Raw genomic sequence first — 42,334 nt, 5'->3', positions numbered from 1 at the left:
AGGTTAAAAGAAACAGGATGACAGAACCCTCCAGCACCTCCTTAGACAAGGTGCAAGCGACCGCCGTTGCTGGCGTTGCCTGGTATAATCAGAGCTTTGGCGCGACCTTAGCGACCACCGTCAAAACCCCCGATTATAAAGAAGCCCCCGATTCCATCTACGGCGCCGGGGGCATCAATTTCTACGCGTTTTTCTAGCATTAGACGGTAAAGCGTTGGCAGTCTTGGTTTAGGCTGCTGGCGCGCTCTTCTACCACCTGACTGACGGACTTGAGCTGAGCGTTGTTTTCTTCTAACTCTTTCATCGCCGAAGAGATTTGCGTCATGCTGTCGGCCATCGATTGACTGGTGGTCGCCAACTCTTTGATGGATGAGAAAATCACCTCTGTTTGGTGCGATGCTTCGTCGGCTTTTTCGGTAATAGTGCGCAGTGCTGTCATCGCTTCATGACCTCGCTGTTGGCCCGACTGCATCGTCACTTCCGATTTACCTATGTATTGAATCACCTCTGCGCTCTCTTTTTTCATCGTATCGATGGTTTCCGAGATCTCACCCACCGCGTCCACAGTTCGCACAGCTAAGCTGCGCACTTCATCGGCGACCACCGCAAAGCCGCGACCTTGCTCGCCCGCTCGAGCCGCTTCTATCGCTGCATTAAGCGCCAAGAGGTTAGTTTGCTCCGCGATACCATTAATGATCACCATTACAGAGTCGACTTTCGAGGAGGCTTCCTCAAGTTGTTTAATATGGCTGGCCGCCGAGGTCAAAATGCCGCCGACCTCCTCTAGGGACCCAATCGCGGCTCGAATGACCTGCGCCCCCTCTTCGGCCGCTTGATTGGACTGACGACTTAAATCCGAGACAAACTCCAATGAATTGGACACTTCGTGGGTCGTCACGCTCACTTCTTCCGTGGCAGAGGCGAGCAGCTGCGTCTGGCCCAATACTTCGCTTTGGTGGTGGGCGAGTAAATCCAAGCCCTGGTTCAACTCAGCAGCGTTACCGGATAACGCATCGCTGTTACTTTGCACCGCCTTGACCAACGAGCCGAGATTTTCACAACTTTCATTGATACTGCTCGCCAGTTGGTTGAATTCATCTTTTGGGTTATTCGTGAGTGCCATCCGACTCGACAAATCCCCTTTAGAAAGCTTGCGCAAAATCTTCTGTGTCGTATTCACCAAGCGAGATTGCGACGAGCTCTGCAAGACAAAGATAAGAATGGTAAATAACGCCAATACCACGCACGCCGCCATAATCGACCACAGGGTTTGATCAGAGGTTTTTTCCGCACTGCTTTGATACCTCATACTCACTCCGCCAAGTTGCGAGGTAATGGCGGCAATCAAGTCAGCGAGGCGTTCTTTTGTGGTCAGCAACTGCTGCTCAATCGCACCGGCTTGCTGGGATAGCTCGGCGACGCGAATAAAGGTCTCTTTATATTGTTCAATCTCTTTTTCATACAAGTCCAACATCGCATAGACGTTCGACATACTTTCAAAGCTGCCCATCGCGCGATTGAACAGCTTTAAGTTCTCTTCATTGGGTTGCAGCAAATAGTTCTGCTGCGATTTGATCATCGCCTGAAAGTCCGAGTTGAGCGTCACCATACCTGTCTCGGCGATTTTTTGTTCTATGATGGTGGCCAATTGCCCAAGCTCACCCAATTTGCCTTCATCAATAGTGAAACCCAGCTCTTGTTTGATGGTTAACCAAGGCGTGACGGCGGCTTCAAAATCGGCAATGTCCTGCTCAAGCTGTTGGCTCTCTTGGCGAAAACCAAGGGATTGAAGAAAGCCAATGTTGGCCTCCACATCCTGAACGATGGTCTGAATATCCCCTTTCACGCTGTCGACTTGAGCACCGCTCAAATTGTCTAAGTTGCTACTCAGCGTCAATATTTTTGCTTGGGTTTGATAAATCGAAAGCGAGCCAACCGCAATATCCCCACTGGAGTGGTATTGGCGGCTCATTTCGCTCAATCTGGAAGAGGTAAAAAGTGCCAGTGCAACAAATCCAATCGTCAACACCGCAAGAAAGAGAATCCCTTTCTGTTTTTGTGATAGTGCAAGCCTGTCCATAAAAAGTCCTTTAACATCAGGTGAATGTGTAGAGCACTGACCTGTTGAATTCTACTACTTATTTTGATTTTATTATCATTATTTACTTTTTTATAACATACATTTTAGACGAAAAAAGCACAATTTCGCCATTTATAAAAACTCTCTATTAAATGGCTAATTCACTATATAAACCCTACCATTTGTAATAAAATAACGAACAAATCACTTATAAGAGATGAGCTCATGTCTACAACTGGTCGAATTCATTCTTTCGAATCATGTGGTACTGTTGATGGTCCCGGTATTCGTTTCATTGTGTTTATGCAAGGCTGCCTAATGCGCTGCATGTATTGCCACAACCGAGATACTTGGGATACCCATGATGGGAAAGAAGTGACCGTTGAAGAGATCATCAAAGAAGCGAAAAGCTATCGTCACTTTATGAACGCATCGGGTGGTGGCGTCACCTGTTCAGGTGGTGAAGCCATGCTTCAGCCTGAGTTTGTGCGCGATTTCTTCCGTGCCGCGCAAGCCGAAGGCATTCATACCTGCCTGGATACCAATGGCTACATCCGTAAGCACACAGAGGTGATTGATGAGGTACTCGAAGCAACCGATTTGGTGATGCTCGATCTGAAACACATGAAAGATGAAATTCACCATGATTTCATCGGTGTCTCCAACAAGCGAACCCTCGACTTTGCTCGTTACCTACACCAAATCGGCCAGAAAACTTGGATTCGTTACGTGATTGTCCCGGGTTATACCGACGATGAAGAAGCCGCACACATGCTCGGCGACTTTATCAAGGATATGGACAACATCGAAAAGGTCGAACTGCTGCCATACCACAAACTTGGCGCGCACAAATGGGAAGCGCTCGGTCTTGATTACCCCCTTGAAGGCGTCAACCCGCCCTCAAAGGAAACCATGGATAAGATTGTTGGCATCCTTGAGCAGTATCACTCAAATGTAAAATATTAGTTTTATTTGTTTCCCAATTCAGAAAAAATACCAACCATAGCACAGGCATGGTTGGTATTTTTTTGGGGATAATGTGGCACTCAGTGAACTCTATCTTTGGTTTATCGCTCTCGCCAGTTTCGGGCTGATATGGCGAGATGTTCGCACTGTACTGCTGCCCAAACTGCGCAATGAATCAGGCTTCCAACACTTTACCTTTGCGGTGGTCGCCGCGCTGGCCTTGCTGTGGTCCGCACAAGCAGGCGTTAAAGCAGGTCTCTCCATTTACTTTCTGGGCTTAACCACATTAACGCTACTCTACGGATGGCGAAGTGCTTACGCCATCGGCCTGTTCGCCGCCCTTGCCGTGACTCTGTTTGGCGAATTACCCCTCACGATGCTCCCTAGCTATTTGCTCTTCTCGGTATTGTGTCCAATCGTGATAAGCCACGGGGTGTTTTTAGTCAGTTTTCGCTTTTTGCCACGTAATATCTTTGTCTTTATTTTCGTTGCTGGCTTTCTAAACGGCGCCGTCACAGGCAGCGCTCACCTACTCATCAACGCCGTACATCATTGGTGGCTTGGCCCTCACGATTGGCCGACCATCGTCGATCACTATTTGGTCTTCCTACCTCTCCTCGCTTTTCCAGAAGGGCTATTAAACGGCATGGCCGCAGCAATGTTCGCGGTATTCAAACCTGAGTGGCTACGCGTCTTCTCCGATAGAGACTACATTTATAACCACTACCACAAAAAGTAACCGGTAAAAAAGCCCCGTTTTTGTTTAAATCTGATCATTTTTCATCACAAACCTGTGTTGAGATCATGTTTCATCCTGTAATGAACGGATAACCTAAGCACATTAAAAATGTATTAGATTCTTTAAGTGAGGCCAGCATGGAAATGACAAACGCTCAACGTTTGATTCTTTCAAACCAATACTACTTGATGTCACAAATGGACCCAGAAAACGCGGCGAAATACCAGCGTTTGCAAGTGATCGTTGAACGTGGTTACGAGCTACAAATGAACGAGCTAAACAAGAACTTTGGCTGTTTGAGCGAAGCACACTGTCGCGAGATTATCGACATCATGGAAATGTACCATGCCATGCAGGAATCCTACCGCATGCTAGAGACGCAAGAGCAAAAAGATGTCGACCAACGCCGTCTTACGTTCCTAGGCTTTGACATCGCTTCAGAAGCGCAGCTCGTCAACTATGTGCGTTTCCTAACGGACTCTGAAGGTCTCTACCCACAGTTTGATAAAGGTGATCACTACTTTAATGCTCAGATGCCGATGCTAGAGAAATATCGCCGCATGTTGACCACTTGGCGCAACTGTCCTCGTCAGTACCATCTCTGCGCTAACGAGCTAAAACAGATCTTCCGCGCGTAAGACAAGCACGATACTGCTCTCGCGCAACCAGCGACTAGAGCATAGCGAGACATAGAAAAGGGGCGTGTACGCCCCTTTTTAGTTGGTTAGCCGATTAGCTCAGCTTAAACATGGCCACTTTCGAGGTGAGCGCTTCCGCATTGGCTTTCACCTGATACGCCTCTTTCGAGCTGGTATCCGCACCTGCCACTAACTGATCCGCCACGTTCTTGATGGAGGTGATATTTTGCGTAATCTCACTCGTCACATGTGTTTGCTCTTCTGCCGCGGTGGCGATTTGTGTCGCCATATCACTGATGAGTGCACCCGCGGTTTTGATTTCTTCCAACGCACTCGCAGCGCGATCCGCGTCTTGTACCGAGTGAGCGGCGAGCGCTGCGCTACTCTTCATAATCGAAACCGCTTTATTCGTTGTACCTTGCAGTACATCGATGGTGTGTTTGATCTCTTCTGTCGAGGAGTGTGTACGTTGAGACAACACACGAACTTCATCGGCAACAACGGCAAAACCGCGACCTTGTTCACCTGCACGCGCCGCTTCAATCGCCGCGTTCAACGCAAGTAAGTTGGTCTGCTCAGCAATGCCCTGAATGGTTTGCAACACAGTGGAAATCTCTTGTGCGTGCCTATCCAGTTCACTGACAACCAGTCCTGCGCTATCGAGTTCCGCCGCCAGTTTGTTGATTGAACCTTTGGTATCCGCCACCAGCGCATAACCGTTATCGGTACTTTGCGTCGATTCGTGAGCTGCCTGAGCGGTTTGCTCTGCATGAGAAGCAATTTCATGGGTCGCACTGGCGAGCTGGGTGACCGCAGTGGCCACCATGGTGATCTCTTGCTGTTGCAGGTGAATATCTTTCACTGCATCTTGACCACGTAACGCACTCTGTTCTGATTGATCTTTGAGCTGGTGTGACTGCTCACGGATGTGGCCAATAAGCGACTGCAAGCTACCAACAAAGGTATTAAAGTTATTCGCTAAGCGACCCACCTCGTCTTGTGACTCCACCTTGATACGCTGGGTAAGGTCACCACTCCCGTTTGCAATTTGCTCGAGTGCGTTAGAAACGTTGTTGAGAGGGCGGAATAAGATGTTGCACAACCAGTTAAACAGCGCAACACAGACAATCACGACCACTAAGGTCACCAATAGCTGCCCCCAAACTGCGCTAGTCAGTGGCGCAACAAGAGAATCGTAATTGAGCACGACTACCGTCGACAACTCAGTGCCTTGAATATTTCGTGCAAACAAGACCGATTCTTGACCGTTGATGACTTGCATCGAAACTTGGCTACGTTGCGTTGCTTGCTTAACCGCATCGATATTAAGGCCTAGCTGAGAAATAGGTTTATTGAGCAGTTTGGTATCGGCGTGGACAAAGACGTTGCCTTGCGCATTGGCAATAAACATGTAGCCTTCGCCCGGCAAAATGACATGCTCCATACTGGTGAGGATATCGGTAATTTCAACATCCGCGCCCAACACCACTTGTTCGCCATGCAGCGTCAACGCCTTACCCAGCGACACCACGTTCGCGCCGGTTGCCGCAGCGACGGTAGGATTATCCATAAACACTTTCGATGGCTGCTTTACTGCGTTCTGATACCAACCCCATTTGCGCGGGTCATTATTACCCGGCGGCAGTACCACTCCATTGGCGTTGTCTTGCGAACCATCGGCGTAGGCGAGAAAAACATTGTCAAACGCCGCTGAGTCACGCAACTGCTTGAGATGGGTCACAATGGCGCCCTTCTCCGACTCTTGAGATAAAGACGTCAGGGCTCGCCCCTTCGACCCTATCCAGTCTGTCACGTACTGATTGTAAGATGAGACGGTACTCTCTAGGCGCTGCTCGACCTCAAAATCCAACCGTTCCAATGAGGAACGAAAAGAGATCGCTTCCACCAAGAGCCCCCCGACTACAATGGCAACACTCGCCGATATCGCGAGTTTATTTTTTAACGAAATTTTATTGAACATATAGCAGTTACTTTCATTCTAATGTGATTGCGATGGGATCATCGTAGTCATTATATTTTGCGCATAGAAATAAATCATGACGCACGTCGAAAGCCTTGAAAAAAGTGTTTTGTTTGTGGAAGCGAGCGCACTCTTTTTGTTTTAATTTGCCGCCTTCATCACAAGGGTGACACTCAAGAGCGGCTAACGCTCTGTTTAGATGGTGAGTTTTACCACCGCTTTCCTAATACATTCTTCTCATAGATAGGTCGTAAATATTATTGATTCACGCCTTGATTATTTCACTACTTTGGACTTGTCGGAAAAGAGCGCGGCTGAATCTGCCCAAAATCACAATTTGCAATTAAACACATATTTTTTAAGCAGAATTCCAAATACGGGCTAGTCTTATAGGAAGAGAGGAAACGCTTTTCAATGCGGGTTTAATGTCATTTTGACAGGTTCAGAGGGGATTTCATTATGAGTATTTTCGACCATTTCCAAGCACGCTACGAAGCCTCCAAGGATGAGGAGTTATCACTGCAAGAATTCCTTAGCCTGTGTAAGGACGACAAAAGTGCTTACGCAAACGCGGCTGAACGTCTATTGATGGCCATTGGTGAGCCACAAGTAATCGATACAGCGAAAGACCCCCGTCTCAGCCGTATCTTCTCCAACCGGATGATTTCTCGTTACGAAACATTCAAAGATTTTTACGGTATGGAGGAAGCCATCGAGCAAATCGTCTCCTACCTTAAGCATGCGGCGCAAGGTCTCGAAGAGCGCAAACAGATTCTTTACCTACTCGGCCCTGTGGGCGGTGGTAAATCGTCACTCGCGGAAAAACTTAAAGCCTTGATGCAACAGATGCCGATTTATGTGCTCTCTGCCAACGGTGTCCGCAGCCCAGTCAACGACCATCCATTCTGTCTGTTTGATGTCAATGAAGATGGTGAGCTTCTGAAAAAAGAGTATGGCATCGAAAATCGCTACCTACGTTCCATCATGTCGCCTTGGGCAGCTAAGCGCCTGCATGAATTTGGCGGCGACATCTCCAAATTTAAAGTTGTGAAAGTGCGCCCATCCATTTTGGACCAACGTGCGATTGCCAAAACTGAGCCGGGCGATGAAAACAACCAAGACATTTCATCATTGGTCGGTAAAGTCGATATTCGTCAGTTAGAACACTTCTCCCAAGACGATCCCGATGCTTACAGCTATTCCGGTGCCTTGTGTCGTGCAAACCAAGGCTTAATGGAATTCGTTGAGATGTTTAAAGCGCCAATCAAAGTGCTGCACCCGCTGCTTACCGCAACGCAAGAAGGCAACTATAACGGTACTGAGGGGCTCTCTGCGCTACCATTTGATGGCATGATTCTCGCGCACTCCAACGAATCCGAGTGGCAGACCTTCCGCAACAACAAAAACAATGAGGCCTTCCTAGACCGTGTCTACATTGTCAAAGTCCCTTACTGTCTGCGCGTGTCTGAAGAGGTGAAAATCTACCAGAAACTGCTTGATCACTCCGAGCTTGCCAAAGCGCCGTGCTCACCCAGCACGCTCGAATTGCTGTCACAGTTTAGTATTCTATCTCGCCTCAAAGAGCCAGAGAACTCGTCTATTTTCTCAAAAATGCGCGTCTACGACGGGGAGACCCTTAAAGACACCGATCCGAAAGCAAAAAGCTATCAGGAATACCGTGACTTCGCGGGTGTTGATGAGGGGATGTCTGGTCTCTCTACCCGTTTCGCGTTCAAAATCCTCTCGCGCGTGTTCAACTTCGACAGCGCGGAAGTCGCTGCGAACCCTGTTCACCTCTTCTATGTGATTGAGCAGCAAATTGAGCGTGAGCAGTTCCCTCAAGAGACCGCCGAGCGATACCTTGAGTTCTTGAAAGGTTACTTAGTACCACGCTACGTCGAATTTATCGGCAAAGAGATCCAGACCGCCTATCTCGAATCTTACTCGGAGTACGGTCAAAACATCTTTGATCGCTACGTAACCTATGCAGATTTCTGGATTCAAGACCAAGAGTACCGCGACCCTGAAACCGGCCAATTGTTTGACCGCTCAGCGCTCAATAACGAACTGGAGAAAATTGAGAAGACGGCAGGCATTAGCAATCCGAAAGACTTCCGTAATGAGATCGTGAACTTCGTGCTCCGCGCTCGCGCCAACAACGAAGGTAAAAATCCGGTCTGGACAAGCTACGAGAAACTTCGCACCGTTATCGAGAAGAAAATGTTCTCTAACACCGAAGAGTTGCTCCCAGTCATATCGTTTAACGCTAAAACCTCTTCTGAAGATCAGAAGAAACACGACGACTTTGTCGCTCGTATGATGGAAAAAGGCTATACCGAACGCCAAGTTCGTTTGCTTTCTGAGTGGTATCTACGCGTACGTAAATCGTCTTAAGCACATCGCCCCTTGGTGATTCAATCCAAGGGGCGTATTGACGACGTTAACGCAATTGAGGGGGAACTCATGGCGCAATTTATTGACCGACGACTGAACGGTAAGAATAAAAGCGCGGTAAACCGCCAGCGCTTTATTCGCCGTCATAAAGAGCAGATCAAAGAGTCCGTAGCGGATGCCGTGAATCGACGTTCTATTACGAATACGGACTCTGGTGAAGACGTCTCTATTCCACACAAAGACATCAGCGAACCTGTTTTTCATCAAGGTAAAGGGGGATTGAAAGAACGCGTTCACCCAGGCAACGATCAATTTATTACCGGCGATAAAATCGAGCGCCCGAAAGGAGGTGGTCAAGGCGGCGGTTCAGGCGAAGGTGAAGCCAGTCCCGACGGAGAAGGCCAAGACGATTTTGTGTTTCAAATCTCCAAAGATGAGTATCTTGATATTCTGTTTGAGGATTTGGAGCTACCAAACCTTGAAAAAAACCAAATCAACAAAATCACCGAATGGAAAACCCATCGCGCAGGCTATCAAACCGCTGGTGTTCCCGCCAACATCGCGATTGTGAAATCTTTGCAGCAATCCCTTGCTCGCCGCACAGCCATGACCGCGGGCAAACGTCGCATGCTACGAGAGCTCGAAGCGGCGCTCGATGAAGTCAAGATGAGTGAGCCTGCCCAACTGCTTGAAGAGAAGCGCCTGCAGGACGAAATCGCCGCACTGCGTAAAAAAATCGACACCGTGCCCTTTATCGATACCTTTGATCTTCGCTTCAAAAATTACGAACGACGTCCGATTCCATCTAGCCAAGCGGTGATGTTCTGTTTGATGGATGTGTCAGGCTCGATGGACCAAGCCACCAAAGACATTGCCAAACGCTTTTATGTGCTGCTCTACCTGTTCTTGACTCGCACCTATGAAAACGTCGAAGTGGTCTTTATCCGTCACCACACCCAAGCCAAAGAAGTGGATGAACACGAGTTTTTCTACTCACAAGAGACCGGCGGCACCATCGTGTCTAGTGCGTTGAAGCTGATGGACGAGATCATCAAAGACAGATTTCCAACCGCTGAATGGAACATTTATGCCGCGCAAGCATCGGATGGCGATAACTGGGCAGACGACTCACCTCGCTGTCGAGAATTGCTCACCAAACAGTTATTACCTGAGTGTCAGTACTATTCGTACATTGAAATAACTCGCCGTTCACACCAAACGCTTTGGCACGAATATGAGAAGCTGGAAAACAGCTTTGACAACTTTGCGATGAAGAACATTCGCAGCGTCGAAGATATCTTCCCGGTGTTTAGAGAGTTGTTTCGCAAAGAGCATGCATAGGGAGGCGCTATGACGACGAAAACAAAAAAGTCTGCCAAATCAAACGCAAATAGACTGCCCGATGGTCCTGATTGGACATTCGATCTCATTGAACGTTATCACATGGAGATCAAACGCGTCGCCGAGCATTATCGACTCGACACCTACCCCAATCAGATTGAAGTGATCACCTCAGAGCAGATGATGGACGCCTATTCGAGTATTGGTATGCCCATCAATTATAACCACTGGTCGTTTGGTAAAAAGTTCATTCAAACCGAGCAAGGCTATAAACACGGTCAAATGGGGCTGGCGTACGAAATCGTGATCAACTCTGACCCATGTATCGCCTACTTGATGGAGGAAAATACCGTTACCATGCAAGCCCTAGTGATGGCGCACGCCTGCTACGGGCACAACTCCTTTTTTAAAGGCAATTATCTGTTCCAAACTTGGACTGATGCCAGTTCGATCATTGACTATTTGCTGTTTGCGAAAAACTACATTGCCGAGTGCGAACAAAAGTATGGCGTCAAAGAAGTCGAAGAGCTTCTCGACTCGTGCCACGCCTTGATGAATTTTGGCGTAGATCGCTACAAACGTCCGGAAAAGATCTCGATAGCCGAAGAAAAAATGCGCCAAGAGGAGCGTGAAGCGTACCTGCAATCTCAAGTCAATGACCTATGGCGCACAGTACCCAAAAACAAGGTAGAGCAAGAGAAAAGCAAACTGCTCTTCCCGACAGAGCCACAAGAGAACATTCTCTATTTCATTGAAAAGCACGCCCCGTTACTGGAGCCATGGCAACGTGAGATCGTGCGCATCGTGCGTAAAATTAGTCAATACTTCTACCCGCAAAAGCAAACCCAAGTGATGAACGAGGGCTGGGCGACCTTCTGGCACTACACCATTCTCAACCACATGTACGATGAAGGTCTGGTCAGCGAACGCTTTATTTTAGAGTTTCTTCATAGCCACACCAGTGTGGTGGCTCAGCCGCCCTATAACAGCCCCTATTTTAGTGGCATCAATCCCTACGCGCTCGGCTTTGCGATGTTTAGGGATATACGCCGCATTTGTGAAGAGCCTACGGATGAGGACAAAGAGTGGTTCCCAGAGCTAGCGGGTAGCGATTGGCTAGAAGCGGTGCACTTTGCGATGCACAACTTTAAAGACGAAAGCTTCATCAGCCAGTACCTATCGCCGAAAGTGATCCGCGACTTTAAGCTGTTCTCCATCACCGATGATGATCGGAAAAACTTTATTGAAGTCACCGCGATTCACAACGATATTGGCTACCGTGCCATTCGTGAAAAGCTCGCGGCGCAATACAACTTGAGCAACCTTGAACCCAACATCCAAGTGTATAATGTTGATGTGCGTGGGGACCGCTCATTAACCCTGCAATACGTGCCTCATGACCGTATTCCACTCGATGAGAGCTACGAGGAAGTGCTCAAACATGTCTACCGTCTATGGGGATTCGATGTGGTACTCGAAGAGGTGAAGGAGACTGGGCGACGTGAGATTCTCGGCACCTGCCCTAAGCGCAACGACTACGACACGAAAATCTAAACGCTGTGCGCTGACATCCTGTCACGCATAAAAGCAACCCGCCACGCATAAAAACAAAAGGCCCAGAAACCTGTCCGTTTCTGGGCCTTTATATTCTATGACTTTAGGGGTTTGCGCACTTAAGCACTAAAATGACGTCTGACGACATCAAGATCGTGTGGTGTATCCACTCCAGCGGCCGGCGCTTCTTTGGCAACATCGACATGGATTTTTTCTCCATACCAGAGCACACGAAGCTGCTCTAAGCATTCAATACGCTCTAGTGGCGTAGGCTGCCAATTGACATAGGTATTAATGAATCCTGCACGATAGGCATAAATACCGATATGACGTAGTAGAGGCTGTTTAGCATCGGCATTACCGCTAGCAAAGTGGTCACGATCCCAAGGAATCGTTGCTCGACTGAAGTAGAGAGCGAAACCTTGTTGGTCTACCACCACTTTTACCGCATTGGGGTTGAACACTTCCTCTTCATCGCGGATCTCTACCGCCAAAGTGGCCATTGGCGCGTTGCACCGGGCAAGGTTATCGGCCACTTGAGAAATGATCGATGGCGGTATCAAAGGCTCATCACCCTGAACATTGACGATAATATGATCATCAGCAATGCCCATCTGTTCAACCACTTCCGCTAAGCGCTCAGTGCCTGATTCGTGCTTGTCTGACGTCATGCACACATCACCACCAAAGGCTCGCACGGCTTGCTCAACCCGTTCATCATCGGTCGCAACGATCACTCGCTCGGCACCCGCTTGAATGGCTTGCTCGTAAACGCGTTGCACCATTGGCTTACCAGCGATATCGGCAAGAGGCTTACCCGGTAAGCGGCTCGATTGATAGCGCGCAGGTATAACGACAGTAAAAGCCATTAGCGCCCCTCATCCATGCTCATTTGGCGAGCTTCAGGTTCGAGCAGGACAGGAATGCCCTCTTTAATTGGGTAAGCAAGTCGATCCAATTTACAAATTAGCTCTTGTTTATCTTTGTCGAACGTTAGCTTTCCCTTACACACTGGGCAAGCAACGATTTCAAGAAGACGATGGTCCATACTGCTCTTTCACCTCTTTAATTTTATTGATGATGTACGCGGCATCCTGTGGCTCAAATTTGGCAGACACGGGCAAATACCACCAGTTGTCCTGCGCAAACTGCGTACATTTTACGGCATCTTTTTCTGTCATGATCAAAGCGTCGCCTTTTGCAGCCAACGCGATTAATTCATCGGCGGAGAAATCTTTGTGATCGGCAAAGCCTTGGCTCATGGTCACTTGCGCACCGAGCTGGGCTAAGGTATTGAAAAATCTTGGTGGATGACCAATTCCGGCCATCGCGATTAAGCGCCCAAGCTCGCCGACTGCGCGACGCTCTCCGGTTGTTAGGTTGACGGCAAGGTCTGGCACCAATTGCATCGACGCTTCACCTGGGTGAGCATTGCCCCCGTTGGTAATAATGGCATCAACGCTTTTCAATCGAGCGGTCGATTCACGCAGCGGCCCTAAAGGCAAAAGTTGTTCGTTACCAAAACGGCGAACACCATCCACGACCACAAACTCTATGTCTCTTTGCAAGGCGTAATGCTGTAACCCATCGTCGGTAATGATGACATCCACGCCTTGTGGTAATAAGGCTTGTACTGCCTCAGACCGAACCGGTGACACGGCAACCGGCGCTCCGGTGCGCTGATAAATAAGCTTAGGTTCATCACCACAATGCTGAGTTAGCGTTGAAGCGTCCACCATCAACGGATAAGACGGCGCTTTCGCGCCGTAGCCCCGTGACACCACACCCGGCGTGTAACCGAGCGCTTGTAAGGTCTCAACCAGCCAGATCACGACCGGCGTTTTGCCGTTGCCACCGGCGGTGATATTACCGACCACCACTATAGGCACAGGCGCTCGATAGCTCTGTTTAACGCCCGACTCGAACTGCTGACGTCGGCGCTGACTGATAACCGCAAACAAACGACTTAGCGGCCACAGAAGCGGCCAAGCTAACCAACGCAGGGGGTGTTGACCAAACCAAATCTGCTCAATCACCGATTAAGCACCAAATTGAATACGGTGAAGCTGCGCATACGCACCGTCTTGGGCCAACAGCTCAGCGTGTGAGCCACGCTCAACAATTTCACCCTCATCAACAACCAGGATTTCATCCGCGTTTTCAATGGTCGACAGTCGGTGCGCAATCACCAACACCGTTTTGTTTTTCTGCAATTCATCGAGTGCGGACTGGATTGCCTTCTCAGATTCAGTATCTAGCGCCGATGTGGCCTCATCCAAGATCAGTACAGGGGCATCACGCAGCAACGCTCGCGCAATGGCGATACGTTGACGTTGACCGCCTGACAAGCTAGTTCCGTTCTCACCAATCACAGTATCTAATCCGTCATCCATGCCTTCAATGAAATCCATCGCGTACGCCAGACGGGCGGCTTCTTCGATTTGCTCGCGGCTGTATTTGTCTTTCGCCGCATAAGCAATGTTGTTGGCAATGGTGTCATTGAACAAGTGCACATTTTGCGACACAAGGGCAAAGTGACTGCGCAGATTGCTTAGGCTGTAATCGCGGATGTCGTGTTCATCAAGCAAGATGGTGCCTGAATCAACGTCGTAAAAACGGGTAAAGAGATTGGCAATAGTACTTTTGCCTGAACCCGAACGGCCCACCAGCGCCACCGTCTTACCCTGCGGGATAGAAAAGCTCACTTGGCTGAGTGCCGGTTTCTCTTTGCCACCATAGGTGAAGGTGACGTCTTTCACTTCAATATCACCGCGGACTTTTTCAGCACTGTATTGACCGGTATCTTTCTCAGTCTCAAGATCCATCAGGCCAAACAAGGTTTGGCTTGCCGCCATACCGCGCTGAAACTCTGAGGTAACGTTAGTGAGAGATTTCAGAGGGCGCATCAAGCCAAACATGGCAGAGAAGATGACCGTAAAGGTGCCCGGCGTCAGGTCAGCACGAATCGAATCGACGCTGGCCAAAAACAGCACCACCACCAATGCCATCGACGCGATCACTTGGATCACCGGGTTGGCGATCGCTTGGGCAGCGACAAGCTTCATCGTCTGTTGACGCATGCGATTACTCACTTCGTCAAAACGCTTGGTTTCCACATCCTGACCGCCATAACTCAATACGACTTTGTGGCCTTTCAGCATCTGCTCCGCCGAAGAGGTGACGTTGCCCATCGCATCTTGCATATTTTTTGAAATACGGCGAAAACGTTTGGAGACCACGCCAATCCCCCATGCCACCACGGGAGCGACGACAAACAAGACTAAGGATAACTGCCAACTGTTCCAAAACATTAGGACGAGTAAGCCAATAATACTCGCGCCTTCACGCACGATACTGACCAACGCGCGGCTGGTTGCACCCGCTACCTGCTCGGAGTCATAGGTAATGCGAGACAGTAAACCACCGGTCGACTCTTTATCAAAAAACGACACCGGCATATGCATAAACTGAGCAAAGATACGGCGACGCATCAACATCACCACATTGCCCGATACCCAACTCAAACAGTAGGTTGAGACGAATCCACTCAAGCCCCTGAGCACCATCATCCCCAAAATAATAAACGGAAGAGTGCGCAAAAAGTTGGAGTCTGCATCACCAAACCCTTCATCGAGCAAAGGCTTGAGCAAGGAGATCATGTAGGTGTCCGCAAAGGCGTTAATGACAAGCGCAATGATCGCGACCACGAGACCCGCTTTGTACAGGCGAATGTATGTCCACAATCGTTTAAACGTGGTCCAGGTGGTTTCATCTTGGTGTTGTGACATAGAAAGGCTTTATTTTTCTTACAATATTGCGGTCATTCTACTCCGTTACGCAGCATCTGCCTATACCATGCCCGGCCTTTGACCTCTCGAATCCCACGGACAAACCACTCGTTTGGATAAAATTTCACCGCTAACTGGCCAAAGGTGCCAGTATCACGCCAATCAATACCACGAATTTGATAGCGTTCCACCACCAATGGGTGTGGCAGTGTCCAGCGCCCTCGATACGCTGACGACGCTAAAGCCAACCTCGGTGAAACGGCGTCGATAAACGCTGGCAAAGACGAGGTCCGGCTGCCATGATGAGGCACTAAGAGGATGTCGGCCTTCAGATGTTGCGGCTCTCGGAGCAATAGCCATTCAGCAATGGCATCAATGTCTCCGGTCAGTAATACCGACGCCTCTGGCGAGCTCACTCGAATAACACAAGAGTGCGGATTGAACGCTCGAGAGACCTTTGTTGGCGGCCATAAGACCTCAAGCGTCAAACGCTGCCACTGTAGGGTTTGACCTTGACGACAGGGCACATCGCCTACGCCATGTTGACTGCTGATGAGTGTCGGTTGCCACTCTGCCACTAATGGCTGCCAACCACCGGCATGATCCCAGTCCATATGGCTGAGAATAAGATAGTCAACACGGCGAATTCCCCGCTTGTAAAGCAGTGGCGTGATGATCTGCTCCGCATAGCTCGAGTCTTGCCAAGCGCTGCCCGTGTCATAAACCAGCGCGGTCTCGCCTTGTCGAATCACAACAGCGAGACCATGCCCGACATCGAGCATCCACATCTCCCATAATGACTTGGGAGCAAATTCTATCCGCCCCATCGCCGACACAGCAAAAATCAGCAACAAGACACGCTTGCGTACCCAGACAGAAGCCAGCGCTAGCAGAGCGATCACTCCGAACAGCATTGCCCAATCGTCTGCGACCCACCACCACAAGTCCCAATGACCCAAAGCATTCGACACCCATTGCAACAACCTATTGATTAACGGCCACAACAACGAACAATCGAATAGCAACTGGGCCAGCAACGCGAGCAGCGTGAGAGGAATGATAATGAACGAAAACAGCGGCACACAGACCAGATTAGTGAGAAACGCGATACGACTGACGCCATCAAAAAACAGTATCGTCAGCGGTGTCATGAAAAGCAGAAAGAAAACCTGCAAGCGCAGCATGCTGCTAAGCGTACCGGTTTGTGCGTAGCGGCTGGAAACAAACACGAAGATGATCGCCACCGCCAGAATCGACATCCAAAAGCTGAGAGACAAAGGCGCGAAAGGGTCAAAGAGTAACAAGATCGCAGTCACCAGACACCACTTGAGCCGCAGCGGCCAATAGCGTTTGACCAGCAGCAGTCCCACGGTCAACAAACACGCCAGTAACGCGCGCTGAGTGGGTAGCGTTAAACCGGCGAGCCAAGCGTAGCAAGTGGCGACGATAAGCCCCAAAATGAGCGGCGCCACGTTTGCCCTAGGCCATAGCATGAATACACCCCGCCCCAACCACCACCCTAGTCCAAACGCGATGCCGATATGCAGGCCAGAAATGGCAATCAGGTGGCCAAGCCCGCTGCGCGCCAACTGAGCAGATTGTTCCGAACTTAAATGATGCCGAGCGCCAAAGGTCAACGCTTCAATCAAACCGCGCTGCGAGTATGGCGCTATGGCACGCTCGAGCAAAAGATAGTAATGCGCTCGAAGAGTGGGCAGGCTGCGCACGATAAAATGCGTCTTCGCAGGCGCTACCGCGGTGGCTAACCATCGGCGTGACAACGCCTGCTTTTCAGCATCGAACCCCACCTCATTGAGTAAGCCGACGACAGGCTCTAAGCGCACTTTAACGTCGATTTCATCGCCCGGCAGCAGAGCAATTGGCGATATAAACTGAACTTTCAGTGGCATCAAACTGCGCAATGTTTGGCCATTGATTGATCTAACTACAATTTCGCCTCTAAAGCCGTGACTTATTTGTTTAAAAAAGCTGTCAGCTTTCGCGTTTATGGTAATATCTGGCCCTGCACGGAAGAGCGTTTCTATTTGCTGGTGAATTAAGTGACCATGAAGCATCACTAACAACAGACCGGCATTGATTCCCCACCCGATTCGAAGCACACGAATCCAAATAGAGACCACGAGGAGGCCGACATTAAGGCCACCCCAAATCCAATCTGGCATAGCTGGCCAAATTGCGGCGCTCATGACAGTCGCCGAAAAAGAAGCAAGAGTCCAACAACTGATTAGATAGTGAGCCATAGTCCCCTATGCCAAGAAAATTCATCAAACGCTTTATGCCTGACCATGAGTTAATCAAGCGTCAAAAGGCACTAAAGGTTTTTGGCAACGTGTTGTACAACCCGAATTTGTGGTGTTTGAATCGCCGTTCAGCGGCAGGTGCTTTCGCCGTGGGGTTGTTTATGGCTTTTGTCCCACTACCTAGTCAGATGATCATGTCTGCTGGGTTAGCGATTGCTTGCGGCGTTAACCTGCCACTCTCCGTTGCGCTTGTCTGGATCAGCAACCCAATCACCATGCCGGTGATGTTTTACTTCGCCTACAAAGTGGGCACTTGGGTAATGCATACCCCACCGCAGCGCTTTCACTTTGAACTCTCTTGGGAGTTCATCTTGCAACAGATGAGCACCATTGGCCCACCATTCCTGCTCGGCTGCTTGATCTGCGGGATTGTCTCCGCCATGTTGGGCTATTTTGGCATCAAAGCGCTGTGGCGCTACTCGGTTGTCCGTAGTTGGCAAAAACGAAAGTTCAGAATACCGAGAATGCTGAAAAAATAGCAGATAGAGACCAACGCCTACCCACCCTATTCACACATTCTGATGCAAGGCGTGTTGAATCAAGATGAAAAAAGGACCCGCGGGTCCTTTTTCTGTTCTCACTGTTCGCTTTGCAGGACAAACACAACACCATCGCTACTTCGCACTGAGAACGCTGGCAGGGTGCAGTTTGACCGCCCGAGAAGCGGGATACCAAGTGGCGAGTAAGCTTAGGGTGATGGCCGTCAAAGAGACCAAAGCCACATCAAAGCCGTGAAGTTCAGAGGGAAGGAAATCGACAAAGTAAATGTCGCCAGAAAGAAATTGGTGCCCCGTCAGTGACTCCAGCCCCTGGATCAGAGAGGTCAAATTCCACGCCACGAGTACGCCAAAAATACTGCCAACCACACTACCAAGCACGCCTGAGAAGACACCTTGCCAGACAAAGATCCGACGAACCAATCCATCGGTGGCTCCCATGGTGCGTAAAATCGCGATCTCGGCTGCGCGATCTTTAACGGCCATCATCAGGGTCGAGACGATATTAAAGCTCGCCACACCAATCACCAGCACCATCACCAAATACATAATGGTGCGCACCAATTGAATATCTCGGTACAAAAAGCCGTATTTTTGCTGCCAACTGCGCAAGTAAACATACACATTTAGCGTATTTCCCACTTCGCGCACAATCGCCGTTGCGTCTAGGACATCGCTCACTTTGAGCGCCACCCCAGTCACGGCATTGTCTAAACGGCCATATTCCTGCGCATCCTGAAGCGGAACTAAAATCAGACTGTGGTCAATTTGACCATTCAGTTGCAACGTCCCTGCGATGGTAACTCGCACTCGACGTGGGGTCTGAACCTGTCGACTCGCACCACCCGTAGGAATCATCAGTGTGATGGCTTCACCCGTCTTTGCGCCGAGCGCATCCGCCACACCTTGACCGATAATGGCTTGCTGTTGTCCAGGTTTAAACTCTGCCCAGACTTGCGGGTCAATAAATTCCGCCAAACTGGAAATCCGCGCTTCCGCTTCGGGATCGATGCCTCGCACCTCAAGAGCCTTTAATGCACTGCCTTTTTCCGCCAACGCTGTCATTTTGACAAACGGCGCAGCTGCTTCCACTTTCGGATGTCGCTGAGCGCGCTCAATCACGTTTGGCCACTCGTTGAGTGGGCCGCTCACGCCTTCGAACTCGCCGTGGGAAATCACCGACAAGACGCGATTTTTTAGCTCGCGCTCAAAACCGTTCATTGCAGATAAACCAATGATGATCACTGCTACGCCAACGGCAATGCCAATGGTCGAGGAGATGGAAATAAACGACACCATTTTGTTGCGCTGTTTTGCGCGACTGAATCGACCACCGATAAACAGTGACAAAGAAGACAACACTTACGACTCCTTAATATCGATCAGCAGACCATCTTGCATGTGCAGTTGACGATCCATTTTTGCCGCCAGCTCACCATCGTGGGTCACGACTAAAAAAGCCGTTCCTGATTCACGATTAAGCTCGCGCATTAAATCGTAAATCGCCAGTGCCGTTTTATGGTCAAGGTTACCGGTCGGTTCATCCGCCAAGACCAGATCGGGGCTATTAACCAAGGCGCGCGCAATCGCCACCCGTTGGCGTTCACCACCGGATAACTCCGATGGACGATGGTCGATGCGATGGGTCAAGCCCACTTTGTCCAACAACGCGGCCGCTTTCTGTTTGGCTTCTGACACGGGCATGCCGCCGATCAGCAGTGGCATAGCGACATTTTCTAATGCGCTGAAATCGGCCAAAAGATGATGAAATTGGTAAACAAACCCTAAATGCTGGTTGCGTAATTTCGCTTGTTTGTTAGAGCTCAGATCGGCGAGAGGCTGATCCAAAAATGTCACATGTCCTTCACTGGCGTCATCGAGCGCGCCCAAAATGTGCAGCAAGGTACTTTTCCCCGAACCCGATGTGCCAATGATTGACACTAATTCACCGCGCTCAATATCGAAGCTGACCCCTTTTAACACCTGCGTACTTAACTCGCCCTCTTGATAAGTTTTACACACATGTTCACAACGTAAGAGATTACTCATATCTTAATGCCTCAGCAGGTTTGACCGAGGATGCTCGGTAAGAAGGATACAAGGTCGCCGCTAGGCTAAGCACAATCGCAAGCAGAACCACTAAGAGAATTTGCGGCCAGGAGATAACGATCGGCAGCTCGCCGCCCACCGCAAATAACGCGATACCCGCTGCATCAAGCAACGCATTTAAATTCGTCGCCAGCAGCACACCAAGGCCACCACCAATGAATGCGCCAATGATGCCGCTGCTTGCACCTTGCACCATGAAAACAGCCAAAATGTGATGATTTTGCATGCCTTGCGTTTTTAAGATGGCCACTTCCGACTGTTTTTCCATCACCACCATGATAAGGGCGGAAATAATGTTAAATGCTGCCACACCAACGATTAGGCCTAGCATCAGCCCCATCATGTTTTTTTCCATTCGTACCGCTTGGAACAGTTCCCCACGCTGATCACGCCAATCTTGCCACTGCCACAGCTCTGGTAGAGACTTTTGCCCAAGCTCACTGACGATAAATGGGTCGTCGAAATAGAGTCGCCAGCCTGACATCTCATCACTTTTCATGCGCAGCAGTTTGGCGGCATCGTCAATGTGCACCGTCATCAGTTGGCCATCGATGTCTGATCCTGTGTTAAAGATCCCCGCCACCGTAAACAGACGCTGGCTAGGAATACGACCAAGCGGCGTAAACTGACTGGCGCCAGTGACCATCAGACGCACTTTGTCACCCACCGAGACATCCAACCCTCGCGCCAAGGTTTGGCCAATCAGGATGCGGTAAGCCCCGGTTTGCAGCTCCCCTGCCGAACCCGCGTACAGGTGCGTGGCAATCGAGCGGTCAAGATTCGGGTCGATGCCTACCATCAAGCCAGCACTCAAACTTTCTGCACTTTGAATCACCGCCTCACTCTGAACGATCGGCGTCGGCGCAGAAGACGTAGAAAGCGCACGAACAAACTCAGGCGGCGTATCCGAACGAACAGTATGACCATCACTATTAGAGACGATGGCTTGCGGCAGAACACCAAGGATGCGACTTTTAAGCTGCGACTCAAAACCGTTCATCACCGACAACACCGTCACCAGCGACATCACGCCAATAGTGATGCCCGCGGTCGACATATAAGAGACGAAGCGACTGAACCGGTCACCCGATCGTCCACGTAAATAACGAAGCCCGATAAAGGTCGAGACTGGATGAAACATAAAACCAACCATCAATATTTGATGGCGTTTACTCTACCCATTAATCTGCGTGGATTGTAGTGTTTAATTGCAAAATGGCGGTGAAAATGTGGAATAAACAAAGGCATACCTTGATAAACGCTCTGGTATGACGATAATCAGAAAAAACTCGCAAGGAAAACGCATGTCAGAACAAGAATATTTCACCGTCAATCACGCGCTCGCCATCAATGTCGAGGCTCTAGAGGCAGGTGCTGACTTTCCTTGCTTTGACCAGTTTGAGCGCGAAATTCCCGCCCCCTTTTTAGTGGCGAGTGAATTTAGCCATCTGGATTTACTCAACGATCACGCGCGCAGTGAGCTAAAAAACAGCGATTTCAAACATGTCATTGAACTGCTCGACACGCAGAACTCAAAGCTCAACCTACTGTTGACCTTTATGCTCTCTCAGCAAGATGATCAAGCCCTGCGTTTTCACACCAGCGCATTTGGTGCCAGCCAGTTGACCTATCAAGCCCAAACCGCGCTTGCGCTCAACAGCAAGTTACGTCTGAAACTCTTTTTAGATAGCCCAGCGGCGGCTATCTACTGCTACGGGCACGTCACTCAATGCGAGGCAGACAATAATGGCTACCTCATTACGGTCAAATACGACTTATTACGTGATAGCGACCAAGATCTGCTGATTAAAGCCGCCTTGTTGCAGCAACAAAAGCTGCTGCGCCTACGCTCCATCAATCGAGAAAAATAACGACTGCTATGCCACAACTATCTTTATTGAACTTAGCATCAGCACAAGGTGCTGGGGACAAGAAACGGATTGGTAACCTCAAGGGCGCCAGCTTACCACTTGCGATTGCTGAGTTGGCGAATCAACACTCAGGCCATACACTGTTAGCCGTGCCTGATCCACAAACGGCGCTGAGACTACTACAAGAAATCGAGCAGTTTACTCGCGAGTCGGTCGCCCTCTTCCCCGATTGGGAAACCTTGCCTTACGACAGCTTCTCGCCCCATCAAGAAATCATCTCGGATCGCATAGCGCACCTGTACCAAATGCCAACGCTGAACGCGGGCATCACCATAGTGCCGGTGAACACCTTGCTGCAGCGCCAATCGCCGCGTGAGTTTTTGCTTGCCCACACCTTGATGGTCAAAACTGGAGACTTGTACTCACTCGACAAACTGCGCCTGCAACTCGAGAAGTCCGGCTATCGCCACGTTGAGCAAGTGTTTGGCCCCGGCGAATACGCCAGTCGTGGTTCGATTTTGGACCTCTTCCCTATGGGCTCAAGCGATCCTTACCGAATTGATTTCTTTGATGATGAAATCGACACCATCCGCACCTTCGATCCGGAGAACCAACGCTCGATTGAAGAGCGCAAAGAGATCCGCCTGCTACCAGCGCATGAGTTCCCCACTACCGAAGCCGCGATTGAAGATTTTCGCATCCGCTGGCGTCAGCACTTTGAAGCGCGCCGCGAGCCCGAATCCGTCTACATGCAAGTCTCTAAAGGTACTTGGCCAGCGGGGATAGAGTATTGGCAGCCACTCTTTTTCGATCACACCGAAACCCTGTTTGACTACCTACCAGAAGGCAGCCAACTGTTGACGGTGGGCAATATTGAGCAAGCCATCGATACCTTCTTAAGCGATGTCGACTACCGCTATGATCAGCGCAAAGTCGATCCTTTGCGCCCGTTATTGCCACCACAAGAGTTGTGGCTGAAAAAAGACGAACTGTTTAGCCAGTTTAAGCCCCTTGCCCAAGTCGAGCTCTCTGTCGAGCCCATCACCGCCAAGCAAGGCCGTGCCAACGTTGATATTGAGCCTTTACCCGACCTCTTTGTGCAGCATCAGCACAAAGAACCTTTGGCCGCATTGAGGCATTTCGTCGAACACTATCGCGGTAAGATTGTCTTTTCGGTGGAGTCAGAAGGTCGCCGCGAGGCATTGCTTGAGTTATTGCAACGTATCAAGTTGCGCCCTGAACTTAAGCACAGCTTTTCCGACGCGCTAGAGAGTAAGGACAAACACACCTTAGTCATCGGCGCCTCTGAGCATGGCTTTTTGTTTGGCGATGAGCAAGTCGCTCTCGTCTGTGAAAGCGACTTATTGGGCGATCGCGTCATACAGCGCCGCCGCAAAGATCGCAAAGCCACCAACAGCGATGCGGTCATTCGCAACCTAGCCGAATTGAAAGAGGGTCAACCTGTGGTACACATCGACCACGGGATCGGCCGCTACATCGGTCTGCAAACCCTTGAAGCAGGTGGGATGGTCACTGAATACGTGACGCTAGAGTACCAAAACGAAGCCAAACTTTACGTCCCCGTTGCCTCGCTTAACCTTATTAGCCGCTACTCTGGCGGTGCCGAGGACGGAGCGCCGCTGCATAAACTCGGTGGCGATGCTTGGAGTAAAGCACGGCGTAAAGCCGCAGAGAAAGTGCGTGATGTTGCCGCCGAATTGCTGGATGTTTATGCCAAGCGCGAGCTCAAACCCGGGCATAAATTTGCCCTTGACCGTGAACAATACGCAACGTTTAAAGCGGGCTTTCCATTTGAGGAAACTGACGATCAAGCGATGGCGATCAACGCGGTACTGTCTGACATGTGCCAAGCCAAAGCGATGGATCGTTTGGTCTGTGGTGATGTTGGCTTTGGTAAAACCGAAGTCGCCATGCGTGCGGCGTTTGTTGCCACGGACAACGCCAAGCAAGTTGCGGTGCTCGTACCAACAACCCTACTAGCGCAGCAGCATTTTGAAAACTTCCGTGACCGCTTTGCCAACCTGCCGATTCGCGTTGAAGTGCTGTCGCGCTTTAAAACCGCCAAAGAGCAAAAGCAAGTGCTACAAGATGTCAAAGATGGCAAAGTGGACATTGTGGTCGGTACGCACAAATTGCTCTCAAATGATATTGTCTTCAACGATTTAGGCCTATTGATTGTCGATGAAGAGCACCGCTTTGGTGTGCGTCAAAAAGAGAAAATGAAAGCGATGCGTGCGGATGTCGACATCCTAACGCTGACCGCAACGCCGATCCCTCGAACTTTGAACATGGCGATGAGTGGCATGCGCGATCTATCAATCATTGCCACGCCACCCGCTAGACGCTTAGCCATCAAAACCTTCGTCCGCCAAAGCGACGATGCGACGATTCGAGAGGCCGTGCTGCGTGAAATCATGCGTGGTGGTCAGGTGTACTTCCTGCATAACCAAGTCGAGACCATCGACAAAGTGGCGGCGGATCTTGAAAAGCTCATCCCAGAAGCGCGTATCACCACAGCACACGGTCAAATGCGTGAGCGCGAGCTTGAGCGCATCATGAATGACTTCTACCATCAGCGCTTCAACGTCTTAGTCTGCACCACCATCATTGAAACTGGTATCGACGTCCCGACAGCCAACACCATCATCATGGACCGCGCGGACAACCTAGGTCTTGCGCAGTTGCACCAATTACGCGGCCGCGTCGGACGTTCGCATCACCAAGCGTACGCCTACTTGCTGACCCCTCACCCTAAAGCCATGACCAAGGACGCCGTCAAACGTCTTGAAGCCATCGCCTCGCTGGAGGATTTGGGCGCAGGCTTCACCCTTGCCACCCATGACTTAGAGATCCGCGGTGCAGGTGAATTGCTGGGTGATGAGCAAAGTGGCCAAATTCAATCGGTTGGCTTTACTCTCTACATGGAAATGCTCGAACAAGCGGTCGAGGCACTCAAGGAGGGCAAAGAGCCTTCGTTGGATGATCTACTGCGCGAGCAAACCGAAGTGGAAATGCGTCTACCCGCCTTGCTGCCGGATGATTACTTGCCTGACGTTAATACTCGCCTGTCGATGTACAAACAGATCGCCAGCGTCAGCAGTCAAGATGAGTTAGATGAGCTAAAAGTTGAGCTGATAGACCGTTTTGGTCCACTGCCCGATGCCACCAAAAACCTGCTTTCAGTAGCCGCGTTAAAAATTGAAGCGGCGCAACTCAAAGTGAAGAAGATCGAAGCCCATGAAAAAGGTGGTTTTATCGAGTTCTATCCGGATGCTGACATTAACCCCGTCTATCTGGTTAAACTACTGCAATCACAACCGCAAAAATTCGCAATGGATGGCCCAACCAAATTCAAGTTTACGCTACCATTAGTCGACAGACGCAAGCGAATTCTGTTTGTTAGTGATATGCTAGGCGAATTCAAGCAAAATCGACTGCCCTAAGCGTTAGGTATCAGGGCTTGAATTAAGAAACAGCAATGCGCGCCGCTTGCGGACTATGAACAATTTTGAGGTACACGCTACCTCTTCAATGGAGTTGGAATGAAAAAGCTGATTACCCTGCTGCTTTTTTTCGTCGCGATGCCTTCTTGGGCCGAGCGTCAATTTGATATTGAAGTGATCATCTTTAAACGTGCCGTCAATCCAGAAATGACTGCGGAATCTTGGCCGAATAACCCGCCAGAGATCAGTCTTGAGCGCGCGGGCAAATTTTCTGATGCCAGTTTCAGAGCCAGTAAGCAGGTCACGTTACTGCCTTACTCACAGTATGAACTTGGTGAGCAAGTGCAAAAGCTGAAACGTCACGCGGGCTTTGATGTACTAATGCACACCGCTTGGCGTCAAGGCGACCAAGGCCGTTTCGGTGCGCCGGTGTTTCACATTCAAGCAGGAAAAGATTACTCCAATCAGTTTAATGTTGATGGTTCACCTGCAGGCAGTAATGCCACCTCCAGTGTCATTGATGGGGTAACCGAAGAGAGTATTCCAGCGCCGCTGTTTGAACTCGACGGTACGTTTCAAGTGTATGTTGAGCATTACCTTTACGCCGATGTCGAGCTGGATTTAAAAGCGCCAAGCGTACGTGAAGTGGTTCTCGATGCACCGATCCAAGCCAACGCTGGCACGCAAGACGCCACACAAGGTAGTATGCAAGATAATGCTGTAGTCCAAGCGGGCTTGATGGAAGACATCACGCCAACCGTCGAAACCCAGGCTTTCTTGAAGTCTTACCGTTTCGACCAAAAGCGCCGCATGCGCAGTACCGAAACACACTACTTAGATCACCCTCTCATGGGCGTGATTATCCAAGTTCGCCGCGTCGCGCAGTAATCTTGTCAGCCCTCCTCGCGAGGGCTGTTGTTTATGTCGCCCGATTACCAAATCATCACCCCGAACCTGCGACTTGGCTTGATTGACGCTGAGCATGCTGAGGTGTTTCAACATCTGATTGTGCACTCTGCCAGCCTGCACCAATGGATTGACTGGTGCCACCCCGAGTTCTCCCTAGAGGACGCAGAAGCCTTCTTGTTGCAAACCCGACTCAACTGGGTGAAATCTCAAGCCTACGGTTTTGGCGTGTTCCAACGCGCAACCGGCGCTTTGGTGGGCATGGTCGCCATCAATGAGCTCTACCACACCTTCAACATGGCGAGTCTCGGTTATTGGATAGCCGATGAGTTCCAAGGCAAGGGCATCGGCCAAGAAGCGCTCAATGCGCTGGTGGAGTTCTGCTTCGCCCAACTCAAACTGACCCGTGTCGAAATCGTCTGCGACCCAGACAACCTCCCCAGTCAACACCTCGCCATTAAATGCGGCGCAACACTGGAAGCTCGGGCGAAAAATCGCTTTGTCTTTCAAGGTCAGCCCAAAGAGGGGTTGGTGTTTTCGATGATTCCAGGTTGAGTTTAACCTCATCATAAAAGCAGTTAATTATTGATTAGCCAATAACTTACGCCAAATTCGTGTCAGGCGTCAGACTCTTTGTCCTAGGTTGAGCCATAAACTGTGGCATGATTATTCCTTTATCTATGAAAGGAAATCTAAGAATGGAATCGATATTTTCGTTTAAATCTATGCTCACTCCAAAGCTAGTCACCGGACTTTACTGGTTGCTGCTTCTCATTGCGATCATCTCTGGCATTGGAACCATGTTTAGTGGATACGGCGGTGTGACGTTTCAAACCTTTATGCTGGGATTGCTAACGATGATTGGCGGGGCGATTGGGGCTCGTATTTGGTGTGAATTGATGATTGTTATCTTCAAGATCAACGAAAATTTGCAGGCACTAAAAGAGGCAAAAGAAGAATCAAACGTCTAACACTGATTCGTTGAGTTCAAAACCGTATAAGAGAAGAGCGCCAATCGGCGCTCTTCTTGTTTTGATCAATGAAGCTTAAGGTTGGGTCTCAAAACGCGGTTGATGCGGCCCATGAGGATGATGAGCGCGGTTTTGAACATCCCGTGTAGTGCCATTTGGTGTAGGCGGTAGAGCGAAATGTAAACTACGCGAGCGATACGGCCTTCCACCATCATTGAGCCTTTGGTGAGGTTGCCCATTAGGCTACCAACGGTCGAGAAGCGGCTGAGAGATACCAGTGAACCTTTGTCTTTGTAGACATAAGGCTTGAGCTCTCGGCCGTTCATCTTCGCCACAATATTGGAAAACGCGCAGCTCGCCATTTGGTGTGCAGCCTGGGCACGAGGTGGCACAAACGAGCCGTCTTCTTGCGTGCATTGCGCGAGATCGCCAATCACGAAAATGTCATCGTCACGCGTCGTTTGCAAGGTGCTTTTCACCACCAATTGGTTGATGCGGTTAGTCTCTAAGCCTGCAATGTCTTTAATGAAATCTGGCGCTTTGATGCCCGCAGCCCAAACCATGATTTGCGCTGGGATTTTGTCGCCCTCTTTGGTCACTAGGCCATCTTTTTCCGCTTTGGTCACCATAGTCGCGGTGCGCACGTTGACGCCAAGCTTAGTCAACTCTTGATGGGCAGCACTTGAAATGCGTGGCGGCAGAGCCGGAAGAATACGCTCACCCGCTTCAACAAGGTTGACGTTGAGCTTGCTTGAGTCCAAGTCACCAAAACCATAAGTGCGCAACTCTTTCACTGCATTGTGCAGCTCAGCAGAAAGTTCAACACCGGTTGCACCTGCACCTACGATCGCGATATCCACGGTGCCTTGACCATTTTTCGCGTGCAGCTTTAAGAATTCATTGTTCATTTCGGTGCGGAAACGGTGCGCTTGCTCTGGGCTATCGAGGAAGATGCAGTTGTCACGCACGCCCGGGGTGTTGAAGTCATTGGAGGTAGAACCAATGGCCATCACCAGAAGATCGTACTCAAGCTCACGCGTTGGCATCAGCAGTTCGCCATGCTCATCTTTCAGCTCGTGCAGTGTGATCACTTTACGCTCGCGGTCAATGTCTTTGAGCGCACCCATTTGGAAATCAAAGTGGTGATTTTTGGCGTGCGCACGGTAGCTTAGCGCGTCCACACCTTCATCCAGTGAACCTGTCGCAACTTCATGCAGCAAGGGTTTCCACAAGTGGCTTGCCTTACGGTCAACCAAGGTGACTTGCGCACGGCCTTTACGGCCCAATGTACGACCCAGTTTGGTAGCAAGCTCCAGGCCGCCTGCACCACCGCCTACAACGATAATTCGTGTCACAATAACGTTCCTCTAAATATAAATAATCATGATTCGAGCCGATTACTCAGCTCGAGAAAATTCTCTCTTGCCATGCGGTTACTCACCCTAACCGGTGCGTGATTCGCACTCTGGCATGACGTTTTCGGATATGAGGCTTGTTATTGGCGTTCAATAGCGGGCATTTTTGCCGCTCAACTCGTTTTTTGGGGCAAGTTTTTTACTTGCTCTCAATTTTTTTTGATATTTATCAAAAAATTTATAGTTAAGTCATTATATAGGGCAAAATCCGCCACGCAACAGGAGAATGTGATTATCTCACTTAACTTTGTAGGGATTAATGACAAGTGGTGACAAAAAGAGCGACAGGCATAAACCCTGTCGCTCTTGATGGTTAAGTGCTCGCGATGATTAGCGTTGTTTGAACGCTTTCATCGTCTGAAGGTGTTGAGAGATCTTTTTGAATTTGTGGCTCTGGGTGTCGTCCCAAATGATTTCGTAATACGGCGCTAACGCCTCGGCGGTTTGACTGTTGTCGTGAATTTCATCCTCTTTAGAGAGGATCACCAAACACTGGCCCGCATTTTTACTGCGAAACTCTGACACACATTTGGTCGCAATGTCTTCATACTCTTCAGGGCGGTCGATCCGGCCCTGCATGGTGCGCTCAGGATGAAGATTAGGATTAAACATCACCTGCTTGATGCCACACAAAAATCCAATACGCTCTGACCAATAGGCACCAAGACCCACACCGCAGATCAGTGGAGAGGTATCCTCCGACTGTTCAATCACTTTGTGCACTTCTTTGAGTAGATGCTGCATATCGTGTTTCGGGTGCAATGTGCTGTAGTTAATGAAACGAACATCGTCATCAATAAACTGCAACTGTAAGACTTTTTCGTGGTTACCTGGGCTTGTGGAGTCAAAGCCATGCAAATAAATAATCATTCTAATTCCCTCGAACCTAATACTTCCAACTCTACCACGACCAAATCTACCAGAAATAGTAGGGTTAACTTTTACTTTATCGTTGCAAAACCACTAAACAGTGATCTTAGCTACAAAATAAGCCTTCAAGCCGGGTCGCCTCGGTCAAATATTGCTCTTCCCCCCACAACTGGTAAGCGAGAAGATACCAAAGCATGGCCATCATTTTTGCTCTGGGCTGCCAAGCCATGACGCCTTCGACCCAATCATCAATACCGTCTACCCCTCGTTTTTGACAGTAGCGAAATACTGCATCTTGAGGGTCGTGCTGACACACGTCGATACTGAGTGTCAGATCCAGCCTAGGATCAGCGATGCATGCGTATTCCCAATCGATCACCGTGATGCCTTGCGTGGTGCGTACCATGTTGTACCCAGCCAAATCAAAATGACACAGTACATGGCCGACATCCGCCAGACTGGGCGCACGGCGCCACGTTTCGTACACGCCACGAATCGAGTCCGATTTGAGCGTGTCGTCAATCAATATCCAGTAATGATCAACCCGTGCCGTATAGTTAAACGGCGCGACGGGAATACGTTGTGTGTTGGCTTGATGAACGCTCACCATGGTATCGAGCAGATCATCAAACGACAGGCCGTCTCTCAGCGGAATACCCTCGATCCAATCCACCAACAGCCCTTGTTCACAAATGTAATGCGGCTTAGGTGCGATGGGATTGTGTTCGAGTGCAGAGAGGATTTGATACTCTTGAAAGCGCGAAATGGAAAACGCTTTGGTGATGGGCGTATTCGGGCGCCATACGTAGGCGCCGCGATGAGTGACCACTTTCCAACAACGGTTGGTCAGCCCGCCTGTCAACGTTTGAGCGTATTGGGCGGGCTCAGGGAAGAACGGATTGAGCGCAGTCAAAGAGCGATCAAGTTGACACGCTTCATGCCAAGACATCCTGGCCATAGATCACCTCTTCCCTTGTCATTACATACCTAGAAAGCTTTTTGACTCTTGTTTGCGGATCTCAGTCTCGTCTGCCCACTCAATCAAACCCGTTTCCAGATCCATCAGGCGCATGGTCATTTTGTAGTAGACGTCTTTATCACTACCGGCATTTTTGGCGATGCTCGACAGGTTACCGTACAACATGTATTGCGCCCCAACCATTTTACCGAACTGGATGGCGGTACTTTGGTTAACGAGTTCGTCGTTGTTTTGGAAGTTCAACTGTTCACGCACCGATTCCACGCGATCCATATCCACAAAGCGGAATTTGCCTGAGTTGAGCATCTTAGTGCTGATGGTGTCGGTAATGGATTCAGTATCGATGTGCTCACTGGTTTTGTTTTTGATGCGCTCAACAAAAACAATAGGACGCGCATCACGTGTGATGGCCGCCACCGAGCCTGACATCATCATGCTATCGACCATTTCACCGGCAATTTTTTGCAAGTCAGTGGAACCAAAATCAATGGTGGTGGTTTCAACCGCTTGCGCGTCACCATAACTCACTTTGTTCGAACAGCCGCCGAGAATCACAGCCAAGCCAAGTAATGCTATTACACTTTTCTTCATTTCTTGGTTCCTCATAAACCTTGAATTGTCATTAATTTATTGATTATTTTCACGAATTTGTAAACGGAAATGTTTGCCATTCGGGTTCACCGACACCTCAGACAAGGCCACCGTTTCCGTCCCGCGTAAGATGGATTGACGCCAAGGGCTAAGCTTAGTGTTGACCTCCAAGCCATTGTCGTCATACCAATAAAAGCGATACAGTACATTGAGATCACCTTTCGACTGGTTGGTCATACGCACAACCCCACGTGCATGCCCTTCTACCTCTGTTGTGGCGATGTCTTCAATTTTTAGATTGCCGGCTAAGACGTTATCGCCAAAGAGCACTTTGTGTGTCTCTCCATCGATTCTAAGACCTGCTGTGTTGTCTGCGCATCCGATCAGCGCCGTGGCCGCGAGGGCCGCAATAAGCCATTTTTTCATCGTATACTTCCTAGTTGTTTATGCCATATTGTAGCATTCTCTCCCTGACGAGAGATCCACACCAGTACGGTGCGCCCCGCCGCGATATCAAACGGGTAGTCTTGGTTATTCACCCGAATAATCTGCGTTCCGGGTTCGACCACACGACTGCTGCTCGCAACATGACCCGGTAACGTTAACCAACTGCGGGTATCGGGTTGCTCGGTGAGCGTGTTCCAAATATTAAATACGAGATTGCCGACGTCATCGCCTTGTGTGGCTTCTTTTCGCAATTGATCTTTTGCCCAAACGCGCAATGCTTGACGGATCACCATCGCAGTAATACGTTCCGATAAATCACGTTGGGCCATCGCATTGACATCGGTCAAGCGCGATTCCTTGAGCGGCGCTTGATTCAATGTAAGCGGTGTAAATCGCTCTGGCGAAGCAGGCGGGTAATACGGCAGAGCGATAGTATAGAAGGCCACATTGTTGCGACTGTCATACAAAGGCAAAGATTGCTTCCAACCTTGCAACGCCGTCACTATGCCTTGTTCATCGAGCACGATGACGCGCGCTTTGTCGCTCTCTAACAAACTGGCTTTACCGTATCGCTGCTCTAATTTAATCAGGTCTTCTTTCATGCTAAGGCGCGTCGCAACGCGCATGGTGCCATCTATGATTTGCTGATTGTCTGGCGCCACCGCGAGCGCGCGTCGATAGTCCACATAGGCGGCATTGAGGTCATTGTCTGCTTCATAAAGCAGTGCCGACAGATACAACAAATAGGCATTTTGCACCGCCGCCAAGGTTTTTCCGGCATCAGGGTAGTTCGACAGCACGCTGCCTAAATTGGGAGATAAGCCCTGCGCTTGCATATTGCTTTGCGCTTTCGCTAACTCTTTTTCACGCTCTTGCTTGGCACGCTCTTGGACTTGATTGGCGCGGCGCATCTCAATCAACGCCCCTTCCAGTTGGTTTTGCTGTAGATAATTGAGACCAAGATAGAGGTGAAGAAAGCCCAACTCATAATCTGCGGGCTGATATTCGTTGAGATTGTCGTTCACCGCGAGTGAACTAACGCTAGTCAGAGTTTCAGTGACCGACACCGTAGCTCTATCTTGCTGAGCGCGAACGGCTTGGTCACTCAACTCAAACGCTGCTTTACTATCGCTGTAGGTTTGATTGAGAAAGTGCACGCGCCCCTTTTCAAGGTTATCGAGAATATCGCCCGCCACAAAGTCAGGCAGCGCTTCTTGTGCGCGCTGATAATCCCCTCGCTGCACCGCTTGATACACATCAGCATTTTGTGCGCTGTAATGGCTAAACAGGTTGCCAGCCGACATATTGGCACACGCCGTGATAACAAGGGTACTGGCGAGTAATGCACAACGTTGAATGTGGATGGTGAGTTGATTCGTAAAACGCACTCCAAGCCTCAAATCAGAATTTCAGATACCGATCTCACCGACATAAATATCAGTGAGACCTGCTCTCTGACACAAAGCGACGCAAAAAGTTCGCTTTGTGTCATGACTGTATCGCGTCGATTAACTCATCAACATCGGGCCAAGTGGACGGCCGCCGACTAAGTGCATGTGAATGTGGTAGACCTCTTGGCCGCCGTGCGCGTTACAGTTAACGATCAGGCGGTAACCCTCTTCATCAATCCCCTCTTCTTTGGCCAACTTGCGAGCCACAGTAAATAGGCGCCCCATGACCGCTTCATCGGCCTCTGTGACATCGTTCACCGTTGGGATAAGAGTATTAGGAATGATCAAAATATGGCTCGGCGCGCGAGGGTTGATATCACGAAACGCGGTAACCAAATCATCTTGATAAACCACATCGGCCGGGATCTCTTTGCGAATGATTTTACTGAAAATGGTTTCTTCAGCCATGAAGCTCTCCAGAAGGTATCGTTGAATTTTAATGCCATCGAGTATGCGTCAAGCAAATCGAGATCACAATAAAAACAGTGTTCACATCATGTTGTGAGCATTTTATTGATACACATTTTCATTTTTGTATTGTGCGTCATAAAATGTGTGTCTCACTCTCCATACAATCAAACTCTTTTTGCTATTTATAGCGTTATAGTTTGAATTTTTGCCATAGTTAGGGAGAGATCTATGAAAGGCTCAGTGATAAGAAGAATGTACGCTGGCTTTGCACTGATCATTGTGATGTTCATCGTATCCACCATGATGACGTTGAACGGAATGCAGCAAATCCAATCCAATTTTGAGAGTGTCTCCAACACCTCACTACCTCTTGTTTCCAAAGCCAACGAAACCAGTGTCTCTCTGCTTTCTGCGGATAAGCTTTTCAAAGATTTTCTGACCACTCAGAGCTTTGAGCGCATGGAACAAATCGAAAGCCAATTCGACCAAGCACGTGTTGAATACAATCAAACCTTAGCTGCCCTTGAAAAGGCCAGTGCAAGCAAGCCAGAATTGGTCGCCAGCATGGCGGATCTTAAAGAGAAAGAGAGCAGTTACTTCGGAGAAGCCAAGCAAGCGATGGAAAACTATCGCTCGATGTTTGAGTCTCAAGCGCAAGTACAACAATCTTCTCGCCGTTTCCAACGCTTGCACTCTGAGTTGAGTGTCGGGATGAAAGAGTACGTCGATGACCAAAGCAGCATTTCAGTCAAAGTGATGGCGAAAAGCTACTTCATTAAGCTGAAAGACGCCGAAGTGATCACTTCTGACGCGCTCGCAAGTTCAGACACTGCGTTCGTAGCAGAAGCCGTTGCGAAAAACAAAAAAGCCGTAACGCACTTGAACTATGCCTACAACGGCCTATCCAATCAAATGCCTGAGTTGAAAAAAGCCTTTGATGAGTCGGTCAAGCAGTTCACGCTCGACATCGGTCAAAAAGGCGGTGTCCTTGATCAACACAGCAATTACCTCGTGGCAAAAGACGCGCTCTACGCCAACATTGCGAGCCTGACTGAGCAAGTGGATGCGACCATGGCGCTGCTGGCTACCTACAGCGAAGCGGCCCAAGCGGGTCTCAATGCCTCACTGGTTGAAGCAGAGCAAGTCTACAATCAAGGCAAAATTCGTTCACTGTTGATTGGTGCCATCGTGATTGCACTGGCATTGGGCATCGGTTACCACATCGCTCACAGTGTCCGCGAGCCACTCACGCGTATTCTTAGCACCTTGGAATACCTCACCAAAGGTGACATGACACACCGTATCGAAATCCGTTACAACAATGAGTTCAGCCGCGTCAGCGGTCACATCAACTCGTTGGCGGACAACCTGCACAATATCTTGGTGAAGCTCAATGATGCCTCGGATAACTTAACCAATACCGCTCGCACCAACCAAGAGACCTCTTCTCAAGCGCAATCGCAGCTTAATCAGCAGCGTGAACAAACGGCCAACGTCGCCACCGCGATGACTGAAATGGCCCACTCCGTTCAGGAAGTGGCCCAAAGTGCGCAAAGCTCGCAGAAGATGGTTGAGCAAGTGGAGTCGGCGTCGGAATCTGGTCGTCAAATCATGGGCACTAACATCACCACCATCAATCAGCTTGAGACACGTCTAACGGAATCCGTTGATGCGGTGAAAGATCTGCAAACCATGAGTAGCCAGATTGGCAGCATTTTGGATGTGATTCGCAACATTGCTGAGCAAACCAACTTACTTGCGCTCAACGCGGCGATTGAAGCGGCGCGCGCAGGCGACCAAGGCCGAGGCTTTGCGGTGGTGGCAGACGAGGTTCGCGTGCTTGCGCAGCGCACTACTGAGTCCACCAGCGAAATTGAAAACATGATCAGTAACTTGCAATCGAGTTCTGCGTCAGCCAACCAAGTCATTCAAAGCTGCATGGACGATATGGAGCTGTCGGTTGAACAAGCGTCCAACGCCAACAGTGCAATGGAAGAAATTCAGGGCTTGATCATGGAGATCAGCCAGATGAGTGGACACATTTCTCAAGCCGCAGCAGAGCAAAGTGAAACCACCTCAGACATTGCAAGAAACATTGAAGAGATTAACCTTATCGCCGACACCAGCTATCAGGCGATGGCGCAAATCGCTCAAACCAGCCATGACTTAAGTCAGCTTGCTGGTCAGCAAGGCGAACTGGTGCATCGATTCAAGCTGTAACGTAAAGATACGGTAAATTATTGACAGAGGGCGACCAATTATAGCGGTTGCCCTTGTTTTTTCGGCAGATTGTCATTATATCGTGATTAGGCCTCACCCTTTTACTCTCCTTTTTGTGGGCCTGACATGAGGAATAACTATGACAATTCATGTTGGCATCATCGACCAAGACCCGATTCGCTTGGTCACCCCCCTATTAGATAATCGCAGCATCAGTAACCACATCGTCTTTATTGGCGTCAATGCCCAGCGCACCCTATTCGACAGACTGAGTCGTGTCTTGGCTAAGCGTGAGATTCACTCAGAGTTCTATGAAATTCCTGACGTTACTAATCCGTCTGAGATAAAGAAAACCGTTGCGGAACTGGCAGAGCGCCTTAAGCAAAGTGGTGAAGATGTGCGCCTTAACGCCAGCTGCGGTCTGCGCCATCGACTCCTGTCGGTTTACGAAGTGTTTCGCACCTTTCATTGGCCAATTTTTGTGGTTGAGCCCAACAGTGATCGCGTCTGCTGGCTCTACCCTGATGGCGTAGAAGACACGCAACTGCAAGATTGGATCACCATTGACGATTACCTTACGGTATTTGGCGCGCGCGGCGAATTTAGCCAACAAATGTTGCCGCCTCAGTTAGACCAAAAACTCTATGAGTTGGGTGAGCGCTGGGCGAGTAACGCCTTAGAACTTGGCCCTGGCCTTGCGACACTCAACTATCTCGCCACGACATGCCGCAAAGAACAGATCCTCAGTGTAGAGTTGTCGGAGAAGCAGCAAGGCTATCGTGAGCTCAAGATGCTGATCGAGGATTTGGTGGATGCCAACATCGCAACGTATGAGAACGGTGTGCTTACCTTTGCCAATGAAGATGCAAGACGCTTCTCCAACGGGGAGTGGCTGGAAACCCTAGTCCACAGCACGGTGCGCCAGATTCAACACAGCATGCCAACGATTCAAGATCACTCACTTAATGTGCAGGTGTATCGTGAGCTCGGTGAGCGTGAAGTGCGCAATGAGCTGGATGTCGCCTGCGTCGTCAACAACAAGCTCCATATCATCGAGTGTAAGACCAAAGGTATGCGTGATGATGGCGATGACACCTTATACAAACTCGAATCGTTAAGAGACTTGCTCGGCGGCTTACAGGCACGCGCCATGCTCGTCAGCTTTAGACCGCTGCGCTACAACGACATCACCCGAGCAGAAGACTTGGGCCTCGCGTTAATCGGCCCTGATGAGCTCAAAGACTTGAAAACCCATCTTACGACATGGTTTCAAGCCGCTGGAGGCATTGACGGACTCGATCTTAAGACAGGAGTAAACAGCCCTGCGGCTCGTTAAGCACGATTCTTGATACCAATGACACAAAAGCCGCGATGACAATCGCGGCTTTTTGCTTACTTAAGGTCGGCAGCGAGATTAGCTGTCGTCTTCGGTAAAATTGGTCGGTAGAGTTTGCTTCATCTGATTCCAGATCTGCGCGCTCTCCATCCCGTAATGACGCACAACCACCAAAATTTGTTCGCGGTTGCCCGTTTCGCATACCTCCAACAAATCACGGTAGAACTTGAGCGCTAAACCACGCGCCTGAGCACTTGAGAAGTAGTAGCTACCCACACGATCGTAAAGCTTCTTCAATCCATTAAAGATCAAGCCGTAAATCTGGTTACCTGAGTGGAAAGCGAGACGCTGGAAAAGCATGTAATCGTAGTAATTAAACGTTTTCGCAATCAACGTCGCTTGGCGTTTCTGCTCATCTTTTTCACCATCGTCTTTCACGTGTTGCAGAATCTTGTCTGAATACGGCGAGGAGGCAATAAAAGCATCCCAAGAGTCGGCCGCGAGCAAGGCTTCACAAGAGTCGATCACATTGTGAATGGTACGCTCTGAACTCTCTTTGTTTACTTTGAACGCATAGCGCATGAAGATAGGTGAGATGTTTGTACGTGCCGCAAGCAAATCTTCTACGATAGAGGTTGCGTTTTCAGCATCGAGCGTCATCAATGTATCAAGAATGTGTAACCCGGACGTTTCCATAAACTGGTTTACTTTAGTCGGCTTACCATGCTGAATGGTTAACCAACCATCACGAGCCAATCTTTGTAATACCTCACGCAACGTCGTACGTGTTACACCAATGAGTTCAGAGAGCTCTCGTTCGGCTGGGAGAATCGAACCCGGAGGGAAGCGCCCTTTCCAAATACTTTCGATAATGTATTTCTCTGCAAATCCTGCGGGACTCTTTGCCTTGATGACCATTAATTACTGTTCCAATTTTATATTTATCTGGGTCGAATGGAACTCATCATACCACTAGTTTTTGCCTAGCGAAAACAAACCACCAGTAAACGTGGCATGGATGCCATATAGAGCATTAACTCTAATTTGTTTTGGCGGTTTTAAGTGGTGTGGGGATTGTCAAAACCAATAAATTTTAACTTTACCTAACCTCACTTTCTCTGAGGCCTTATGAGTACTGCATTAATCACACAATATGAGTTTTTATTTTTGAAACTAACATTGTTATTTTTATGCAATATAATCCCACATTGTTGCTTATCAATTCAACTAAATGGCTAACTGCCATCAATTGCTGATTTTCACAACTATTATGCAAGCGTTACGTAACTTTGATCGCGTTTTTGAATAAAAGTGGACGGATACATTTATCAGATATCACTTAATCATTGACTAACAAGTTATCAACGGTAGAGTGGCGACCGAAGTAAGGAGTGCTTGTCTTTCTCAGGGAGTGACTTGGCAAGACCACATATTGATACTCAGGATGTTGTTTTTCTAAGTCGCTGTTGATTTGGCGTTACACGGCTGGACTATCTGCGCATGAGCCATCTGCGCATGACCCGCTGCGACGCCTACATTGAATTCGGGCACGTCTGTGTTAATTCAGTACAACAATAAAGAGTATTAATGTCATGCCGATGTCACTCGGAAACGCCTTCATCAAGAACTTTCTTGGTAAGGCACCGGATTGGTACAAAGTTGCCATCATAGCCTTCCTCATCATCAACCCGCTTGTGTTCTTTTTCATCGATCCTTTTGTCGCAGGCTGGTTGTTGGTCGCAGAGTTTATTTTCACCCTTGCAATGGCACTGAAGTGTTACCCGCTGCAACCCGGTGGTTTATTGGCCATTGAAGCCATCGCCATTGGCATGACCAGTGCGGATCAAGTCAAGCATGAGCTTGTCGCGAATATCGAAGTGTTGCTACTGCTGGTCTTTATGGTCGCAGGTATCTACTTCATGAAGCAGCTTTTGCTGTTTATCTTTACCAAAATTCTGCTCGGTATTCAGTCTAAAAGCATGTTGTCGCTGGCGTTCTGTTTCGCCGCAGCGTTCTTATCTGCTTTCTTAGATGCATTAACGGTGATCGCTGTTGTCATCAGTGTCGCAGTTGGCTTCTACGCGATTTACCACAAAGTTGCCTCCGGTCAGGGTGGTCACGCGACCCATGACCATACGTCAGATGATCATCTTAACGATCTTACACGTGATGACTTAGAGAACTACCGCGCCTTCTTGCGTTCGCTGCTCATGCACGCAGGGGTGGGTACGGCACTCGGTGGCGTGATGACCATGGTGGGTGAGCCGCAAAACTTGATCATTGCTGATCAGGCTGGCTGGCAGTTTGGTGAGTTTATTGTTCGCATGTTACCCGTTACTCTACCTGTGTTGATTTGTGGTCTCGCAACGTGTGTGCTCGTCGAAAAAATGAAAGTCTTCGGCTATGGCGCCCGCCTGCCTGACACGGTGCGTCAGATTCTGGTTGATTACGACAACGAAGAGCGTAAAAAGCGCACCAAACAAGATGTGGCTAAGCTTTGGGTTCAAGGTGTTATCGCGGTATGGCTGATTGTCGGCCTTGCGCTCCACCTCGCGGCGGTGGGCCTCATCGGCCTGTCGGTCATCATTCTGGCTACTGCGTTTACGGGCGTGATTGAAGAGCACTCGCTAGGTAAAGCCTTCGAAGAGGCCCTACCCTTTACCGCGCTTTTGACGGTGTTCTTCTCAATTGTTGCTGTCATCATCGACCAAGAGCTATTCAAGCCGGTGATTGATGCGGTGTTGCACGTCGAAGATAAAGGCACCCAACTGGCGCTCTTCTATGTCGCTAACGGACTGCTTTCGATGGTGTCTGATAATGTATTCGTCGGCACGGTCTACATTACCGAAGTGGGTACGGCGTTGATGGAAGGCGTGATCAATCGTGACCAGTTTGACCTGCTCGCAGTAGCGATCAATACGGGCACCAACTTGCCATCGGTTGCCACCCCGAACGGTCAAGCTGCCTTCTTGTTCTTGTTGACCTCAACGCTGGCACCTTTGATTCGTTTGTCCTACGGTCGCATGGTTATCATGGCACTGCCCTACACGATAGTGCTGGCGTTAGTTGGCTTTGCCGGTATTGTCTTCCTGCTTGAGCCAATGACCGCGTGGTTCTATGAAGCAGGCTGGATCACGCATCACTCAGCAGAAATTATGCATGCGGTGACCAAAGGTCACTAATCAGCATCACGTTTGAATAATTTTTTATTGCGATAGAAACTTTTACACGCTAAAAAGCTCTGATTAGTCAGAGCTTTTTTCTTTTCTTTGTTAGGGATATTTCATTACTTATGCTTTCTTCGATTAAACAGTTTTCTCAGGGACGATTTGCTTGGCTACTGCTGTTTGGCTTGATTGTCGCACTAGAGTTGTGTGCACTGTTCTTCCAGCACGGAATGGGCTTGGCGCCGTGTGTGATGTGTATTTATGAGCGCATCGCCATGCTTGGCATCGCGGCCGCAGCGCTGATTGGTGCCATCAATCCACGTGTTGCTGTATTGCGTTGGTTAGGGCTCGCAGCGTGGGGCGGCAGTGCTTATAAAGGACTCATGCTGTCACTAGAACACGTGGATTACCAGTTTAACCCTTCGCCGTTCTACACCTGTGATCTGTTTGTTCAATTCCCTGACTGGGCACCGCTCAATCAATGGGCGCCTTGGATGTTTGAAGCTTATGGGGATTGCAGCAAAATCGTATGGCAGTTTTTGACGCTCTCCATGCCACAGTGGCTCGTAGTTATCTTTGCTGCAAACCTGCTCGCGCTTGGTGTCATTGTTCTCTCTCAGTTTGCCAAAGATAAATAACGCTTGGTACTCACTCTGCACGCATGGGTAAAAAAATGGCTTCCAAACGGAAGCCATTTTTTTATGAGTCGTCTTTGCCGGCGCGACGCTGACTATGCCTCGAGAAACAATATGCAAAGTAACAATATGTAAAGTGCCCCTATGTAAAGTAACAACGCATATTACCTGCTATCAGTTCATCTCTCGACCCGGCTCTGGCGCCAAGACCTCTCGGTTGCCGTTGTGACCTGGCGCGCTGACAATCCCTTGAGCCTCAAGCTGCTCGACAATTCGCGCCGCACGGTTGTAACCGATTTTAAATCGGCGCTGAACGCCAGAGACTGAACCACGACGAGATTGCACTACGTGCTCGACCACTTGATCAAACAGAGGGTCCATCTCTTCATCACCTTCGGGCTTCTCGCCCGGTAGCAACGCTTCTGGCCCTTGGTCTCCGTTGGTGATCTCATCAATATAGTTTGGCTTGCCGCGTGCCTTCCAGTTGTTGACCACCGCATGCACATCGTCATCTGAAGCAAATGCCCCATGGACGCGAATGGTGTGACTCGATCCGGAAGGAAGATACAACATATCACCCATACCCAGCAGTGACTCTGCCCCCCCTTGATCGAGAATGGTTCGAGAGTCCGTTTTGGTTGAAACGGTAAATGCAACCCGCGTAGGAATGTTCGCTTTGATCAAACCGGTAATAACGTCTACTGAAGGGCGCTGCGTCGCCAAAATGAGGTGGATACCCGCGGCGCGCGCTTTTTGTGCTAAACGCGCGATCAACTCTTCGACTTTCTTCCCGACCACCATCATCAGATCGGCAAATTCATCCACGATCACTACGATATAAGGCAGCTTTTCGAGCAGCGGTGGATGCTCATCCATACTGTCACCCGGTTGCCAGAGCGGATCGTGGATTGGGTGGCCCGCATCTGCCGCCATTTTCAGCTTGTCGTTGAATCCTTTGATGTTCCTAACGCCCAGTGCAGACATCAACTTATAACGCCGCTCCATCTCGCCAACACACCAACGCAATGCATTGGACGCATCCTTCATGTCGGTCACCACTTCAGACAACAAGTGAGGAATCCCTTCATACACTGACAGCTCAAGCATTTTCGGGTCAATCATGATAAAGCGGACATCTTCTGGGGTCGCTTTATAGAGGATACTCAAGATCATGACGTTCACCCCGACCGAT

General features: G+C 49.5%; 35 protein-coding genes and 1 pseudogene. 17 read left to right on the top strand and 19 right to left on the bottom strand.

Annotation, left to right across the window (positions count from 1 at the left end):
* Positions 1–197 (top strand): annotated as a pseudogene (locus AC6R0L_RS01060) (DUF2219 domain-containing protein); the annotation flags it as partial.
* Positions 198–199: 2 nt separating this feature from the next.
* On the opposite strand, the gene AC6R0L_RS01055 reads toward AC6R0L_RS01060, so the two are convergent.
* Positions 200–2,080 carry a methyl-accepting chemotaxis protein gene (locus AC6R0L_RS01055; RefSeq protein WP_500627975.1) on the bottom strand — a complete coding sequence of 627 codons (1,881 nt, stop codon included), beginning with the start codon at positions 2,078–2,080 and terminating at the stop codon, positions 200–202.
* A 225-nt stretch (positions 2,081–2,305) separates the two neighbouring features.
* Here AC6R0L_RS01055 and pflA point away from each other — a divergent pair, with 225 nt between their 5' ends.
* The 3 genes from pflA (at position 2,306) to AC6R0L_RS01040 (ending at position 4,423) form a co-directional block, all read left to right on the top strand.
* Positions 2,306–3,046, top strand: coding sequence for a pyruvate formate lyase 1-activating protein (gene pflA / locus AC6R0L_RS01050; protein WP_500627974.1), 741 nt, complete (start codon positions 2,306–2,308; stop codon positions 3,044–3,046).
* A 73-nt stretch (positions 3,047–3,119) separates the two neighbouring features.
* Positions 3,120–3,785: a hypothetical protein gene (locus AC6R0L_RS01045; RefSeq protein WP_500627973.1), complete on the top strand. Its 666-nt coding sequence runs from the start codon at positions 3,120–3,122 to the stop codon at positions 3,783–3,785.
* Between the two features lie 137 nt (positions 3,786–3,922).
* A complete protein-coding gene (locus AC6R0L_RS01040; protein WP_334552490.1) occupies positions 3,923–4,423 on the top strand; it encodes a YfbU family protein in 501 nt (166 codons plus the stop codon).
* A gap of 94 nt (positions 4,424–4,517) precedes the next feature.
* Here AC6R0L_RS01040 and AC6R0L_RS01035 read toward each other — a convergent pair whose 3' ends face one another.
* Positions 4,518–6,404: a methyl-accepting chemotaxis protein gene (locus AC6R0L_RS01035; protein ID WP_500627972.1), complete on the bottom strand. Its 1,887-nt coding sequence runs from the start codon at positions 6,402–6,404 to the stop codon at positions 4,518–4,520.
* A 459-nt stretch (positions 6,405–6,863) separates the two neighbouring features.
* Between AC6R0L_RS01035 and AC6R0L_RS01030 the strand changes: the two genes are divergently transcribed.
* The 3 genes from AC6R0L_RS01030 (at position 6,864) to AC6R0L_RS01020 (ending at position 11,693) form a co-directional block, all read left to right on the top strand.
* Positions 6,864–8,798: a PrkA family serine protein kinase gene (locus tag AC6R0L_RS01030; RefSeq protein ID WP_334552492.1), complete on the top strand. Its 1,935-nt coding sequence runs from the start codon at positions 6,864–6,866 to the stop codon at positions 8,796–8,798.
* 69 nt (positions 8,799–8,867) lie between these two features.
* Positions 8,868–10,139: a YeaH/YhbH family protein gene (locus AC6R0L_RS01025; RefSeq protein WP_487901151.1), complete on the top strand. Its 1,272-nt coding sequence runs from the start codon at positions 8,868–8,870 to the stop codon at positions 10,137–10,139.
* 9 nt (positions 10,140–10,148) lie between these two features.
* Positions 10,149–11,693 (top strand): SpoVR family protein, encoded by a 1,545-nt coding sequence (locus AC6R0L_RS01020; RefSeq protein ID WP_487901150.1) that lies wholly within the window; start codon positions 10,149–10,151, stop codon positions 11,691–11,693.
* 119 nt (positions 11,694–11,812) lie between these two features.
* On the opposite strand, the gene kdsB is transcribed toward AC6R0L_RS01020, so the two are convergent.
* Genes kdsB through AC6R0L_RS00995 form a run of 5 tightly spaced genes read right to left on the bottom strand, consistent with a single transcriptional unit; the run spans position 11,813 to position 17,688 of the window.
* The gene (kdsB, locus tag AC6R0L_RS01015) at positions 11,813–12,562 is read right to left on the bottom strand and encodes a 3-deoxy-manno-octulosonate cytidylyltransferase (protein WP_487901149.1); all 750 of its coding nucleotides are present in this window, start codon (positions 12,560–12,562) and stop codon (positions 11,813–11,815) included.
* Positions 12,562–12,741 carry a Trm112 family protein gene (locus AC6R0L_RS01010; protein ID WP_005474972.1) on the bottom strand — a complete coding sequence of 60 codons (180 nt, stop codon included), beginning with the start codon at positions 12,739–12,741 and terminating at the stop codon, positions 12,562–12,564. Before AC6R0L_RS01010 ends, kdsB begins: the two co-directional genes overlap by 1 nt.
* The gene (lpxK, locus tag AC6R0L_RS01005; protein WP_500627971.1) at positions 12,722–13,729 is read right to left on the bottom strand and encodes a tetraacyldisaccharide 4'-kinase; all 1,008 of its coding nucleotides are present in this window, start codon (positions 13,727–13,729) and stop codon (positions 12,722–12,724) included. The genes AC6R0L_RS01010 and lpxK overlap by 20 nt, the downstream gene beginning before the upstream one ends.
* Before the next feature lie 3 nt (positions 13,730–13,732).
* A complete protein-coding gene (gene msbA, locus AC6R0L_RS01000) occupies positions 13,733–15,481 on the bottom strand; it encodes a lipid A ABC transporter ATP-binding protein/permease MsbA (RefSeq protein ID WP_500626131.1) in 1,749 nt (582 codons plus the stop codon).
* Between the two features lie 32 nt (positions 15,482–15,513).
* Positions 15,514–17,688, bottom strand: coding sequence for a DNA internalization-related competence protein ComEC/Rec2 (locus AC6R0L_RS00995; protein WP_500627970.1), 2,175 nt, complete (start codon positions 17,686–17,688; stop codon positions 15,514–15,516).
* A gap of 62 nt (positions 17,689–17,750) precedes the next feature.
* Here AC6R0L_RS00995 and AC6R0L_RS00990 point away from each other — a divergent pair, with 62 nt between their 5' ends.
* The gene (locus tag AC6R0L_RS00990; protein WP_334552499.1) at positions 17,751–18,281 is read left to right on the top strand and encodes a DUF2062 domain-containing protein; all 531 of its coding nucleotides are present in this window, start codon (positions 17,751–17,753) and stop codon (positions 18,279–18,281) included.
* Between the two features lie 135 nt (positions 18,282–18,416).
* Here the strand turns inward: AC6R0L_RS00990 and lolE are convergent, their stop codons facing one another.
* The 3 genes from lolE to lolC are packed head-to-tail and all read right to left on the bottom strand — an operon-like array spanning position 18,417 to position 21,549.
* On the bottom strand, positions 18,417–19,661 hold the full coding sequence (gene lolE / locus AC6R0L_RS00985) for a lipoprotein-releasing ABC transporter permease subunit LolE (protein WP_500627969.1): 1,245 nt from the start codon (positions 19,659–19,661) through the stop codon (positions 18,417–18,419).
* On the bottom strand, positions 19,662–20,348 hold the full coding sequence (gene lolD / locus AC6R0L_RS00980) for a lipoprotein-releasing ABC transporter ATP-binding protein LolD (RefSeq protein WP_500627968.1): 687 nt from the start codon (positions 20,346–20,348) through the stop codon (positions 19,662–19,664).
* Positions 20,341–21,549 carry a lipoprotein-releasing ABC transporter permease subunit LolC gene (lolC, locus tag AC6R0L_RS00975; protein ID WP_500627967.1) on the bottom strand — a complete coding sequence of 403 codons (1,209 nt, stop codon included), beginning with the start codon at positions 21,547–21,549 and terminating at the stop codon, positions 20,341–20,343. Before lolC ends, lolD begins: the two co-directional genes overlap by 8 nt.
* A 163-nt stretch (positions 21,550–21,712) precedes the next feature.
* Between lolC and AC6R0L_RS00970 the strand changes: the two genes are divergently transcribed.
* The 5 genes from AC6R0L_RS00970 to AC6R0L_RS00950 all read left to right on the top strand — a co-directional run bounded on the left by AC6R0L_RS00970 (position 21,713) and on the right by AC6R0L_RS00950 (position 27,620).
* Positions 21,713–22,279, top strand: a complete 567-nt coding sequence (locus AC6R0L_RS00970; RefSeq protein ID WP_500627966.1) for a PilZ domain-containing protein — start codon at positions 21,713–21,715, stop codon at positions 22,277–22,279.
* 8 nt (positions 22,280–22,287) lie between these two features.
* On the top strand, positions 22,288–25,743 hold the full coding sequence (mfd, locus tag AC6R0L_RS00965) for a transcription-repair coupling factor (RefSeq protein WP_500627965.1): 3,456 nt from the start codon (positions 22,288–22,290) through the stop codon (positions 25,741–25,743).
* Between the two features lie 99 nt (positions 25,744–25,842).
* Positions 25,843–26,631, top strand: coding sequence for a peptidoglycan binding protein CsiV (locus AC6R0L_RS00960; RefSeq protein WP_500627964.1), 789 nt, complete (start codon positions 25,843–25,845; stop codon positions 26,629–26,631).
* A 33-nt stretch (positions 26,632–26,664) separates the two neighbouring features.
* Complete coding sequence (locus AC6R0L_RS00955; RefSeq protein WP_500627963.1) at positions 26,665–27,204, top strand: GNAT family N-acetyltransferase; 540 nt, start codon at positions 26,665–26,667, stop codon at positions 27,202–27,204.
* A gap of 143 nt (positions 27,205–27,347) precedes the next feature.
* On the top strand, positions 27,348–27,620 hold the full coding sequence (locus AC6R0L_RS00950; protein ID WP_500626122.1) for a DUF4282 domain-containing protein: 273 nt from the start codon (positions 27,348–27,350) through the stop codon (positions 27,618–27,620).
* A 65-nt stretch (positions 27,621–27,685) separates the two neighbouring features.
* Here the strand turns inward: AC6R0L_RS00950 and AC6R0L_RS00945 are convergent, their stop codons facing one another.
* From AC6R0L_RS00945 to hinT, 7 genes are all read right to left on the bottom strand, one after another.
* A complete protein-coding gene (locus AC6R0L_RS00945) occupies positions 27,686–28,975 on the bottom strand; it encodes an NAD(P)/FAD-dependent oxidoreductase (RefSeq protein ID WP_334552508.1) in 1,290 nt (429 codons plus the stop codon).
* A 390-nt stretch (positions 28,976–29,365) separates the two neighbouring features.
* Positions 29,366–29,905 (bottom strand): alpha/beta hydrolase YcfP, encoded by a 540-nt coding sequence (gene ycfP, locus AC6R0L_RS00940; protein WP_500626121.1) that lies wholly within the window; start codon positions 29,903–29,905, stop codon positions 29,366–29,368.
* A 106-nt stretch (positions 29,906–30,011) separates the two neighbouring features.
* On the bottom strand, positions 30,012–30,863 hold the full coding sequence (locus AC6R0L_RS00935; RefSeq protein ID WP_487901134.1) for a phosphotransferase: 852 nt from the start codon (positions 30,861–30,863) through the stop codon (positions 30,012–30,014).
* 21 nt (positions 30,864–30,884) lie between these two features.
* A complete protein-coding gene (gene lpoB, locus AC6R0L_RS00930) occupies positions 30,885–31,475 on the bottom strand; it encodes a penicillin-binding protein activator LpoB (RefSeq protein WP_334552511.1) in 591 nt (196 codons plus the stop codon).
* 36 nt (positions 31,476–31,511) lie between these two features.
* Entirely contained in the window at positions 31,512–31,901 is a 390-nt protein-coding gene (locus AC6R0L_RS00925) for a YcfL family putative periplasmic lipoprotein (protein WP_334552512.1), read from the bottom strand.
* On the bottom strand, positions 31,898–33,226 hold the full coding sequence (locus AC6R0L_RS00920; RefSeq protein ID WP_500627976.1) for a COG3014 family protein: 1,329 nt from the start codon (positions 33,224–33,226) through the stop codon (positions 31,898–31,900). Before AC6R0L_RS00920 ends, AC6R0L_RS00925 begins: the two co-directional genes overlap by 4 nt.
* A 204-nt stretch (positions 33,227–33,430) precedes the next feature.
* Positions 33,431–33,781: a purine nucleoside phosphoramidase gene (gene hinT, locus AC6R0L_RS00915; RefSeq protein WP_334552513.1), complete on the bottom strand. Its 351-nt coding sequence runs from the start codon at positions 33,779–33,781 to the stop codon at positions 33,431–33,433.
* A gap of 231 nt (positions 33,782–34,012) precedes the next feature.
* Here hinT and AC6R0L_RS00910 point away from each other — a divergent pair, with 231 nt between their 5' ends.
* Both AC6R0L_RS00910 and AC6R0L_RS00905 read left to right on the top strand, forming a co-directional pair.
* Complete coding sequence (locus tag AC6R0L_RS00910; RefSeq protein ID WP_500626118.1) at positions 34,013–36,004, top strand: HAMP domain-containing methyl-accepting chemotaxis protein; 1,992 nt, start codon at positions 34,013–34,015, stop codon at positions 36,002–36,004.
* A 139-nt stretch (positions 36,005–36,143) separates the two neighbouring features.
* The gene (locus tag AC6R0L_RS00905) at positions 36,144–37,340 is read left to right on the top strand and encodes a DUF1887 family protein (RefSeq protein ID WP_500627962.1); all 1,197 of its coding nucleotides are present in this window, start codon (positions 36,144–36,146) and stop codon (positions 37,338–37,340) included.
* Between the two features lie 78 nt (positions 37,341–37,418).
* On the opposite strand, the gene fadR is transcribed toward AC6R0L_RS00905, so the two are convergent.
* Positions 37,419–38,258, bottom strand: a complete 840-nt coding sequence (fadR, locus tag AC6R0L_RS00900; RefSeq protein ID WP_334552516.1) for a fatty acid metabolism transcriptional regulator FadR — start codon at positions 38,256–38,258, stop codon at positions 37,419–37,421.
* A gap of 674 nt (positions 38,259–38,932) precedes the next feature.
* Between fadR and nhaB the strand changes: the two genes are divergently transcribed.
* Entirely contained in the window at positions 38,933–40,522 is a 1,590-nt protein-coding gene (gene nhaB / locus AC6R0L_RS00895) for a Na(+)/H(+) antiporter NhaB (RefSeq protein ID WP_500627961.1), read from the top strand.
* A 110-nt stretch (positions 40,523–40,632) separates the two neighbouring features.
* Complete coding sequence (gene dsbB, locus AC6R0L_RS00890; protein WP_500627960.1) at positions 40,633–41,145, top strand: disulfide bond formation protein DsbB; 513 nt, start codon at positions 40,633–40,635, stop codon at positions 41,143–41,145.
* 171 nt (positions 41,146–41,316) lie between these two features.
* Here dsbB and AC6R0L_RS00885 read toward each other — a convergent pair.
* Positions 41,317–42,334, bottom strand: a 1,018-nt coding sequence (locus AC6R0L_RS00885) for a DNA translocase FtsK (protein ID WP_500627959.1), incomplete at its 5' end; no start/stop codon positions are given.

Source organism: Vibrio sp. R15-SG3-ISO1A (assembly GCF_059833955.1).
Note: the sequence above shows the minus strand (reverse complement) of the source record. Positions and strands in the feature narration are given on the sequence as shown.

Excerpts from the sequence above, each read along its gene's own strand:
- AC6R0L_RS01055 (WP_500627975.1), bottom strand. The coding sequence starts at position 2,080 with ATGGACAGGCTTGCACTATCACAAAAACAGAAAGGGATTCTCTTTCTT.
- pflA (WP_500627974.1), top strand. The coding sequence starts at position 2,306 with ATGTCTACAACTGGTCGAATTCATTCTTTCGAATCATGTGGTACTGTT.
- AC6R0L_RS01040 (WP_334552490.1), top strand. The coding sequence starts at position 3,923 with ATGGAAATGACAAACGCTCAACGTTTGATTCTTTCAAACCAATACTAC.
- AC6R0L_RS01035 (WP_500627972.1), bottom strand. The coding sequence starts at position 6,404 with ATGTTCAATAAAATTTCGTTAAAAAATAAACTCGCGATATCGGCGAGT.
- AC6R0L_RS01030 (WP_334552492.1), top strand. The coding sequence starts at position 6,864 with ATGAGTATTTTCGACCATTTCCAAGCACGCTACGAAGCCTCCAAGGAT.
- AC6R0L_RS01025 (WP_487901151.1), top strand. The coding sequence starts at position 8,868 with ATGGCGCAATTTATTGACCGACGACTGAACGGTAAGAATAAAAGCGCG.
- AC6R0L_RS01020 (WP_487901150.1), top strand. The coding sequence starts at position 10,149 with ATGACGACGAAAACAAAAAAGTCTGCCAAATCAAACGCAAATAGACTG.
- kdsB (WP_487901149.1), bottom strand. The coding sequence starts at position 12,562 with ATGGCTTTTACTGTCGTTATACCTGCGCGCTATCAATCGAGCCGCTTA.
- AC6R0L_RS01010 (WP_005474972.1), bottom strand. The coding sequence starts at position 12,741 with ATGGACCATCGTCTTCTTGAAATCGTTGCTTGCCCAGTGTGTAAGGGA.
- msbA (WP_500626131.1), bottom strand. The coding sequence starts at position 15,481 with ATGTCACAACACCAAGATGAAACCACCTGGACCACGTTTAAACGATTG.
- AC6R0L_RS00995 (WP_500627970.1), bottom strand. The coding sequence starts at position 17,688 with ATGAGCGCCGCAATTTGGCCAGCTATGCCAGATTGGATTTGGGGTGGC.
- AC6R0L_RS00990 (WP_334552499.1), top strand. The coding sequence starts at position 17,751 with ATGCCAAGAAAATTCATCAAACGCTTTATGCCTGACCATGAGTTAATC.
- lolD (WP_500627968.1), bottom strand. The coding sequence starts at position 20,348 with ATGAGTAATCTCTTACGTTGTGAACATGTGTGTAAAACTTATCAAGAG.
- lolC (WP_500627967.1), bottom strand. The coding sequence starts at position 21,549 with ATGTTTCATCCAGTCTCGACCTTTATCGGGCTTCGTTATTTACGTGGA.
- AC6R0L_RS00970 (WP_500627966.1), top strand. The coding sequence starts at position 21,713 with ATGTCAGAACAAGAATATTTCACCGTCAATCACGCGCTCGCCATCAAT.
- mfd (WP_500627965.1), top strand. The coding sequence starts at position 22,288 with ATGCCACAACTATCTTTATTGAACTTAGCATCAGCACAAGGTGCTGGG.
- AC6R0L_RS00960 (WP_500627964.1), top strand. The coding sequence starts at position 25,843 with ATGAAAAAGCTGATTACCCTGCTGCTTTTTTTCGTCGCGATGCCTTCT.
- AC6R0L_RS00955 (WP_500627963.1), top strand. The coding sequence starts at position 26,665 with ATGTCGCCCGATTACCAAATCATCACCCCGAACCTGCGACTTGGCTTG.
- AC6R0L_RS00950 (WP_500626122.1), top strand. The coding sequence starts at position 27,348 with ATGGAATCGATATTTTCGTTTAAATCTATGCTCACTCCAAAGCTAGTC.
- ycfP (WP_500626121.1), bottom strand. The coding sequence starts at position 29,905 with ATGATTATTTATTTGCATGGCTTTGACTCCACAAGCCCAGGTAACCAC.
- AC6R0L_RS00935 (WP_487901134.1), bottom strand. The coding sequence starts at position 30,863 with ATGGCCAGGATGTCTTGGCATGAAGCGTGTCAACTTGATCGCTCTTTG.
- lpoB (WP_334552511.1), bottom strand. The coding sequence starts at position 31,475 with ATGAAGAAAAGTGTAATAGCATTACTTGGCTTGGCTGTGATTCTCGGC.
- AC6R0L_RS00925 (WP_334552512.1), bottom strand. The coding sequence starts at position 31,901 with ATGAAAAAATGGCTTATTGCGGCCCTCGCGGCCACGGCGCTGATCGGA.
- AC6R0L_RS00920 (WP_500627976.1), bottom strand. The coding sequence starts at position 33,226 with ATGTCGGCTGGCAACCTGTTTAGCCATTACAGCGCACAAAATGCTGAT.
- hinT (WP_334552513.1), bottom strand. The coding sequence starts at position 33,781 with ATGGCTGAAGAAACCATTTTCAGTAAAATCATTCGCAAAGAGATCCCG.
- AC6R0L_RS00910 (WP_500626118.1), top strand. The coding sequence starts at position 34,013 with ATGAAAGGCTCAGTGATAAGAAGAATGTACGCTGGCTTTGCACTGATC.
- AC6R0L_RS00905 (WP_500627962.1), top strand. The coding sequence starts at position 36,144 with ATGACAATTCATGTTGGCATCATCGACCAAGACCCGATTCGCTTGGTC.
- fadR (WP_334552516.1), bottom strand. The coding sequence starts at position 38,258 with ATGGTCATCAAGGCAAAGAGTCCCGCAGGATTTGCAGAGAAATACATT.
- nhaB (WP_500627961.1), top strand. The coding sequence starts at position 38,933 with ATGCCGATGTCACTCGGAAACGCCTTCATCAAGAACTTTCTTGGTAAG.
- dsbB (WP_500627960.1), top strand. The coding sequence starts at position 40,633 with ATGCTTTCTTCGATTAAACAGTTTTCTCAGGGACGATTTGCTTGGCTA.